Source organism: Knoellia sp. 3-2P3, from assembly GCF_029223115.1.
Classification (GTDB): Bacteria; Actinomycetota; Actinomycetes; order Actinomycetales; family Dermatophilaceae; genus Pedococcus_A.
Genome location: NZ_JARGZE010000001.1, coordinates 112219 through 169196, shown reverse-complemented (window position 1 = coordinate 169196; position 56978 = coordinate 112219). Strand labels below are relative to the sequence as shown.

The 56978-nt window shown below is 68.4% G+C and carries 51 protein-coding genes and 1 tRNA gene (2 of these 52 only partly in view); 27 read left to right on the top strand and 25 right to left on the bottom strand.

Translation table 11 applies throughout. The features are described from left to right. The 7 genes from P0Y31_RS00820 to P0Y31_RS00790 all read left to right on the top strand — a co-directional run. Nucleotides 1-254, top strand: the final stretch of a protein-coding gene (locus P0Y31_RS00820) for an FG-GAP-like repeat-containing protein (RefSeq protein WP_275866189.1). Its footprint begins 1963 nt before the window's first position; 254 of the gene's 2217 nt are visible here — the last part of the coding sequence; the start codon falls outside the window, past its left edge; its stop codon occupies nt 252-254. A 191-nt stretch (nt 255-445) separates the two neighbouring features. Then, on the top strand, nt 446-1222 hold the full coding sequence (locus P0Y31_RS00815) for an ABC transporter ATP-binding protein (protein ID WP_275866188.1): 777 nt from the start codon (nt 446-448) through the stop codon (nt 1220-1222). Continuing rightward, a complete protein-coding gene (locus P0Y31_RS00810) occupies nt 1215-1931 on the top strand; it encodes an ABC transporter ATP-binding protein (protein ID WP_275866187.1) in 717 nt (238 codons plus the stop codon). Before P0Y31_RS00815 ends, P0Y31_RS00810 begins: the two co-directional genes overlap by 8 nt. A gap of 66 nt (nt 1932-1997) precedes the next feature. Continuing rightward, on the top strand, nt 1998-3236 hold the full coding sequence (locus tag P0Y31_RS00805) for an ABC transporter substrate-binding protein (RefSeq protein ID WP_275866186.1): 1239 nt from the start codon (nt 1998-2000) through the stop codon (nt 3234-3236). Nucleotides 3237-3326: 90 nt separating this feature from the next. Beyond that, nucleotides 3327-4196 (top strand): branched-chain amino acid ABC transporter permease, encoded by an 870-nt coding sequence (locus tag P0Y31_RS00800; RefSeq protein WP_275866185.1) that lies wholly within the window; start codon nt 3327-3329, stop codon nt 4194-4196. Further along, nucleotides 4193-5221, top strand: coding sequence for a branched-chain amino acid ABC transporter permease (locus P0Y31_RS00795; protein WP_275866184.1), 1029 nt, complete (start codon nt 4193-4195; stop codon nt 5219-5221). The genes P0Y31_RS00800 and P0Y31_RS00795 overlap by 4 nt, the downstream gene beginning before the upstream one ends. A gap of 61 nt (nt 5222-5282) precedes the next feature. Further along, nucleotides 5283-6062: a MerR family transcriptional regulator gene (locus P0Y31_RS00790; protein ID WP_275866183.1), complete on the top strand. Its 780-nt coding sequence runs from the start codon at nt 5283-5285 to the stop codon at nt 6060-6062. A 65-nt stretch (nt 6063-6127) separates the two neighbouring features. Here the strand turns inward: P0Y31_RS00790 and P0Y31_RS00785 are convergent, their stop codons facing one another. Together P0Y31_RS00785 and P0Y31_RS00780 are read right to left on the bottom strand one after the other, a co-directional pair. Further along, nucleotides 6128-6520: a DUF488 family protein gene (locus tag P0Y31_RS00785; protein WP_275866182.1), complete on the bottom strand. Its 393-nt coding sequence runs from the start codon at nt 6518-6520 to the stop codon at nt 6128-6130. Between the two features lie 33 nt (nt 6521-6553). Continuing rightward, a complete protein-coding gene (locus P0Y31_RS00780) occupies nt 6554-7816 on the bottom strand; it encodes a YeeE/YedE family protein (RefSeq protein WP_275866181.1) in 1263 nt (420 codons plus the stop codon). A gap of 254 nt (nt 7817-8070) precedes the next feature. On the opposite strand from P0Y31_RS00780, the gene P0Y31_RS00775 reads away from it, so the two are divergent. Genes P0Y31_RS00775 through P0Y31_RS00750 form a run of 6 tightly spaced genes read left to right on the top strand, consistent with a single transcriptional unit; the run spans nt 8071 to nt 15484 of the window. Beyond that, nucleotides 8071-9756, top strand: coding sequence for an ABC transporter substrate-binding protein (locus P0Y31_RS00775; protein ID WP_275866180.1), 1686 nt, complete (start codon nt 8071-8073; stop codon nt 9754-9756). A gap of 5 nt (nt 9757-9761) precedes the next feature. Next, nucleotides 9762-10718, top strand: a complete 957-nt coding sequence (locus P0Y31_RS00770; protein ID WP_275866179.1) for an ABC transporter permease — start codon at nt 9762-9764, stop codon at nt 10716-10718. After that, nucleotides 10715-11608 (top strand): ABC transporter permease, encoded by an 894-nt coding sequence (locus P0Y31_RS00765; protein ID WP_275866178.1) that lies wholly within the window; start codon nt 10715-10717, stop codon nt 11606-11608. Before P0Y31_RS00770 ends, P0Y31_RS00765 begins: the two co-directional genes overlap by 4 nt. Next, complete coding sequence (locus P0Y31_RS00760; RefSeq protein ID WP_275866177.1) at nt 11605-12663, top strand: ABC transporter ATP-binding protein; 1059 nt, start codon at nt 11605-11607, stop codon at nt 12661-12663. The genes P0Y31_RS00765 and P0Y31_RS00760 overlap by 4 nt, the downstream gene beginning before the upstream one ends. After that, nucleotides 12660-13700: an oligopeptide/dipeptide ABC transporter ATP-binding protein gene (locus P0Y31_RS00755; RefSeq protein ID WP_275866176.1), complete on the top strand. Its 1041-nt coding sequence runs from the start codon at nt 12660-12662 to the stop codon at nt 13698-13700. Before P0Y31_RS00760 ends, P0Y31_RS00755 begins: the two co-directional genes overlap by 4 nt. Beyond that, on the top strand, nt 13697-15484 hold the full coding sequence (locus P0Y31_RS00750) for a gamma-glutamyltransferase family protein (protein ID WP_275866175.1): 1788 nt from the start codon (nt 13697-13699) through the stop codon (nt 15482-15484). The genes P0Y31_RS00755 and P0Y31_RS00750 overlap by 4 nt, the downstream gene beginning before the upstream one ends. Nucleotides 15485-15496: 12 nt before the next feature. On the opposite strand, the gene P0Y31_RS00745 is transcribed toward P0Y31_RS00750, so the two are convergent. Continuing rightward, nucleotides 15497-16186, bottom strand: coding sequence for a GntR family transcriptional regulator (locus tag P0Y31_RS00745; RefSeq protein WP_275866174.1), 690 nt, complete (start codon nt 16184-16186; stop codon nt 15497-15499). 80 nt (nt 16187-16266) lie between these two features. Here P0Y31_RS00745 and P0Y31_RS00740 point away from each other — a divergent pair, with 80 nt between their 5' ends. From P0Y31_RS00740 to P0Y31_RS00720, 5 genes are all read left to right on the top strand, one after another. Beyond that, nucleotides 16267-18003: an L-lactate permease gene (locus P0Y31_RS00740; protein WP_275866173.1), complete on the top strand. Its 1737-nt coding sequence runs from the start codon at nt 16267-16269 to the stop codon at nt 18001-18003. A gap of 33 nt (nt 18004-18036) precedes the next feature. Beyond that, nucleotides 18037-18657, top strand: a complete 621-nt coding sequence (gene tmk / locus P0Y31_RS00735; protein WP_275866172.1) for a dTMP kinase — start codon at nt 18037-18039, stop codon at nt 18655-18657. Then, nucleotides 18654-19793, top strand: a complete 1140-nt coding sequence (locus tag P0Y31_RS00730; RefSeq protein ID WP_275866171.1) for a DNA polymerase III subunit delta' — start codon at nt 18654-18656, stop codon at nt 19791-19793. Before tmk ends, P0Y31_RS00730 begins: the two co-directional genes overlap by 4 nt. Before the next feature lie 52 nt (nt 19794-19845). Then, nucleotides 19846-21387 (top strand): alpha/beta hydrolase, encoded by a 1542-nt coding sequence (locus P0Y31_RS00725; protein ID WP_275866170.1) that lies wholly within the window; start codon nt 19846-19848, stop codon nt 21385-21387. 57 nt (nt 21388-21444) lie between these two features. Beyond that, nucleotides 21445-21518, top strand: a tRNA-Thr gene (locus tag P0Y31_RS00720). Between the two features lie 162 nt (nt 21519-21680). On the opposite strand, the gene P0Y31_RS00715 is transcribed toward P0Y31_RS00720, so the two are convergent. From P0Y31_RS00715 to P0Y31_RS00660, 12 genes are all read right to left on the bottom strand, one after another. Next, nucleotides 21681-22775, bottom strand: coding sequence for a site-specific integrase (locus P0Y31_RS00715; RefSeq protein WP_275866169.1), 1095 nt, complete (start codon nt 22773-22775; stop codon nt 21681-21683). Next, on the bottom strand, nt 22772-22972 hold the full coding sequence (locus P0Y31_RS00710) for a helix-turn-helix domain-containing protein (RefSeq protein WP_275866168.1): 201 nt from the start codon (nt 22970-22972) through the stop codon (nt 22772-22774). Before P0Y31_RS00710 ends, P0Y31_RS00715 begins: the two co-directional genes overlap by 4 nt. 23 nt (nt 22973-22995) lie before the next feature. Next, the gene (locus tag P0Y31_RS00705; protein WP_275866167.1) at nt 22996-24534 is read right to left on the bottom strand and encodes a replication initiator; all 1539 of its coding nucleotides are present in this window, start codon (nt 24532-24534) and stop codon (nt 22996-22998) included. Then, nucleotides 24531-24866, bottom strand: coding sequence for a WhiB family transcriptional regulator (locus tag P0Y31_RS00700; protein ID WP_275866166.1), 336 nt, complete (start codon nt 24864-24866; stop codon nt 24531-24533). The genes P0Y31_RS00705 and P0Y31_RS00700 overlap by 4 nt, the downstream gene beginning before the upstream one ends. Nucleotides 24867-24910: 44 nt before the next feature. After that, nucleotides 24911-26335, bottom strand: a complete 1425-nt coding sequence (locus tag P0Y31_RS00695) for an FtsK/SpoIIIE domain-containing protein (protein ID WP_275866165.1) — start codon at nt 26333-26335, stop codon at nt 24911-24913. Nucleotides 26336-26362: 27 nt separating this feature from the next. Continuing rightward, the gene (locus P0Y31_RS00690) at nt 26363-26614 is read right to left on the bottom strand and encodes a hypothetical protein (protein WP_275805333.1); all 252 of its coding nucleotides are present in this window, start codon (nt 26612-26614) and stop codon (nt 26363-26365) included. 1 nt (nt 26615) lies between these two features. After that, on the bottom strand, nt 26616-26864 hold the full coding sequence (locus tag P0Y31_RS00685) for a hypothetical protein (protein WP_275805332.1): 249 nt from the start codon (nt 26862-26864) through the stop codon (nt 26616-26618). Between the two features lie 2 nt (nt 26865-26866). Continuing rightward, a complete protein-coding gene (locus P0Y31_RS00680) occupies nt 26867-27295 on the bottom strand; it encodes a plasmid replication, integration and excision activator (RefSeq protein ID WP_275866164.1) in 429 nt (142 codons plus the stop codon). A gap of 92 nt (nt 27296-27387) precedes the next feature. Next, nucleotides 27388-30378 carry a LuxR family transcriptional regulator gene (locus tag P0Y31_RS00675; RefSeq protein WP_275866163.1) on the bottom strand — a complete coding sequence of 997 codons (2991 nt, stop codon included), beginning with the start codon at nt 30376-30378 and terminating at the stop codon, nt 27388-27390. 1355 nt (nt 30379-31733) lie between these two features. After that, nucleotides 31734-32969 carry an MFS transporter gene (locus P0Y31_RS00670; protein ID WP_275866162.1) on the bottom strand — a complete coding sequence of 412 codons (1236 nt, stop codon included), beginning with the start codon at nt 32967-32969 and terminating at the stop codon, nt 31734-31736. After that, nucleotides 32966-33184: a DUF397 domain-containing protein gene (locus tag P0Y31_RS00665; protein ID WP_275866161.1), complete on the bottom strand. Its 219-nt coding sequence runs from the start codon at nt 33182-33184 to the stop codon at nt 32966-32968. The genes P0Y31_RS00670 and P0Y31_RS00665 overlap by 4 nt, the downstream gene beginning before the upstream one ends. Nucleotides 33185-33204: 20 nt before the next feature. Beyond that, nucleotides 33205-34035, bottom strand: coding sequence for a helix-turn-helix transcriptional regulator (locus P0Y31_RS00660; RefSeq protein WP_275866160.1), 831 nt, complete (start codon nt 34033-34035; stop codon nt 33205-33207). Between the two features lie 327 nt (nt 34036-34362). Here P0Y31_RS00660 and P0Y31_RS00655 point away from each other — a divergent pair, with 327 nt between their 5' ends. Beyond that, nucleotides 34363-34488 carry a hypothetical protein gene (locus P0Y31_RS00655; RefSeq protein ID WP_275866159.1) on the top strand — a complete coding sequence of 42 codons (126 nt, stop codon included), beginning with the start codon at nt 34363-34365 and terminating at the stop codon, nt 34486-34488. A 41-nt stretch (nt 34489-34529) separates the two neighbouring features. Here the strand turns inward: P0Y31_RS00655 and P0Y31_RS00650 are convergent, their stop codons facing one another. The 6 genes from P0Y31_RS00650 to P0Y31_RS00625 all read right to left on the bottom strand — a co-directional run bounded on the left by P0Y31_RS00650 (nt 34530) and on the right by P0Y31_RS00625 (nt 42143). Beyond that, on the bottom strand, nt 34530-34985 hold the full coding sequence (locus tag P0Y31_RS00650; RefSeq protein WP_275866158.1) for a hypothetical protein: 456 nt from the start codon (nt 34983-34985) through the stop codon (nt 34530-34532). Nucleotides 34986-35169: 184 nt separating this feature from the next. Next, nucleotides 35170-36291, bottom strand: a complete 1122-nt coding sequence (locus P0Y31_RS00645; RefSeq protein ID WP_275866157.1) for a C40 family peptidase — start codon at nt 36289-36291, stop codon at nt 35170-35172. A 609-nt stretch (nt 36292-36900) separates the two neighbouring features. Then, nucleotides 36901-38907 (bottom strand): hypothetical protein, encoded by a 2007-nt coding sequence (locus P0Y31_RS00640; RefSeq protein ID WP_275866156.1) that lies wholly within the window; start codon nt 38905-38907, stop codon nt 36901-36903. A 1-nt stretch (nt 38908) separates the two neighbouring features. After that, complete coding sequence (locus P0Y31_RS00635) at nt 38909-41467, bottom strand: ATP-binding protein (protein WP_275866155.1); 2559 nt, start codon at nt 41465-41467, stop codon at nt 38909-38911. Further along, nucleotides 41464-41883, bottom strand: coding sequence for a hypothetical protein (locus P0Y31_RS00630; protein ID WP_275866154.1), 420 nt, complete (start codon nt 41881-41883; stop codon nt 41464-41466). The genes P0Y31_RS00635 and P0Y31_RS00630 overlap by 4 nt, the downstream gene beginning before the upstream one ends. A gap of 5 nt (nt 41884-41888) precedes the next feature. Beyond that, the gene (locus P0Y31_RS00625) at nt 41889-42143 is read right to left on the bottom strand and encodes a hypothetical protein (protein ID WP_275805319.1); all 255 of its coding nucleotides are present in this window, start codon (nt 42141-42143) and stop codon (nt 41889-41891) included. A gap of 478 nt (nt 42144-42621) precedes the next feature. Here P0Y31_RS00625 and P0Y31_RS00620 point away from each other — a divergent pair, with 478 nt between their 5' ends. The 4 genes from P0Y31_RS00620 to P0Y31_RS00605 are packed head-to-tail and all read left to right on the top strand — an operon-like array spanning nt 42622 to nt 49530. Beyond that, a complete protein-coding gene (locus P0Y31_RS00620) occupies nt 42622-44184 on the top strand; it encodes a type I restriction-modification system subunit M (protein WP_275867048.1) in 1563 nt (520 codons plus the stop codon). Beyond that, nucleotides 44184-45260, top strand: coding sequence for an endonuclease NucS domain-containing protein (locus tag P0Y31_RS00615; RefSeq protein ID WP_275866153.1), 1077 nt, complete (start codon nt 44184-44186; stop codon nt 45258-45260). Before P0Y31_RS00620 ends, P0Y31_RS00615 begins: the two co-directional genes overlap by 1 nt. Further along, nucleotides 45257-46486, top strand: a complete 1230-nt coding sequence (locus P0Y31_RS00610; RefSeq protein WP_275866152.1) for a restriction endonuclease subunit S — start codon at nt 45257-45259, stop codon at nt 46484-46486. The genes P0Y31_RS00615 and P0Y31_RS00610 overlap by 4 nt, the downstream gene beginning before the upstream one ends. After that, a complete protein-coding gene (locus P0Y31_RS00605) occupies nt 46483-49530 on the top strand; it encodes a type I restriction endonuclease subunit R (protein ID WP_275866151.1) in 3048 nt (1015 codons plus the stop codon). Before P0Y31_RS00610 ends, P0Y31_RS00605 begins: the two co-directional genes overlap by 4 nt. Before the next feature lie 223 nt (nt 49531-49753). On the opposite strand, the gene P0Y31_RS00600 is transcribed toward P0Y31_RS00605, so the two are convergent. Beyond that, nucleotides 49754-50629, bottom strand: coding sequence for a hypothetical protein (locus tag P0Y31_RS00600; protein ID WP_275866150.1), 876 nt, complete (start codon nt 50627-50629; stop codon nt 49754-49756). A 1632-nt stretch (nt 50630-52261) separates the two neighbouring features. On the opposite strand from P0Y31_RS00600, the gene P0Y31_RS00595 reads away from it, so the two are divergent. Further along, a complete protein-coding gene (locus tag P0Y31_RS00595) occupies nt 52262-52684 on the top strand; it encodes a hypothetical protein (RefSeq protein ID WP_275866149.1) in 423 nt (140 codons plus the stop codon). Between the two features lie 76 nt (nt 52685-52760). On the opposite strand, the gene P0Y31_RS00590 is transcribed toward P0Y31_RS00595, so the two are convergent. Further along, on the bottom strand, nt 52761-53459 hold the full coding sequence (locus P0Y31_RS00590; RefSeq protein ID WP_275866148.1) for an ATP-binding protein: 699 nt from the start codon (nt 53457-53459) through the stop codon (nt 52761-52763). A gap of 517 nt (nt 53460-53976) precedes the next feature. Between P0Y31_RS00590 and P0Y31_RS00585 the strand changes: the two genes are divergently transcribed. Continuing rightward, nucleotides 53977-54471: a hypothetical protein gene (locus P0Y31_RS00585; protein WP_275866147.1), complete on the top strand. Its 495-nt coding sequence runs from the start codon at nt 53977-53979 to the stop codon at nt 54469-54471. 132 nt (nt 54472-54603) lie between these two features. Beyond that, nucleotides 54604-54873, top strand: a complete 270-nt coding sequence (locus P0Y31_RS00580; protein ID WP_275866146.1) for a GlsB/YeaQ/YmgE family stress response membrane protein — start codon at nt 54604-54606, stop codon at nt 54871-54873. Nucleotides 54874-54888: 15 nt separating this feature from the next. On the opposite strand, the gene P0Y31_RS00575 is transcribed toward P0Y31_RS00580, so the two are convergent. Both P0Y31_RS00575 and P0Y31_RS00570 read right to left on the bottom strand, forming a co-directional pair. Further along, the gene (locus tag P0Y31_RS00575) at nt 54889-55374 is read right to left on the bottom strand and encodes a hypothetical protein (protein WP_275866145.1); all 486 of its coding nucleotides are present in this window, start codon (nt 55372-55374) and stop codon (nt 54889-54891) included. Between the two features lie 52 nt (nt 55375-55426). After that, entirely contained in the window at nt 55427-56257 is an 831-nt protein-coding gene (locus P0Y31_RS00570; protein ID WP_275866144.1) for an alpha/beta fold hydrolase, read from the bottom strand. A gap of 110 nt (nt 56258-56367) precedes the next feature. Here P0Y31_RS00570 and P0Y31_RS00565 point away from each other — a divergent pair, with 110 nt between their 5' ends. Next, a protein-coding gene (locus P0Y31_RS00565; protein WP_275866143.1) for a phosphoribosyltransferase family protein crosses the window boundary here: on the top strand, nt 56368-56978 show its beginning. 745 nt of this gene lie beyond the right edge of the window; the window shows 611 of its 1356 coding nt (coding positions 1-611); the start codon lies at nt 56368-56370; its stop codon lies off the right edge, out of view.

The following is a 56978-nucleotide window of genomic DNA, read 5'->3' as shown; positions in this document are numbered from 1 at the left end:
TCACCGGCGACCGCAGGGCCGACCTGCTCGGCGTCGACTCGGCCGGTGTGCTGTGGATCTTTCCGGGCAACGGCGCCGGGCGGTTCCACACCAAGCGCAAGGTGGGCTCCGGCTGGGGCGGCCTCGGCGGGCTGTTCTACGCCCGCGACGTCTCCGGCGACGGCAGGGGTGACCTGGGGGCGGTGACCATGGGCGGGACCCTGCGGGTCTACAAGGCCGTGGCAACGGGACCTTCACGGGAGCGGTGTCGGTGAGCAGCGGCTGGGCTCCGTACCTCTAGTCGCGTCCGGCGCCCGCCCGGCAGCCCTGCTGGTGTGGTGTGACGACATGTTCTCGCCCGTCTATGTGGACGAGTCGGACATGTCAGTGTGCCGCCGTCGGTCCTAGTGTTCAGCAGAACCTGAGCCGGCAGCCCCGCCGGCCCAGTCTGCACAAGGAGGTGCCGGTGCCCAGCGAGTCCCCCGCCGAAGCACTGCTCGAGACGCGCTCCCTGACCAAGGAGTTCCGCGGCTTCCGAGCGGTCTCCGAGGTGAGCCTGAGGGTGGCCGAGGGCACCGTGCACGCGCTGGTGGGCCCCAACGGGGCCGGCAAGACCACCTTGTTCAACCTCCTCACCGGGTTCCTGGCGCCCAGCTCGGGGCAGATCCTCTTCCGGGGTGCGGACATCACCGGCAAGCAGCCGGAGCAGATCGCCCACCTCGGCATCGCCCGCTCGTTCCAGATCACGAGCCTGTTCGACCAGATGAGCCTGGTCGACCACCTCGAGCTGGCGCTGGCCTCGCCGACGGGCCTGGGCTACCGGTTCTGGCGGTCCTCCTCGCAGATGCGCCGGTTCCGCGACCGCGCGATGGAGTTGCTCGACCAGGTCGGCCTGGAGGACCGCGCGGGGCAGGCTGCCGGGTCGCTGGCCTACGGGCAGAAGCGTGCGCTCGAGCTCGCCCTCGCCCTGGCCCTCGACCCCCAGCTCCTGCTGCTCGACGAGCCCACCGCCGGCATGGGGCTGGAGGACGTCGACCGCACCATCGCCCTGGTCAAGAAGGTCGCCGAGGGCCGCACGGTCGTCTTCGTCGACCACAACATGCACGTCGTCGGGTCGCTGGCCGACACCGTCACGGTGCTCCAGTCCGGGCAGATCCTCGCGGAGGGGACCTACGAGCAGGTGCGCACCGACGAACGGGTCATCACGGCATACCTCGGGCAGGCCGGTGACGCCCATGTCTGACCACGCTGGAGGCACCATGCTCGACGTCGACGGGCTCTCGGCCTGGTACGGCGAGGCGCGCGTCCTCACCGACGTCTCGCTCACCGTCCGCCCCGGGGAGGTGGTCACCCTCGTCGGTCGCAACGGCGCCGGCAAGACCACCCTGCTGCGCTCCATCATGGGGCTGCACCGCCAGGTGGAGGGCGCCGTCACCTTCGACGGCCGTGACCTCGGCAGGCGCTCGCCGGACTCGCGTGCCAAGGCCGGCATCGGCTGGGTCCCGGACGACCGCGGCATCTACGCGAGCCTCAGCGTCGCCGAGAACCTCACCCTGCCCCCGGTCGTCAACAAGGACGCCTGGTCCCTCGAACAGGTCTACGAGCAGTTCCCCGTGCTGCACGAGCGCCGTGACTTCCCCGGCACCAAGCTCTCCGGCGGTGAGCAGCAGATGCTCGCGATCGCCCGGGTGCTGCGGATGGGCTCGCGCCTGCTGCTGCTCGACGAGCCGAGCGAGGGCCTCGCCCCGGTCATCGTGCAGCGCATCGGCGAGATCATCCGCCAGATCAAGGCCCAGGGCGTGGCCGTCCTGCTCGTGGAGCAGAACGTGAAGTTCGCGTCCACGGTCGCGGACCGCCACTACCTGCTCGCCCAGGGCAAGGTCGTCGAGTCGCTCGACAACCAGACCTTCCAGGGCCGCACCACCGAGCTCCTCGAGTACCTCGGCATCTGACCCACCACCCCGTTCGTCCAGCAGTTCGTCTCAACCAGCCCGCACCACCACACCCCAGGAGGGGACATGCGCACGAAGTCCATCACGGTGGCCGCCACCGCCATCACCGGCAGCCTCGTGCTCGCCGCCTGTGGGGGCGGCGGACCGGCCTCGGGCGGCGGGAAGATCAGTGACGACAAGGTCGTCCTCGGTCTGCTCAACGACCAGTCCGGTGTCTACAAGGACCTCTCCGGCCCCAACAGCAAGGTGGCCATCGAGATGGCCATCGCCGACTACAAGGCCAAGTACGGCGACAAGGCGGTGGCCAAGACGATCGAGGTCGTCCAGGCCGACCACCAGAACAAGCCCGACATCGCCAACACCAAGGCGCAGGAGATGTACGACCGCCAGAAGGCCGACATCATCCTCGACGTGCCGACCTCCTCGGCGGCACTGGCCGTGGCGACGCAGGCCAAGCAGAAGAAGAAGCTGCACATCAACATCAGCGCCGGCACCACCGCCCTGACCGGCAAGTCGTGCAACAAGTACACCTTCCACTGGGCCTACGACACCTTCATGCTCGCCCAGGGCACCGGTGGCACGACCGTGGAGAACGGCGGCAAGAACTGGTCGATCGTCTACCCCGACTACGCGTTCGGGCAGGACATGAACAAGTCCTTCACCAACGCCGTGACGAAGGCGGGCGGCACGGTGCAGCAGTCGATCCCGACGCCGTTCCCCAACGACAACTTCGCCACCTTCATCACCAAGGCTGCCTCGTCCAACCCGGACGTCGTCGGCACCATGGCCGCCGGTGGCGACCTGATCAACTTCGTCAAGCAGTACAACCAGGCCGGCATGAAGGACAAGGCCAGCCTCGCGGTCGGCCTCATGTTCATCACCGACATCCACAGCCTGGGCGTCGAGCAGTTCGAGGGCACGACCTTCACCGACGCCTGGTACTGGAACTTCGACGAGAAGAACAAGGCCTGGGCCGACAAGTTCAAGGAGAAGACCCAGACCCGTCCCTCCTTCGCCCACGCCGCCAACTACTCGGCCGCGATGAACTACCTCGAGGCCGTCCAGGAGGCCGGCACCGACGCTTCCGACGACGTCGTCGCCAAGCTCGAGGGCAAGAAGATCGACGACGTCTTCCTGCGCAACGGCGAGATCCGCAAGGAGGACCACCGCGTCCTGCACGACGCCTACCTCGTGAAGGTCAAGTCCAAGGACAAGGTCGCCGAGGAGTGGGACTACGAGGAGATCGTGAGCACCATCCCGGCCCAGGAGGCCTTCGGCCCGGTCTCGCCCGACTGCAAGATGTGACCTGACCCGAGTGAGGACGGCCGGTATGCCGCGCGGCCAGCCCCGCGGCATACCGGCCCCTCACCGGGCCACGTCCTGACCAGGAGCACCATGAGCGCGTTCATCCAGTACACGCTGCAGGGCCTCGCGAACGGCGGGTTCTACGCCCTGTCGGCCCTCGGCCTCGCCGTGATCTTCGGCGTCCTCGGCGTCGTCAACTTCTCCCACGGCGCCTGCTACATGCTCGGCGCCGTGCTCTCCGCGATCCTGCTCGACACCCTGGGCCTCGGCTTCTGGGTGGCGCTGCCGCTCGTGCCGGTGCTGATGTTCGGTTTCGGCGTGCTCATGGAGCGGCTGCTGGTCCGCTGGCTGCTGGCGCTCGACCCGCTCTACAACTTCCTGCTGACCTTCGGCGTCACGCTGTTCCTCGTCGACTTCGTCAAGCGCCGCTACGGCGTCTCGAGCCTGCCCTACCAGATCCCTGCAGGCCTGGACGGTCGCATCGAGATCGCGGGCATCGGGTTGTCGAAGTACCTCATCTTCGCCGCTCTCTTCTCGGTGCTGGTCTGCGTGGCCGTGTGGATGCTGTTGACCAAGACCAGGATCGGCATGATCGTGCGGGCCTCCACCGAGAACGCCGAGCGCTCCCGCGCCCTCGGCATCAACGTCGGGCGCTGGGTCACCCCGGTCTTCGGCTTCGGCATCGCGCTGGCCGGCCTGGCGGGCGTGCTCGCCGCGCCGTTCCGCGCCATCAACGCCGACATGGGCAGCAGCTTCATCATCATCCTGTTCGCCGTCGTGGTGATCGGCGGCCTCGGGTCCATCCTCGGCGCCGTCGTGGCCGGGTTCCTCGTGGGCCTGGTCGAGGCCTACGGCCAGGGCTACGCGGGCCAGTTCTCCCAGGTGCTGATCTTCGTCCTCATGGCCGCGGTGATCCTCGTGCGACCCGCAGGCCTGTTCGGAAGGGAGGAGGCGGCATGAGCCAGCAGCTGACGCAGAAGGTGCAGGTCGACCTGCCGGCGGAGTCCGTGATGCCCAAGGCTCGTCCGGGGCTGCGGTGGCTGATGCTCGCGGTGGGGCTCGTCGTGGTGCTCGCCCTGCCCTGGTTCGTCTACCCGCCGGTGGCCATGGACATCGCCGCCTGGGCGCTGTTCGCCATCTCGGTCGACCTGCTGCTCGGCTACACCGGCCTGCTGTCGTTCGGCCACGCGGCCTTCTGGGGCGCCTCGGCCTACGCCACCGGCCTGATCGCCACCCAGCTCGGCGTGCCGTTCCCGCTGGCGGTCATCGGCGGGGCGGTCGTCGCCATGGTCATCGCGGTCCCCACCGGCTACCTCGCCGTGCGCCGCACCGGCATCTACTTCGCGATGGTGACGCTCGCCTTCGCGCAGATGCTCTACTTCATCGCCAACCAGTGGCGCGACGTCACCGGCGGCGAGAACGGCCTGCAGGGCATCCCCAAGTCCTTCTTCGGGGTCGAGCTCGTGGAGACCGAGCCGTTCTACTTCTACTACGCGGCCATCCCGATCATCCTGGTCGGCGTGCTCATCGCCTGGCGCACCGTGAACAGCCCGTTCGGGCGGGTGCTCGTGGCGATCCGCGACAACCCGGCTCGCGCCCGGGCCCTCGGGTACGACGTCGAGCGCTACAAGATCATGGTGTTCGTGCTCTCGGCGGGGCTCGCCGGCCTCGCGGGCGGCGTGTTCTCGATCAGCCACGGCTTCGCCTCGCTCCAGGAGCTCGTGTGGACCACGTCCGGCAAGGTCGTGCTCATCACGGTGCTCGGTGGCATCGGCACCCTGTGGGGCGGCCCGATCGGCGCGGCCGTCGTGGTGCTCCTCGAGGACCAGCTGGCCTCCTCGGGATTCAACGGCATCGGCATCATCACCGGCACGATCTTCGTGGTCATCGTGCTCGCCTTCCGTCACGGCATCTGGGGCACCGCCCGCAACGGCCTCAGCGCCTGGCTGCAGCGGCGTCGCGTGAAGTCCGGGCAGCGCCTCTAGTCCCTGGGGCCAGGGCCCCGGGGTTGACCCTAACGCGGCGTGAGGCGCGACAGTGGTGCCCATGACCGCACCGAGGGCACAGTCGCAGGTGACCCGGACCGTCGGCCAGGTGGCCGAGCTGTTCGACATCACCGTGCGCACGCTGCACCACTACGACGAGATCGCCCTGCTCAGCCCGAGCGACCGCTCGCCCGCGGGGTACCGCCTCTACACCGAGGACGACCTGGCCCGGCTGCAGCACGTGGTGGTCTACCGACGGCTGGGCTTCGCCCTCGAGGAGGTCGCGCTGCTGCTCGACCACCCCGAGTCGGTAGAGCAGCACCTGCGCCGCCAGCGGGCCGCGGTCCTCACCCGGCTCGACGAGATGCGCGATCTCGTCGAGGCCATCGACCGAGCACTGGAGAGAGAGATGGGCAACCAGCCAGCCACCCCCGAGGACATGAGGGAGCTCTTCGGCGAGGGCTTCCACGACGCCCAGGCCGAGGCCGAGGAGCGCTGGGGCGACAGCGACGCCTGGCGGCAGTCGCAGGAGCGCACCAAGGGCTACACGAAGGCCGACTGGGAGGAGGTCAAGGCGGAGTCCGACCGCACCCACCAGGCCTTCACCGACGTCATGGACGCCGGGGAGCCGCCGACCAGCGAGGCGGCCATGGACGCAGCCGAGCTGCACCGCGCCTCGATGCAGCGGTTCTACGACTGCGGCTACGAGATGCACCGGAACCTCGCCGACCTGTACGTCAGCGACCCGCGGTTCACCGCCACCTACGACGAGATCCGGCCGGGCATGGCGCACTACGTGCGCGACGCCATCCACGCAAACGCCGACCGGCACGAGTCCTGACCACCCGCAGAGGTATGCCGCGTGCGCGCCGTGCGCACGCCGCATACCGGCGTGGTGGGTGAGCCTCAGGCGGGGGCGACGTCCGCGCCGTGCTCGGCGAGGAGCTCGCGCAGCACCGAGCGGTGGCAACGGGTTTCATCCTCGCAGTAGCAGCCGACCGCAACGTCGGTGCGGCGGGAGAGCGCAGCGAGGAGCTCGAGCAGGTGCCGCGCGGCCGGGGTCGCCATCTCCTTGCGGTAGGCGCGGGTGAAGGCCTGCCACTCCCGGTCGGTCTCGGCGGCCATCGCCTGCGCCACCAGCTCCTGGCTGGGCGCGAGCTCGGGCAGCCAGGTGTCGTAGAAGTCGCGGGCGGCGAACTCCTCCTTGGGCACCCCGCGTGGAGGGCGCCGGACCGTGCCGATCCGCAGGCCCTCGCCCTCCGCACGTGGTTCGCCGAGCCTCACGATCCGCACTGCCATGGCGGCATCATGGCAGCCGGCGAGCGGGTCCGGTCAGCAGGCGGAGTCGGTGGGCTTGGGGTTGCCCAGCCCGAAGAGCGGCCGGGCCCTGAGCCCCACCACCGTGCCGAGGATGGCCACCGCACCCCACACCCAGCCGTGCAGGCTGAACGAGGCGATGCCGCCGAAGTAGGCGCCGATGTTGCAGCCGTAGGCCAGGCGCGCGCCGTAGCCCATGAGGATGCCGCCGATGACGGCTCCGGCGGCCAGCTTGCCCGGGATGCGGCGGTGCAGGGTGAACGCGCCGGCCGCGGCGGAGGCGATGAGCGCGCCGACCATGATGCCGACGTTCATCACCGAGGTCCTGTCGGCGAGCACGGGGCCTGCGAGCTTCTCGGCGTTGCCGGGGTTCTGCCAGTAGCCCCAGGAGGCCACGTCCACTCCGACCGCGTCGAGCGCCTTGGAGCCCCAGAGGGCGAAGGCCGAGGTGACGCCCCAGGCGCCCCCGGAGAGCCACAGGGTGAGGGCGTTGAGACCGGCGAGCACCATGGCGCCGACCCAGATGGGCCACGAGCCGCGGATGACGCGGGCCACCCCGCGGGCCACCGGCGGGCGGTCGAGGGCAGGGGGCTGGCGTCGGCGGCCGACGACGACGGTGGCCCCCACGACCAGGGCCATCAGGGTGAGCGAGATGAGGACGGCGCCGGGGTAGCCGAGCGGGGTGTCGGCGAAGGACACCTCCGGTCCGGTGGGCATCTGGGTCGTCCAGAAGGGCAGGTGCCAGGCGCCGAGCACCGAGCCGGCGATGAACCCGGCGAGGGTCAGGACGATCGCGGTCTGTCCGCTGCCGATGGCGAAGAGGGTGCCGGAGGCGCATGAGCCGCCGATCTGCATGCCGATGCCGAAGAGGAAGGCACCCACGAGCAGGCTGGTGCCGACGGGGGAGAGCGAGCCCTCGATCTCGACCCCGCGGAAGCCGGTGCCCGCCGCCAGCAGCGGAGCGAACAGCAGGCAGGCGGCCGCGAGCATCAGCATGTGCGCCTGCAGGGCACGACCCTGGCCGACCGCCACCAGCTGCCGCCAGGCGCTGGTGAAGCCGAACCGCGAGTTGAACAGCGCCACCCCGAGCGCCAGGCCCACCACGAAGAGCAGGGTGAGCCGCAGCCCGGCGGTGGCCGCAACGGCGCCCGCGAGGGTGACGGCGAGGGCGAGACCCGCGGCGAGCGGCACCCGCTTGGCCGGCGGTGCCGTCGGGGGCTCGGGCGCCGGGCGGCGCTCGGTGCTGAGGGCGTCGGCGACGCCGGTGAGCAGGGCCACGTCTTCTCCAGGGGTCTCGGTGTCCGGTCTCCAGGTTGCTCCCGAGAGATAACCAAAGGTTTGAATCGGACAAACAAGACGTTTGGATGCTGAGACGTGGACGACCGGTTCTCGTGATCCTCGAGCGGCGGGAGGCGCCCGGGAGGAAAAAACTTCCGCCGAGGCCTTCTCTGTCGTTTGTATACAGGATACGGTCGCAGGAATCGCCTCCTTTCGGGCGAAATCCTCCCAATCCCCTTGCAGCGGAGCGCCTCATGACCACGCATCTCTTCCTTCCCTCGTCCGGGCACGGACGACGCCTGGTGGCACTGGCCGTCGCCGCCGCCTCGCTCACGGCTGCCGGGTGCAGCGCCGTCGGACCCGCCGAGGGCCAGGGCGGCGGCACCGCCAGCGGTGGGGCGGCGGCGGGTGCCGCCGGCTCGGACGCCTACGGTGAGCCCGCCTCCGCCGGCGAGGTGGCCAAGGGTGGCGCGCTGGTGATGGCGCTCTCCGCGGAGCCCGACCAGCTCGACCCGACCCTGTCGCGCAGCCTCTACTCGAGGTACGTCTTCCACGCGATGTGCCAGAAGCTCTACGACGTCGACCAGAACGCCAAGGTCGTGCCGCAGCTGGCCACCGCGCTTCCCACCGTCAGCGGCGGCGGCAGGACCGTCACCATCCCCGTGCGCGAGGGCGTGACCTTCGCCGACGGCACGCCGTTCAACGCCGAGGCGGTCAAGTCGACCCTCGAGCGCAACCTGACGCTCGAAGGGTCGGGCCGCAAGAGCGAGCTCGGGCCGGTCACCAAGGTCGAGGCCAAGGACGCCAAGACCGTGGTCATCACGCTCTCGAAGCCCTTCGCCCCGCTGACCGCCGCGCTGACCGACCGCGCCGGCATGATCCTCAGCCCGAAGGCGACCAAGGCGCTGGGCTCGAAGTTCGCCACCGCGCCGGTCTGCGTGGGTCCGTTCAAGTTCTCCAAGCGTGTGCCGCAGAACTCCATCGAGCTCGTGAAGGACCCGAACTTCTACGACGCGGACAAGGTGAACTTCGACAAGATCACCTACCGGATCATCACCGACGCCAGCATCCGCGCCGCGAACCTCCGGTCCGGTGACGTCATGGTGGCCGACTCGCTCTCCGCGCAGGACGTCCCCGCTCTCCAGAAGGAGAAGAGCCTGCAGATCCTGCAGTCGCAGTCGCTGGGCTACCAGGGCGTCACCTTCAACGTGGGCAACGTCGACGGCGTCGGCACCCCGGCGAAGGCGATCGACCGGCCCGAGGCCAAGGACCCCCGCATCCGTCAGGCGTTCGAGCACGCCATCGACCGGGCCGGGCTGGTGAAGGTCGTCTTCAACGACTACAACACCGTGGCCTGCTCGCCCATCTCGCCCAAGAGCGAGTTCTCCACGGAGGCGGTTCAGAAGTGCACGCCTCACGACCCGGCCAAGGCCAAGGCGCTGCTGAAGGAAGCCGGCGTCACCACGCCGTTCCCGATCCAGATGATCACCTCCAACAACCCGGACAGCCTTCGGCTCGCCCAGGCACTCCAGTCCATGGTCAAGGAGGGCGGGTTCGACCTGAAGATCCAGCCGGTCGAGTACGCCTCGCTGCTCGACCAGCAGGACCGCGGTGACTTCTCCCTGCTGCAGCTCGGCTGGTCCGGCCGCATCGACCCCGACGCCAACATCACCAACTTCGTCGGCACCGGCGGCAGCCAGAACGTCGCCGGCTACAACAACGCCGAGGTCGACAGCCTGCTCGAGAAGGCGCGCGAGTCCCAGGACCTTGCCGAGCGCCAGGGCCTGTATGCCCAGGTCATCGACAAGCTGCACCAGGACAACCCGCTGATCTACCTCTACCGCCAGCGGAACCTGACCGGGGTGTCGACCAAGGTCAAGGGGGTCCAGGTGTTCCCCGACGGTGTGGTCCGGCTCGGCTCCGCCGGGATGGCCAAGTAGGCGTCGTGCGGGGCTACCTTCTGCGCAGGGCCTGGCACTCCCTGCTGACCCTGGTGCTGGCCACCGTCGTGGTGTTCCTCGGCGTCCGTGCGCTCCCCGGTGACCCGGCCCTCGCCCTCGCGGGCGAGGACCGGACGCCGGAGGCGCTGGCGGCCATCCGGAGCGAGTACGGCCTCGACCAGTCGCTGCCGGTGCAGTTCTGGGCCTTCCTGACCAACGCGCTCCAGGGAGATCTCGGCACCTCGATCCGCACCGGTCAGCCCGTGAGCGACATGCTCCGCACGGCGCTGCCCGTCACGCTCGAGCTGTCGCTGCTCGCCATCGCGATCGCCGTGGTCCTCGGCGTCGGCGCCGGCGTCGTGGCCGCCGTCCGGCGGGGCCGTCCCGCCGAGTGGGTGGCCAACGCCCTCGCCCTTCTCGGGCTGTCCGTGCCGCACTTCTGGCTCGGCCTGGTCGCGATCCTGTACCTCTCGGTCGCGACCGGCCTGTTCCCCGCCTCGGGCTTCGTGCCGGTGTCGGAGGGCCTGGGCCAGAACCTGCACCACCTGGCGCTGCCCGCGGTCATCCTCGGCACCGGTCTGTCGGCCGTGATCATGCGACAGACGCGTTCGTCGATGCTCGACGCCCTGTCCACCGACTTCGTCCGCACCGCCGAGGCCAAGGGGCTGCGGCCGCGAGCAGTCATCGGCCGGCACGCCCTGCGCAACAGCCTCATCGTGGTCGTGACCATCGTGGGCCTGCAGCTCGGCGGACTCATCTCAGGCGCCGTGGTGACGGAGCAGATCTTCGGCCTGCCGGGATTCGGCAAGCTCACGATCGACGCGGTCTTCCAGCGCGACTACCCCGTCATCCAGGCGGTCGTCCTCGTGACCGCGACCTCCTACATCGTGATCAACTTCGCGGTCGACCTCCTCTACTCGATCATCGACCCCCGGGTCCGCGTCACCGGAGATGCCTCATGAGCGTCGACACCGCCCTCACCCAAGCGCCTGCGTCGGCTCCGGCCGAGGCGTCCCAGGGGTCCCGGGTCGTCAGGAGGTTGCGCCGGAACCCGTTGGCAGTCATCAGCTCCGTCGTGCTCGCAGTGGCGGTCGTCGTGGCCGTGTTCGCGCCACTGCTGGCGCCGTACGCCCCCGAACAGACCGACTTCGCCAACACCCTCGCGCCGCCGGGCACCCCGGGGCACCTGCTGGGCACCGACGACCTCGGGCGCGACGTGCTGTCGCGCATCATCTTGGGCAGCCGGGCGTCGCTGCAGGTCGCGGCGCTGGCGGTCTTCACCGCCCTCGTCATCGGCGTGCCGCTCGGTCTGGTCGCCGGCTACTTCCGTGCGGCCGACTCGGTGATCTCGCGTCTGACCGACCTGTTGCTCGCCTTCCCGTTCCTCATCCTCGCCGTCGGCTTCGCGGCGATCCGCGGTGCCAGCCTGGGCAACGCCGCCGTGGCCATCGGCATCGCCCAGATACCGGGCGTCATCCGCGTGGTCCGTTCCGACGCGCTTCGCCTGAAGTCGCTCGACTTCGTGGCCGCGGCAGTGGTGGACGGCGCCAGCGACCTGTGGGTGCTGCGCAGGCACATCCTGCCCAACGCGACCTCGGTCGTGCTGGTGCAGGCCACGGTCGCCATCCCGGCCGCCATCCTCGGCGAGGCCGTCCTGTCGTTCCTCGGGCTGGGCATCCAGCCACCGTCCCCGAGCCTCGGCACCATGCTGGCGAACGCACAGCAGTTCGCGGCGCGGGCCCCGTGGGCGGCGGTCCTGCCCGGTCTGGCCATCATGACCCTTGCCCTGGCGTTCAACGTGTTCGGTGACAGCCTGCGCGACGCCCTCGACCCGAAGGCGAACCGCCGATGACCGCTGTTGCCTCCCGTGAGCACCTCGCCGACGCGCCACCGGTCCTCGAGGTGCGCGACCTGAGCGTCACCTTCCGCACGGAGACCGGGTCGGTCTCGGCCGTCGACGGCGTCGACCTGCGTCTGGCTCCCGGTGAGATCGTCGGGATCGTGGGCGAGTCCGGCTGCGGCAAGAGCGTCACGGCCATGAGCCTCGCCGGGCTCCTTCCCCGCAGCGCACGCGTCGAGGGCTCGGTGCGTCTCCAGGGCGAGGAGCTGGTCGGAGCACGTCCCAGCACGCTGCGCGCCGCCCGGGGACGCGACATCGCCTACATCTTCCAGGAGCCCATGAGCTCGCTGAACCCGGTGCTCACCGTGGGTCGGCAGATCGCCGAGGTCCTCCAGGTCCACGAGCGCCTCTCGCGGCGGCAGGCGCTGGAGCGCGCGGTGGAGCTGCTGGCCCTGGTGGGCATCCCGTCGCCCCGGGAGCGGGTGAAGCACTACCCGCACCAGCTGTCGGGCGGCATGCGCCAGCGGGTGATGATCGCCATGGCGGTGGCGTGCAGCCCGAAGGTGCTCGTGGCGGACGAGCCCACGACCGCCCTCGACGTCACGGTGCAGGCCGGCATCCTCGACGTGCTCCGCGACCTGCGGGACCGGTTCGGCACCAGCATCCTCGTGATCACCCACGACCTCGGTGTGATCGCGGACATCGCCGACCGGGTGGTGGTGATGTATGCCGGCCGCGTCGTCGAGAGGGCCGGCTCCCAGAGGATGTTCGACCGTCCGCAGCACCACTACGCCGCTGGCCTGCTCTCCGCCTCGCCGACCCCCGGGCGTCACGCGGGGACACACCGGCTGCAGGAGATCCCGGGACTCGTGCCGGTGCTCGAGTCCCAGCCCGACGCGTGCACCTTCGCGGACCGGTGCCCAGCCGCCACGGAACGGTGCTCCTCGTCGGCGCCGCCGCTGGAACCGGCGCCGCTGGCAAGCCAGGCCGGTGGCCACCCCCACGAGGTGGCGTGCTGGCATCCCCGCGGGGACCGCCCCCGCCCGACCGTGGAGGAGCGCTCGTGAGCAAGGCCCGCGACAACCAGGCCGCCGCAGGCGACCCCGAGGTGGTGCTCGAGCTCGACGACCTCGCCATGCACTTCGGGCCCGTGCGCGCGGTGGACGGCGTCTCGCTGCGCATCCGCCGCGGACAGGTCACGGCGCTGGTGGGGGAGAGCGGCTCGGGGAAGTCGACGGTGGGCCGGTGCATCGTGCGGCTCGTCGAACCCACCGGTGGCACGGTCCGGCTGGCCGGCACCGACATCACGCACCTGTCCCGGTCGCAGATGCGCAGCCACCGGCGCGACGTGTCCATCGTCTTCCAGGACCCAGCCGGGTCGCTCGACCCGCGCATGCTCGTCGGTGACATCGTCGCCGAGCCGCTCCAGCTCCAGGGAGTCGGGCTCTCACGGAAGGAGCGCGCCGAACGTGTCTCCCACGGGTTGCGGCGCGTGGGCCTGCGGTCCGAGGTCGCCAGGCGCTACCCCCACGAGCTCTCCGGGGGGCAGCGACAGCGGGTCAGCATCGCCCGGGCCCTGATGTCGGAGCCGACGCTGCTCGTCGCCGACGAGCCCACCAGCGCCCTCGACGTCTCGGTGCAGGCGGCGGTGCTCAACCTCTTGGCCGACCTCCAGCGCGACATCGGGTTCGCCTGCCTGTTCATCACCCACGACCTCTCGGCCGTGGAGTACCTCGCCGACGACATCGCCGTGATGTACCTCGGTCAGCTCGTCGAGCAGGGCTCTCGCGAGGAGATCTTCGCTCGCCCCCGCCACCCGTACACGCAGGCCCTGCTGGCGGCTGCGCCCGTGGCGGACCCGGGGCGCCAGAGGTCGCGCACCAGGGTGCTGCTGGGGGACGACCTGCCCTCGGCCATGGACCCGCCGTCCGGCTGCCGGTTCCACACCCGCTGCCCGATCGCCGTCGCCCGGTGCGCGGAGGAGGCGCCCGCACTGCGCAGGTCGGGGGGCGCGTCGGTGGCGTGCCACTTCGTGCACGAGGACGGGAGCGCCCCGGACATTCGTCAGGACCAGCCCGTCACCACGACAGGGAGCCCCGCATGACCTTCACGACCCGGCCGACGCTCGAGGGCACCTTCGGCATGGTGTCGTCGACGCACTGGGCGGCCTCCCAGTCGGCGATGCGCCTGCTCGAGCTCGGTGGCAACGCTTTCGACGCCGCGGTCGCCGCCGGCTTCGTGCTGCACGTCGTGGAGCCACACCTCAACGGCCCGGGAGGTGAGGTCCCGGCGATCATCGCCACGGCCGAGGACCCCTGCCCCCGAGTGCTCGCCGGGCAGGGACCCGCGCCGGCGGCCGCCACGATCGAGCACTACCGGGCAGAGGGCCTAGACCTCATCCCCGGTTCCGGCCCCTTGGCGGCAGCCGTGCCCGGCGCGGTGGACGCGTGGCTGTTGCTGTTGCGCGACAAGGGGACGCGCAGCCTCCTCGAGGTGCTGGAGCCGGCCATCGGCTACGCCCGCTCCGGCCACCCGCTCATCGGACGCGTCAGCGCCACGATCGAGACGGTGCGCGAGCTGTTCGAGAACGACTGGCCCACCTCCGCCGACCTCTGGCTCAGCCGCGGCCGGGTGCCGGAGCCGGGGTCCCTGTTCGCCAACCCGACCTACGCCGACACCTTGGAGCGGCTCGTGCGGGAGGGGCAGGCGGCGGGGGGAAGCCGCGAGGCGCAGATCGACGCAGCCCGCCGGGCGTGGAGCCAGGGTTTCGTCGCCGAGGCCGTCGATGCGTTCTCGCGCAAGGCGTTTCGTGACTCCAGCGGTGAGGCGCACTCCGGTCTCGTGACCGGCGCCGACATGGCCGCCTATGCGGCGTCGTGGGAGGACCCGGCCACCATCGAGTGGCAGGGGCACACCGTGGCCAAGACCGGCCCGTGGGGCCAGGGGCCGGCCCTGCTCCAGACCTTGCGCCTGCTCGATGCGGTGGCTGACCCGGCCGCGCTGGACCCGGTCACCCCCGACGGCATCCACGTGGTCGCCGAGTCCCTCAAGCTCGCCTTCGCCGACCGCGAGGCCTGGTACGGCGACGGGGAGGTGCCCCTCGAGGCCCTGCTCTCCACCACCTACGCGGCCGAGCGCGCGTCACTCATCGGCGAGCGTGCCTCGGAGGACCTGCGCCCCGGCAGCCCGGACGGACGCGAACCGGCTGTCGCGGCATACGTGCAGGGCCGAGCCGAGCGCGCGACCGGTGCCGGTGACGCGACCACCGGGGAACCCACAGTCTCGCGGACAGGCGTCACGCGCGGGGACACCTGCCACGTGGACGTCGTGGACCGCTGGGGGAACATGATCTCCGCGACACCGAGCGGTGGCTGGCTGCAGAGCTCGCCCACCATCCCCGAGCTCGGCTTCTGCCTGGGCAGCCGGATGCAGATGTTCTGGCTCGAGGAGGGGCTCGCCTCGTCGCTCGCACCCGGGAAGCGCCCGCGCACCACGCTCACCCCCACCCTGGTGCTGCGTGACGGACAGCCCTACCTGGCCTGCGGTTCGCCCGGGGGCGACCAACAGGACCAGTGGCAGCTGCTCTTCCTCCTGCGCCACCTGGTGCAGGAACAGGGGCTCCAGGAGGCCATCGACGCCCCGGCGTGGCACACCACCAGCTTCCCCGGGTCGTTCTACCCGCGGGAGACCGAGCCCGGCGTCATCGTCGCCGAGGACCGGCTCGGCGACGACACCATTGCCGACCTCGAGCGCCGCGGCCACACGGTGCGAGTCTCGGACCCCTGGAGCCTAGGCCGGCTCTGCGCCGTCACGCGCGACCCGGGTTCGGGGGTGCTGCGCGCCGGCGCCAACCCGCGGGGGATGCAGGGCTATGCCGTGGGTCGCTGAGCAGGGCGCGGATCAGCGGGTCTGCTCGGCTGGGTCGTCACCCGCGTGCTCCAGGGCCGCGTGCGCAGCAGCGTCGGTGTGGGCGCGCGCGGCAGCCTCGGCCCCCTCGGCGTCGCCTGCCTCGATCGCGTCGACGAGGCGAATGTGCTCCTGCCACGAGTGCGGGGCCCGGTGGGCGGCTCCGATGCGGAACACCCACTGCACGTGCAGGTACAGCGCGCTCGCGATCGAGGAGAGCCAGCGGTTGCCGCTGATCTCGATCACGCGCTGGTGCAGCTCGGTGTTCAGCTCGGCCACGCGCGAGAGGTCGTCGCGGTCCGTGGCCTCCCGCGCCGCGTCGAGGAGGGCACGGAGGTCGGCCACGTCCTGTGGGGTGGCGCGCTGCGCGGCCAGCCGGGCGGCCACGGACTCCAAGGCGGTTCGCACGGCGAAGAGGTCCGCGATGGCCGACGCGTCCGGCGTGGCGACCACGGCTCCGCGCCGCGGCACCATCGTGACCAGACCGTCGGCCTCGACGATCCGCAGGGCTTCGCGCACCGGGTTGCGGGAGACGCCGAAGTCGGCGGCGAGGCGGTCCTCCGTGAGCCGCTGCCCCGGCGGGTAGTCGCCGTCGACGATCCGCTGCCGCAGCTCCGCGAGCACCTGGTCGCGCAGGGCCTGGTGCCGGCCTCCGATCGTGCGGTCCCCGTCGGTGAGCGCCATTGCCCCTTCTTCCTCGTCCGTCCTCGAGCGGTCTCCGCCCGTTCCGCCACTTCCGGCAGTTCGTATACGAAAGACAATCTATGCCAATCCCGTCCCTGACCCTCGGACACCCGGCCCAGGCGGCGCTGACCGCAGTGCCGCCGACGACCTGGTTGCTCGCCGTGAGCCCGGTGGTGCTGCTGCTGGCGCTGGTGCTGTGGGGCCGCTTCTCCACCATCGTCAACGCGGGCACTACGGTCGCCTACAGCGTGGCGGTGGCGGTCGCGGCCTTCGGGGCCGGGCCGCTCACGGTGGCCGTGGGCCTCGGCAAGGGGGCGTGGGTGGGCCTGTGGATCCTGTACGTCATCTGGCCCGCGCTGCTGATGCACCACCTCGCCTCCCACGTCGGGATGGCCGCGCTCGGGCGGGCCCTGTCCACGCTGCTGCCGCGCCGCACCGAGAACGTGCTGCTCCTCGCCTGGGTGCTGCCGTCGTTCATCCAGGGCGTTTCAGGCTTCGGCACCCCGATCGCGGTGGCGGCCCCGCTGCTCGTGGCCCTGGGCGTCAGCACCACCCGTGCGGTGGCGCTGCCGCTCATCGGCTACCACTGGGCGGTGGGCTTCGGCTCCATGGGTTCGTCCTTCTACATGGGCGCCCTCACAGCCCACCTCGACAGCGCGGAGCAGGCCGGCTATGCCGCCGCGGCGGCTGTCGTCCTCGGCGTCAACTGCGTGCTCGCGGGGGCCCTCGTGGCCGTCATGGACGGTGGGTGGGGCGGTCTGCGCCAGGGATGGCGGATGCTGCTGGCCGTCGGCCCCGTCATGGCGCTGGTGCAGGCGGGCGCGGCACGGCTCGAGCCCGGCATCGGCGCGCTCTGTGCCGGGGCCTCCGGTATCGCCGTCGTGCTCGTGCTCCGGGCGCTGACGCGCCGCGGGGAGGGCTCGTCCGTGGAGGGGGCCGCGGCGCCGGTGGGCGTGGCGGGCCACGCCACGGCATACGCAGACCGCGCGGAGGCCGACGCGCGACCTGCGCAGGCTTCCGCACCGGGCGGTTCGGGAACCGGGCCGGACGACGGCGAACCGGCCGAACGCACCCGTGAGCGGGCCCGGGCCGCGGCAGTGCCCTACGCGCTCCTCGGCGTGGTCGCCCTCGCCATCTTCCTGCCGCCGGCCCTGCGCACCTGGGCGAAGGGCCACCTGCTGCTCGGGCCGTCCTTCCCCCCGACCACGACGTCGCGCGGCACGCTCAACGAGGGCGTCGACCTCTACAACCCCATCGCGCTGGCCGGCCACCCCGGGACGTTCCTCCTCCTCGCCTGCCTCGGCAGCGTGCTCGTGTGGCGCCGGATGGGCGCGTGGGGCCGCGGCGCCTGGGCTCCGGTGTGGCGGGGAGCGCTCCGCCAGGCCTGGAAGTCCTCACCGTCCGTGGTGCTCCTCGCGTCTGTGGCCGGCGTGCTCGTCGACAGCGGGATGGTGCGCACCGTCGCCCAGGGCGCCGCGGTGGCGACCGGCCAGGCCTACCCGGCCATCGCACCGCTGGTGGGGGCCCTCGGGTCGTTCATCACCGGGTCGACCACCAGCTCCAACGCCCTCTTCTCCTCGCTGCAGGCGGACGTGGCCCACCTCGTCGGCGACCGGCCGGCCGACCTGCTCGCGGGTCAGCTGGCCGGGGGCAACATCGGCAACTCCCTGGCACCGGTGGTGATCCTGCTGGGGCTGAGCGCTGTGGGTGCGGCCCGGCGCACGGGCGAGGTGCTTCGTCTGACGCTGCTGCCGGCTGCCGTGCTGCTGCTGTCGGCCGTCACGGCGACCTGGGTGCTGGTGGCCCTGCACCGGTGAGGGCCGTCGGCGCGGTGGCCTAAGGTTCATCGCGTGACCAGCGGACTCTTCATCGTCTTCGAGGGAGGCGACGGCGCGGGCAAGTCCACCCAGGTGGCCCTGCTGCGCGAGGCCCTCGAGCGAGCCGGCCGCACGGTCACGGTCACCCGGCAGCCCGGGGGCACCCCGCTCGGCCAGCAGATCCGCGACCTCGTGCTGCACGGCGACCACGTGGCGCCGCGCGCCGAGGCCCTCCTCTTCGCGGCCGACAAGGCCCACCACGTCGAGACCCTCGTGCGACCAGCGCTGCGGCGCGGTGAGGTGGTCATCAGCGACCGCTACACCGACTCCTCGGTTGCCTACCAGGGCGCGGGGCGCGACCTCGGCGCCCAGGAGGTGCACGACCTCAACATGTGGGCCGTCGAGGACCTGGTGCCCGACCTGACCGTCGTGGTCGACATCAGCGCGCAGGAGGGGCGGCGCCGCCGCGGCGAGGTGCACGACCGCCTCGAGTCGGAGCAGGACGACTTCCACGAGGCGATCCGCCAGCACTTCCTCTCCATGGCACAGGGCAACCCCGAGCGCTACCTGATCGTCGACGGCACCGAGGCGCCGGAGCAGATCCACGCCGCGGTGATGAAGAGGCTCGAGTCCATGGGGGTGGTCGAGCCGTGACGGTCTGGCGCGACGTCATCGGGCAGGAGTCCGCGGTCGAGACGCTGCACCGGGCGGCGACCGACCCCGGGGCGATGACCCACGCCTGGCTGCTGACGGGCCCGCCCGGCTCCGGCAGGTCCGTCGCCGCCCGGGCCTTCGCCGCCGCGCTGCAGTGCCCGTCGGCCGGGTGCGGGCAGTGCATCGAGTGCCGCACGGCCATCGACGGCTCGCACGCCGACGTCGACGTGATCGCGACCGAGGGGCTCTCGATCAAGGTCGAGCAGGCCCGCGACCTCGCCGCCCTCTCGGCGCACCGACCCTCGGTCGGCCCGTGGCGGGTCATCATCATCGAGGACGCCGACCGCCTCACCGAGCGCGCTGCCGACGCCCTGCTCAAGGCGCTCGAGGAGCCGGTGGCACGCACGGTCTGGATCCTCTGCGCGCCCTCCGTCGAGGACGTCGTCATCACCATCCGCTCGCGCTCGCGCCACGTTCGCCTGCGCACGCCGCCGGCCGAGGCGGTCGCCGACCTGCTCCAGCGCCGCGACGGCATCGACGCGCCGATGGCGATGTATGCCGCGCGAGCGGCCCAGAGCCACGTGGGCCTGGCCCGGCGCCTCGCCCGCGACGAGGGAGCGCGGATCCGGCGCCGCGACGTCATCGCGCTCGCGGGCAAGATCCGCGGTGTCGGGCATGCCATCGACGCCGCCTCCGACCTCTCGAAGATCGCAGACGACGAGTCCGGGGCCGCGTCGTCGGAGCGGGACGCGGCCGAGCGCCAGCGGCTCATGGAGACCCTCGGTGCGGACCCGTCCGCGCGCACCCAGCCCCCGCACATCCGATCCCAGCTCGCGTCGCTGGAGAAGGAGCAGAAGGCGCGGGCCACGCGCTACGCACGTGACGTGCTCGACCGCTCGCTGCTCGACCTGTTGTCGGTCTACCGCGACGCGCTGGTGCTGCACACCGGGGCGCCGATCGACCTGGTCAACCAGGACAGCATGGGCGAGGTGCAGCGGCTGGCCCAGGCGATGAGCCCGGAGCAGCTGCTGCACGCCATCGACGCGATCGGCACGGCCAGGGAGCGGATCGGCCTCAACGTCAACCCGTTGCTGGCGCTGGAGGCCATGGCCCTCTCGCTGCGCCTCCCGGCCTGACCGGGGCGGCCTTGCGGGGCCGCGCACGGTTCCTCGGGATACGGTCGGGTGCATGACTGTGAAGGGACGCCCCCTCGCTGCGGCCGCGACCCTGCTGGCGCTCGCCCTGTCCGGCTGCACGCTGTTCGACGACGGGGGGTCCGAGAACGGGGCGTCCACGCCGACCGTGCCGCAGACGCCGCCGACGGGCGCCGAGGACCTCGCGCAGTACTACGGGCAGAAGCTCTCGTGGAGCAAGTGCGCCGGCGGGCAGTGCGCCGAGCTGACCGTGCCCCTCAGCTATGACGACCCCGACGGCGAGACGATCAAGGTCAAGGTCCTGAGGGTGCCGGCCAGCCGCAAGAAGAGTCGCGTCGGCTCCATCGTGGTCAACCCCGGCGGGCCGGGCGGCTCGGGCGTCGACTACGCGCAGGCGGCCGACTTCATCGTCGGCAAGCCGGTGCGCCAGCGTTTCGACGTCGTCGGCTTCGACCCTCGTGGCGTGGGCAGGTCCGCTCCCATCAACTGCCTCGACGACCGGCAGCTCGACGCCTTCCTCGGCGGGGACCCGACCCCGGACAGCGCCGCGGAGGAGGAGTCCTTCGCGCAGACGGCCAAGGCCTTCGCCGAGGCGTGCAAGGCCAACGCGGGCCCCCTGCTGGGTCACGTGTCGACCGTCGACGCGGCCAAGGACATGGACATCCTGCGCGCCGCCCTCGGCGACCCGAAGCTCAACTACCTCGGCAAGTCCTACGGGACCTACCTCGGAGCCACCTATGCCGACCTGTTCCCGGAGTCGGTCGGACAGTTCGTGCTCGACGGCGTGGTGCCCCCGGACCTGACCTCGGCCGACGTCAACGAGGGACAGGCCGCGGGCTTCGAGCTGGCCACCCGGGCGTGGGCCAAGGACTGCGTCTCCGAGGGCGACTGCCCCCTCGGCGGCTCGGTCGACGAGGTGATGGAGGGAATGCGGGACTTCCTCAAGGGCCTCGACGAGAACCCGATCCCCTCGGGCGACCCGAGGGCACCGGAGCTGACTGAGGGCTGGGGCTCGCTCGGCATCGCGGCGGCCATGTACGACCAGGGCTCGTGGGGCATCCTCACCGACGCACTGCGCGCCGCCATCGACAACCGCAACGGGCGAGACCTGATGGCGCTCGCCAACACCTACGCCGACCGCACAGACACCGGCCAGTACACCGGCAACATCATGGAGGTCATCTACGCCGTCAACTGCCTCGACAAACCCGACACCGACGACCTGTCGGTCTACCAGAAGCAGGCGCAGGAGTTCACCGCCAGCGCGCCCACGTGGGGTCCGTTCCTCGCGTGGAGCTCGCTGCCCTGCGGCTACTGGCCGGTGGAGGGCGACGGTGAGCCCAAGAAGATCACCGCCGAGGGCAGCGGGCCCATCGTCGTGGTCGGCACGACCCGCGACCCCGCCACCCCGTACGAGTGGTCGGTGCGGCTCAACGAGCAGCTGGCCAACAGCGCGCTCATCACCTACGACGGCGACGGCCACACGGCATACACGCGCAGCAACAGCTGCGTCGACGAGGCCATCGACAACTACTACGTGAAGAAGCAGGTGCCCCGCGACGGGTTGAAGTGCTAGCCGGTTCGGCATTTGACGGGGCCATCCGTATACTCATGCCCCGTGCCCACGGCACCTGCCGCCTTAGCTCAGTCGGCCAGAGCGATTCACTCGTAATGAATAGGTCAAGGGTTCGATTCCCTTAGGCGGCTCAGACAACGCCCTCCGGTTCGCCGGAGGGCGTTTCTGCTGGTCAAGGCCGGTGTGGGCCGCCTGCGCGAGGGTGGCCAGGAGCCCCACCAGAGCGACCGCAACCAGCCCCAGGGCGCCTCCATGCGCACAAAATGCGCACATGGCGATCGAGAATCGCTCCATCACGCCGACCCACCTCGTCCCCTCGCGAGCGTGTTGATGCGGTCGAGCGCAGCCGCCACGACGTCCAGCTCGTCGTCATAGAGGTGCGCATAGATGCGGGCCGTCGTCGTGATGGACTCATGGCCCATCGCGCGCTGGATCCACCGCAGGTCTGCCCCAGCGGAGCGTGCCAACGACCCGAAGGTGCGCCGCAGGTCGTGTGGCGTGATGCCCTCCAGACCCAGCTCCTTCGTGGCGGCTGTCCACCCGCTTCTGGCGCGCCAGTTGCCATTGCGCAGGTAGCCGCCGTCGGGGGCGGGGAAGACCAGAGCGTCAGCCGGCTTGTTGGCCACTCGCCGCTCAAGCATGATCGACAGGACCGCCGGTATGGCAACACTTCGCTGGGAGGCTCGGCTCTTGGGGGCCGCTACGTCCATACGCCCACCCACCTCGGTTGCCCTTTCGACGACGCGGACTCGACGCCTGGACAAGTCCACGTCCGAGACCTTCAGGGCAGCCAGCTCCGACCAACGGAGGCCGAGGTAGGCCATGGCCAGGACAAGGTCACCCTGCCCACCCAGCCGCTCGACCAAGGCATTGACCTGCTCAGCGGTCAGAATCCGCTCTCGAGCTGGCGGCCGGCGAGGTAGGCGGACCCCGCGAGCTGGGTTGACGGACAGTCGCCGCGTCTGGATCGCGTAGTCGATCACGAGGCACAGGACACGGTGGGCCTGCCGGACCGTTTCGGGTCCCTTGTGCTGGCCCAGCGTCTCGATCCAATCGGCGACGTCGGCCTGCTCGATCCGGTTCACGCGCCACCGACCCAAGTAGGGATCGACGTTCCGCCACGCCGCGCGATAATTCTGGCGCGTCGTCGCCCGAAGGTGGCCGGTGCCGGCTCGCTCATACTCCGCCCAGACCGCAGCCAGGGTCACCTCACCACGGCGAGGGTCGAGCCAGTCACCACGCCGGAGCCGGCTGCTGATCTCGTCCTCATACGCCTCGGCGTCTCGTCTCCGGGTGAAGGCCTTCGACCGCTGTCGGCCCGACGGGTCGCGATAGCGGACCGTCCAGGCGACGGTCTTCCCGTCCTTCCGGAGGCGCCGCTCGATCATGCGACGTCCTGCTGCTTCTCGAGCCAAGCGGCCACTACCGCGGCGTCGAACCGCCGATGCTTCCCGACCTTGAAGGAAGGGGGACCCTCGCCGCGCACCGCCCAGTGGTGCAGCGTCGAGAGCGGCACGCACAGGATGCGTGCCACGTCCTGCGCCGTCAGCAGCTTGGGGAACACCTGCACCTGCTCGACTTCCATCACCCTGCTCCTCGTCTCCCGGCCTACCTGCCCGCTTTCTGTGCTGCCTTCCACTGGGCGTACTCGCGCGCTCGAGCTGCGGCGGCCTTGGCCATGGCTGCGTCCCCAGGCGTCTCCCAGCCGGTGCCAGCGAAGGCCCACTGGCCGATCACGAGCGTGGTTTCCTCGTCCTCGTCGGCCATCAGCTCGGCTTCGAGGTCCTTCAGGTCGATGCGCTGGCCGTCCGCTCGTGCCTGGGCGATCAGCACACTGGCGCGCCGCCGAGCACGTCGAAGAGCGCCGAGGGTCACTGAGTAGCGTCGCGACTTGGTCGAGAAGTGACCGCGGAAGCCGAGCATGTGCACCCACTTGGCCATGCGCTCATAGGGATGTTCAAGAGGCTCGTCGTCGAGCGCCCTCGACGCCGGTGGCTCGTCCTCCCCGGCCCAGTCAGCTATCGCGTCCGCAACCCGCCTGAGGCGCTCGAGGTGCCGGTTGCTTGAGTTCCCGCCGGCCGACTCGGTGGCGGACTTGGTCGAGTACTTCGCCAGATACCCGGCGACTTGTTCCGCGTTGAGCCGCCGGTCGGGATCGTCGGTGCGGCTGTGTTGACGGACGGGTCGGGTGTCGACCTGGGCTCCGAAGCGGAGCGTTCTTGCGGTCGCCTCATCCAGCACGTCAGGTGGCGAGAAGCTGACAGCGGCCGCCGCGGTACCGACAAGGTCCGCAAGCACTGCGGCGTCGAGGGACGGGGGAGCGGGTGCGAAGCCGTCTTCGGTGCGTGGGCCATCGAGGCGCACGAGTGCGTGGAAGTGGACTACTCCGCGGAGCTGGAACTCGGCAACCTTGGCGTACTGGACCGTCGCGTGGTCGTTGAGCTTGCTCGGGCGGATGCCAAGGTGTCGGGCGACCAAGCGGCGCAAGGTGATCGTGAAGCGGCGCCACAGCTCGGGAGCCCACCACTGCCACACCACATGGGAGGCGTAGTCGTAGCACTCCCAGCAGATCGGCTGCCCCAGCAGGGAGTCGTTCTCGCGATGGACGGCCACGCAGGAGAGCGACCGGCCGTGGGGGCAGATGCTCTTCATCCCGGACCGTGGGTGACACCGGCCGCCGTCGCGAAGCCCATGCACCGCACCGAACGAGGGCGCGGTGAGGGTCGCGAAAACGAGGGGGTTGTCGACGACGTGATCGGGAACTCCCTTGCCGCCAACGACACCGCAGCGGATCAGGTGGAAGGTGTCCGCGGCATACAACCTCGAGCAGGACGGACACTTGCTCTCCCGGCGGTTGCCGCAGCGCAGGTGCAGCACGCCCAAGGGAAGCCCGTCGCTGCTGAATTGGCCGACCGCTTCGCCCGAACCCTTGTCGAAGGTGGTGCTCTGGCCCCGCAGACGGACCGGGTTGGCGCAGTACCCCACCCCAGCCGCAGCGATGGCCCAGTCGTCGAACGTTCGGGAGGTCAGACGACTGAGGATGTCTCGCTCTTGGGAGGGGGAGAGGTCCTCCAACGGCAGGCCGGCTCCCTCGCCGAAGCCCGGGAAGTGCCGGGAGGCGGTCGAAGGAGCCGGCTGTCGGGTCACGCCACGTCTCGTCGCTGACCCGGGCGGAGCGCGGCATCGAGCACGTCGCCGAGGCGTGCCCCGCGTGCCAGGGCGTGGAGCATGGGCTTGCGTCGTGGCGGGATGAAACCACCCCAGATGCCGAACGCCTCGGCAAACACCAGTGCGGACGCGAGGCATGTGCGGCGTACGGGGCAGTCCCCGCAGACCGACAGTGACTCCTGCGTACGAAGACCCTTGCCGTCGTTGAACCACGCCCAGTTGGTGCTGCCCGAGCAGGCTGCATCGGGGTGCCAGTTGACGGGCTCGAGCTCTCGCAGGCTGGGTCCACCGGTCATGTCGACCCACGGCATGGGTCGGCCGTAGCCAAATCCAGGTACGTTCTTGGGTGCGCGACTCACGCTGCCTCGCCTCCTTGACTGTCGTGGGTGTCGACGAGGGTCAGGGCACGGTGCCCACGATGGGAACTGGTGAGTCCCGCAATGTCCTCGTCCGTCAGATAGGCAGAGCGCACGCGTCGCAGTGCGCGAGTGCCTTCGGTGCGGACGAAAGCCACGCCCGGCGTCAGTTCGCTGATGTGGTCCGCGGTGGCGCCCAGGTCTCTCGCGCCCTCACCGAGCACCATGTCGACCTGGATCGGGTTGTCGAGCCGCAGTGCGATGCGAGTGGGGAACAGGTCACGCCAGGCGACGACGTCCTTCCCGGGGTCCTGCACAGCGGCCAACACAGTGATGCCGCAGGCTCGCCCCTGAGTGAGCAGGAGGCCGAGCGCCTGGTCGATACGCCTGACCACGGAGCGCTCCGCGAAAGCGGTCAGTGTGGCCAGCTCGTCGATGACGGCAAGGATGTGTGGAGAGTCGACCGAGGCGGCGTGCTTGCGCAGGCCGTGGCGAGCAAGGCCCTGAGCCCGTCGGTCCTTGAGGTCCACCAGTTCCTCGAGCATCCGACACATCGACTCCGGATCTGAGTCCTCGAAACGACTGAAGAGTGGGAGCCCGGGACGCAGCTCCATGCCGCCCTTGGGATCAATGGCCCACACCTGTACTCGTCCCGCTGAGATGTCCGGGGCGAGTCCATGCAGGAGCGACCAGAGGATCGATCCCTTCCCTGCTCCCGTAGCGCCGGCGATCAACAGATGCGTGCCAAGCAGGCGCACCTCCCAGTGCGTACCGTCCTCGTGTCGCCCGACAGGTACAGCTTCGAGGTCCACGTCACTGGCCTGCGGCAGCGGGCGAATCACGGCTGCGAGGGCGTCTCGCCGGTGCAGCTCGAGCCAGGCTCTTCCGGGTCGATCAGCCACAACCCGGGACTCTCGACAGCCGAGGGCGTGGGCGATGCCAGCACACCGAGCCGCGACGTCGGACGGAGTCAGCCCATCGGGAAGGCGGAGGTTCAGGCGATCGACTCCCTGAGGGGTCACCACAACCTTGCGGATACGCGGGACCTCACCGTGGCGGTGCGTCTGGCGACCGACATTGGCGTCGTAGGCGACGAGTCCGTTGCGCGACGCGACCCGTTGCCAACGCGCCCGGTAGTGGGCGCCTCGCCACACCCGCTGGACCCGGGGTGCTGCGACCTGTGTGAAGGAGGCGGGGTGTAGGACCCGCCAGGTCACGAATACGGCAGCCGCGCCGGTTATGAGGAGTGCGGCTGTAGTCCAACCTTCACGGAGGCCGACGATCATCAGCCCGGCGACGATCCCCGCCATTGCCGCGTTGCGAAAGGCGAACAGCAGCAGGGCCCAGGCCGTTACGAAGGCGAGCCAGACTGAGCGAACCACGGCCTCGACCAGTACGGGTAAGAGGTCATCGCTCTCAAACATGGCGTCCTGTGCAGTCCTCTGCCTCATCTAGCCCACCACCCTTGCGGCATCGGCGACAGCAGAACCCAAGAGCTGGGCGGCCTCACCGATGTGTCGCTCCGCCTTCAGCAGGTGGGCATCGATCTCCCGGTCGGGCACGGCGTGGATGCGGTCGCGCAGCTTGCTCTGCTGGCCGTAGATCTGTTCCTGTTCACGCCAAAGCGCTCTCAAGGTCCCGTGAAGCTCATCCGGTGAGACTCCAAGAGCCTGGCTCCAGTCGATGACCTTCCCACCGCGCATGTCACTGCTCCCTTCGGAGTTCCGCTAGCGCGTCGTTGAGACGGTCGCCGGCTGCTCCAAGCGCTCGGCTTGCCGAGGAGATCGACGCGAGCATGTCCTCGTCCGGGACGTCGCCCATGCCGATCCGAAGCTTGGTGAGCTCGGCGTGGAGCTCCTCGACGTGGCGAACTCGCGAGGCAAGAGCCCAAGGCAACTCCTTGATGCCGACGCCCAATGCCTCGGACCAGGCGACCATGTCGAACGCCCGCACGGTCAGGCCGCCTTACCCGGGTTGGGGTTGGAACCGGACGACTGGCTCTTGACCGGTCCCATAGCGTCGGCCTTGTAGGACCAGGCCACTCGCGAGAAGTCCTCACTGACCTTCTCGACGTAGGGGAGAGCCGTCAGGCCGTGGAAGATCACCGGCGTGAACGGCGTGCCGCTCTCGTTGGCGGGCGGCACGGGCTGGACCTTTGCGCTGAACTTCACGACCACGGTCCGTGCTGCCCGGCTTGCGTCGGGGTCGGCATCCAATACGTCGACCGACCAGATCGGCAGGCCGGTGTCGGCATCGAGCTGCTGGACCTTGTTCTCCCGGGTCGACCTCTCGAAGTCGTTCACCGGGCTGACCTCGGAGACGAGGTAGGCACCGTGGGGGAACACCTCGTCGTGGCTGATCTTGAACCGCTTTGCGATGGCCATGGCTGCTCCTTTGGTTCGCGTGTAGCGCACTATGCACTACTGCATAGGTAGATCATGCAGCAGTGCATAGTTCTGAGTCAAGGAAACGAAACCTACGGCCTATGCGTCTCCGGGATACCGTGTTGGTCGTCCGCGTGCCCGACGACAGCGGGCTCCTTCGCAGGCTGACGCGCGAGCGATGCCAGCTCGATCCGGCTCGAAGTGCCGCTCTTGCGCAGCAGGTTCGATACGTGCACACTCACGGTCTTCGGGCTGATAAACAAGGCTGCGGCGATCTGCGCGTAGGTCTCCCCAGCGACGACGTGGCGCAGGATCTCGCGCTCCCTACGGGTGAGGCTCAGGTGGGCGAGTGGCTGTGTACTGCCTGTGTTGGTGTCGGGAACCGGTCCGCCAAGTCGCAAGTGCGCTTGCGTGGCGAGGTCCTCGACAAGCCGGGCCAGGGGCCGGGCGCCCAAGTCAATCGCCTGAGCGCGGCTCTGGCTGAGGGCGTCCACCGCGGCAGGCCGCCCTTGCCGTTGAGTGAGAAGTGCATGGCCCAGGAAGTACAAGGCTCGCGCGTGCTCGTAGCGCAGACCTGCCCGCTCGGTCGCCGCAACAGCGGCATGCCAAAGCCTCGTCTGCTCGCCTAGGTCGCCTACGCATCGAGACCGGTCGGCGGCATAGAGGGAAGCCAGCGCTGGGTGCACCAGGTCGAGCGGTCCTCGGTTCAGGAAGAGCGGCGGCCTGTCGCCGCGCAGTTTCTCGATTCTTCTGAGCCTCGTGCGCGCTTCGTGTGTCAATGCCGAATTACCTGACTCTGCGAGGTCCCCTGCAGCGCGGGCGGCGTAATGGAGATACTCGTCGGCGGCACCCGGTTGCACCCGTACGGCATCGCCGATGTGCTGCTCGACGAGGTCCAGTGCCAGGCTCGGATCCCCCGAGGCGATGGCGAAGTGGACCTCCGACACAAGCCGCAGGTCTCCAACGGCGGTAAGGCGAGGGATCAGTTCCCGGGCCCGTTGCAGGTGCATGGCTGCGGCGTCAAGATTGCCCTCCAGCCCGGCCAGCCGAGCGGCAACGCAGCGACTGAAGCCCGCCCATCGGTTGGACTGCTGGAAGGAGAGGATTTCGCGAATCATCGCGCGTGCCTCGTCCCATCGGCCCAGCTCTAGGAACCAGTCGGCGGCGATACACCCAACATTTGCGGCGTGCGTGTGTTGGCCTTTATTCCGGACAAGGAGGTAGGCCTTGCGAGTGACCTCTGCAGCCGCAGCCCACTGTCCGGTGTCCTCGTAGTTGTTGCTGAGGAAGACGGAGGAACGTGACACGAGCTCGGTGTCTCCGAGCTCCTCGGCCATGGCGACGGCCCGCGCCGCGTCGGCTATACCCTCCTCGGTGTACCAACGCGTTTGTGAGCGTACGGCGAGGGCCCAAGCGAGTGCCTTAGGGGCTCCGAGGTGTTCTGCCAGTCGGACAGCCTCCTCCGCATGGGCCGCCGCCGCGCCTACACCCTCCCATGCTTCGTCCAAGGCCAAATGCGACAGGCATATTGCGCGCTCCTCAGAGAGCGGAAAGGCCGCGGTGAGCTGGAGGGCCTGAGGCAGCAAGCTTGCCGAGAGGCGGCTGCTGGCCTCGAGGTTGTCCTGGAGAAAGGCCAGGGGAAGCAGTATGCGGGCAGCGGCCAGTGGCTCACGATGGCGGTCAATTCGATCCAGAGCATGCTGGTATTGACGCTGGGCCTCACGGTATTCGCCGGCCAGTTCGGCCGCCGAAGCTGCGCGGGTGAACAGGCTGACCGCATCTACCTGGTCCGACGCTTCCGCCGAGAGAGCAGGCAGGAGGCCGACGGCAGTCGACAGATGGCGATACTCCTCGCCAGGGGCGTTGATCTGGGCGGCCTCGTCCGCTGCCCGCAACGACCATGCGAAGCAGCGATCCGCGTCCTGCACGGCGGCGTAGTGCAAGGCGAGGTGGTTGGCCCGGTCTCGCTCGCTCACGCCTACTGCGCTCTCCCAAGCCGTGATCCACGTCAGTTCTAGGCTCGCTCTCTCAGGGGCACTCAGTGTCCCGCCTACCACCTCGGCGAGGAGGGGGTGGCGAAACCAGACATCTCCCGACTCAGTGTCCAGCGTGATCCCTTGCGCGGTCGCGTTAGCCAAAGCAGGTTTGAACTGCGTTGCTCCCACACCGGTCATCTCGACCAGGCCGGACAACAGCGAGTACGACACTGGTCGGCCGCTTACCGCGAGAACCTGGGTCACCGTTCGAGCCGCGGGGCTGAGCCGATGCCACGTTGCGAGGAGTGCTTCGCGCAGGTCATTGCCCCGCCCGACGGCCACGTCCTCTCCCGCGCCACTCTGGGCCACGAGGAGCTCGATCAGATATGGGTTGCCGCCCGAGCGCTCGTAGATGCGTTCGGCCAGCGCCGCCGAATACGATCCCGCGTGCTGAAGCACCAACTGTTCTGTTTGCCAGAGATCCAGGCGTGATAACGGCAACCGGCGGACTGAAGGCATGTGGGAGACGTCTGCCAACCACCCGTGCAGACGGTGGCCCTCGCCGAGTTCGGTGTCACGGTACGTGACATGAACGTGTAGTCGCTGCCCCTCGGTAAGCCCGGCGATGAGATACGAGAGCACGTTGAGTGAACTAGGGTCGGCCCAATGAAGGTCCTCGATCACCAGCAGGGTCGGGCGATCCTGACAAAGCGCCCAAATGACCGATCCAAACTGCAGGATGACGCTTCCTGAGTCGGCCGCCGTGGAGCCGGACAGCGCCGGGACCAGATCGCCGACCGCTCTGGCGTCCGCAAAATGGGCACCGCGCGCCGATGAGTTTGTCCTTGCCAGCCACGACGCAAGGGCTTGGCTGAGCGGCAAGAAGCCTGTGACATCCGCGCCGAAGCGCAGGCATTGGCCCGATAGGACGTGAAAGTCCCGGGCGCGCGCCAAGGTTACAAGCTCGCGGGTCAGTGCGGTCTTGCCTATCCCGGGCTCCCCGCAGACGAGGGTGGCCATAGGCTCGGCCTGCACCGCAGACTCCAGCCCCGACGCCAGTTGCGTCCGTTCCAGCAGCCGTCCTATGAGCCGGGGCTCGACGCCCATAACCTCATTCTCCACGCAACACGCATCCGATACGTCGAACGAATGACGTGACCTTGTGTCAAAGCTGTTGGGTGCCCTGACATCGGGGTGGAAGCGATCAGTGGCTGCATATCGGCTACGCCCCGCGCGCTGACCGGAACGAGGCGGCTGTCAGCCGCCTCACTGTTTCGGCTGCGCACCGCCCCTGTGTGACTCCGTAGCACGGTGGCCACCCGTGCGTGAGCGCTACCTGTTCTTCTGGGGGCATACCTGCTTGGGGTGTGCGGTCCAGGGCGGGCAATCGGGTCCCATCAAGACTTGGGAGCGACGCGGCCCAACCCGTGCGCGCCCCCGAAGGGTGCAATCGGATGCCGATACCTCGAGCCGCGGGGGCAAGCCGTCGCCTCCGCGAAGGGTTGTGAAGGTGGGGGTCGGGGTGCTCCCCACGAGAGGGGTGGGAAGGGAGCGTGTCTCGCAGCCGGTAGCGGCGAGCACTGCCACGCCCGCCACGATGGCGAGTGAGGTCAGTTGCCTCTTCATTTTGTCCTCCTTTGGGCCGGGAGGTGGTGCACGCGCTGCACGGGACGGCGAGCTAGGTGTGCACAGTGGCGGCGACTTTCGCCGCGATCGATGGGTAGGAGATCTTGAGACCGGTGTTCGGTGTCGGTCCCACGCAACACGGATCAAGTCAGAGCGCGCCGCAGGGACGCTGACATCACCTGACAGGGCGGGATCTGAGCGCCGTCGGTGAGTCGGCTACCTGCTCCTCAACCAAGCCGGTGCTGGCACCCCGTTCCCGGTGAGGTTGTCGCACTTCACGTACTGGACACCGACGCGGGTAAGCGAGCATCGGTGCTCGGCGGCTGTAGGAGCCGCCGAAGTGTTGCTGTCGCCAGCATCGGGACGCGCCGTGGCCGAGATGGCGTTGGTCCCGATGAGGAGGAGCGTGCTGACCGTGAGCGCCAGAAACCGGCGCGGGTGCTTTGCGGTGGTGGTCATGGTCGTGGTCCTTCGCCGAGGTGCGGGTGTTGATGGGATCACCGTCGCGCCGGCATGGCTAAGGCCACATCGGGTGCTATCCCTCAGATAGTTCACTCAGCTACTTAGATCTTGACCCTCCGTTGGATGCCTGCACGTGCTGTCCTCGAGTCGGCGGCCAGGGGTTGCGCTCCTCGTCGGCCGAATCTGCTGAGACTGAGGGACTTGGCGACAGAAGACGAGCCGCGGTCACGCAGGGTGCAGGCGATGCCGCTCGCCCCCGGGTGCGCAGCTGCGGGCGGAGGCGCAGGGCCGTACTGCGAGCCCTGTGGTGGACCGCGCGCAGTTGCGGCCTGGCAAGGCCTGGGGGTGCGGGGCTTCGGCGAGGTTGGAGCGAGTCAACTGCTGGAGGCTGTGCTCTCACCGTGAAGAGCGAACCAAAGCGCGGCGGCGGTTGCAGCAACGGCCGCACCCAAGAACGGGGCACCTAGGCCTAAGACCTGTGCTGCCCATCCGCCCATCAGGGCGCCAACAGCGCCAGAGCCAAGTCCGACTACCCGGGTGCCGGCGCTGACTCTTCCCAGTTTGTCGTCCGGAGTAAGCGACTGGCGAGCGGCAGCTCCGATCACCGTCGCGGTCATGCTCGCCATACCGACAAGAACCAAGGCGGCTGCGGCTACTACTGGACGTTGGACCAGGACTATGAAGCCCCACGCCAAAGCTTGGGCGGCCAAGCAAGCAGCGTAGATATGCAGCGGACTGGCTCGCCCCCCAAGCTTGCTGCTGATACCGGCCGCTGCAAGGCCACCCACCGCAAGCATCGCCAGGAGCAGGCCGAATGCACGGTCATCGAGGCCAAGCCGGTCCTGGGCAAAGAGCACGAGGGTCGCGTAGGCGAGGTTGTAGACGAAGTTGAAGGTGGCCATGCCAATGGTCAACGCCCGCAGCTCGCGATGCCGAAACAGGAAGCGCAGTCCCTCTGCGACCGATGCGGAAATACTGGCCTGCTTCACCGATTCGGACACAGGCCGTCCAAGGCTCAGGCCTGCAAGCAGTGCGGCCGAAATGAGAAAAGTCCCAGAGTTCAGGCCGAATGGCAGCGCAGCCGCAACCGCGAAGAGGGCGGCTCCCAGGGGTGGGCCGAGCAACGACCTGCCTAGGAGGTCAAGACTCCAGAGTCGGCTGTTGGCCGAGGCCAAGGTCTTGACGTCGCGGCCGACCACCGCCGGAATGGCTGCCTGTGCAGCAGGGTCGAAGAAGCACCCGGCAACACCTACGAGGAACACGACCAAGGTCAGCAGCCATACCGAGCCCAGCTCAGCCGCAATTGCCCAGGCGAAGCCACCGAGCAGTACCGCGCGCACGATGTCGGCGAAGACCATGGTCGACCGCCGCGACCATCGGTCCACAAGGGCCCCTGCCGGCAGGCCAGCGATCAGCCATGCGGCATACGTGGCGGCCACAGTGATCGACACACCGACCGGGTTGCGGGTTAGGGATGCCGCCATGAGTGGCACGGCAGCGATGACCATGCCCTGCCCGGCGATGGAGACCCCTGTGGAGGCAAGCAGCCGACCAAGACCCCGCGACGTGGGGGCCTCGGTCGACTCCTGCGCCGCCATCTGCTCAGTCATTCAGACCGCAGGAGGTCGTAGTCGAACTCGCCGTTCTGGGCGCCCGCAATGAAGGCCCGCCACTCCCGCTCGTTGAACTCAAGGATCGGCCCGGAGCCCTGCGCTTTGGTGTCCCGGACTCCGACGGCGCCATCCGCGTAAGCCACCTCCACACACCCGCCCGTGTCGCTGATGATGCTCTTGCGCCACCGTGCGGTCAGCCACTTCTCATCCATGCGATTCCCCTCGGTTGGATTCACGACGCCACTCGACGCCGCGCCGACTCGACCGCCGCGCGTGACTCCTTGCGACCGAGTGCGTTCTTCTGGAGCCGGGTGAAGAGCTCCCGGTATGCCGCGACGTCACCCTCCGCTGACAGGTACAGGTCCGCGGTCTGCGCCTCCGCCAGGACGACAGGTGGGCCAGTGGCAAAGTCGTAGATCACGAACGAACTGGAGGCGAACACGGCGTTCGTGGCGTCCTGGGGCCGGATCCGAAGGTCTACGAAGCCCTGGTCCATTTCCTCGAGGACGTGGTCGAGCTGCGTCGCCATCACCGACCCGGCGCCAGGGGAAAGAGTGAGTGCTTGCTCCTCGAGGACGACCCGGTAGCTGACGTCTGTGCGGGCTCGCAGCGTCTCCTGCCGCTGTTGGCGTCGCTCGACGAACGCGCCTTGCGGGCCGAAGCCCCCTGACTTTGCGATCGCCGCCGCGTAGTCAGCGGACTGAAGAAGGCCGGGGAACCAGAGCGCCTGGTACTGCGACAGGCCGACGACGCGGGACTCAACCGTGGCGACCTCCGCCTGGCGTCGAGGACTGCCGCCAGCCCGCACTACCCAGGCACCCTCCATGCCCTCGTGCCGCGCGACCGACGCCAGGATCTCGGCGCGGGCCTCCTCCGGCACGCCGTAGTAGTCCAGGAGCTGCGCAACCTCTTCCAAGGACGCACCGAACCGGCCGGTCTCGACCCGGGACACCTTGGACTGCGACCAGCCGAGCTCACGGGCTACAGCTGACCCCGAGAGGCCTGCGGACTCCCGGATGCGCCGCAGTTGCTCGCCGACGCGAATCTGGGTCGCCTCAGGCATGTGAGGGCTCAATGCAGTAATGCATAGAGCGAGCATACAGACGGCGCCCGGGTCCAGTCGCGCTTTGGCCGGCTCGAGATTCCGCGGGGTTCGTACAAGTGTTCGAGGGCGTGGGATGCTGGCCCCATGGCAGGCGGCATGGGCTATCGGCGGGGGACGCCGCTCCGTGACCGCCCGGTCAGCCCGGCACCCGGCGACGTTCGGACCCCTCAGCGAGAATCCCGTGCCCAGCAGCCGGCGCAACGGCATTGCTGGGTCCGCGGTCCCGACGGCGCACCCGGCCCGCACCCCGGCCTCCTCCTCGAGTGGCGATCTCTCGGTGAAGGCATGTGGGAGGCCTTGGTGGCGTATGCCGTCCAAGAGGGCGACGGGGTCACGCTGGTCCAGCAGTGGCTGTCGGCTGCACTCGTCTCGCCGACGCCGACACCGACGCCAAGGGCGAGCAAGCCCTGACCTCCGTGTGCTGACCCTTCGGAACTTGTGACGGGTCGAGCTCATTCGACCCACACCTGTGCCGCAGGCACCCACCGGAGGCTGGGATGCGGTTCTCGTCCGTAGCTCCGATCGCCCCACCGATACCAGTCGCGCTCGGCCATGACGGCTATGGCGAGCTCACCGTCGTCGGTCATCCTGACGGGTGAGACCGCCCTCAGATCGGTCTCGGCGTCGGTCCCGTCCATCAGCACGATGCGCCGCCCGACGGGGTCGGGGAAGCCCTGGGCGGCGTGGAGGCGACGCAGAGTTGGCTCGTTGGGATCGCGGTTGAGCTCCCCCAGCCAGGCCTCTTGTGAGCGCACGTCCAGTGTCGGTGACTCGCAGGAGACGTACTGCTCGACCCACACGCGCGAGAGGCCCACGGCATACCGATTGATGGATGTCATCTTCCCGTAGAAGTCGCGCTCCTCCTGCACCCAGACCGCCGGCTCGTCGAGGTCCTGCACAGGTTCCACGACGTCGGAGACAATCCGTAGACCATCTCTCCACCCGTACGCGAGCCAGTCACCGGAGGGGTCGTGGCTGCTGAGCAGGAATCGGCCACGTCGTCCCACCAGGCCAACGTCGGCCTCCGAGGCCCGCCGAATCAGGAGGGCCGGCGGAGCGGCGTGCAGGGACGGGGTAGCGGCACCAGCCAACTCAGCCACTGGCTGCCACCGCCTCATCAGACTGAGGGGGAGTGGGGCGAGCGATAACCGCGAGCCGGTCGCGGAAGTAGGGGACTGACATGACGTCGTGCACCACCTCGACCGTCTTGCCGGTTCGCGGGGCGTGGACCATGTTTCCTTGGCCGTCGTAGATGCCCATGTGGCCGTAGCTGCCACCCTCTGCGCCAGGCGTGGCAAAGAAGAGGAGATCTCCCGCCTGCAGCGGTGAGCTGGGTGGGACGCGGGGGAGCGAGGCGGCTTGGGCGTCGGTCACTCGGGGGAGATTGACGCCGGCCTGCTTCCAGGCGAACTGAGCCAGCGAGGAGCAGTCGAAGCCGACCGTCATGGCGCCGGGCCCGAAGCCGAGGCTCGGTCCGGAAGGTCCGCCGCCTCCCCAGCTGTAGGGAGTGCCGAGCCAGCGAAGGGCGCCGGCTACTGCCCTCGCGCCGGGGGTTCCATCACCCGTGTAAGCGACTGAGTCGTAGCAGGTCGCCGAGAGGACGGTGGGGTCCGCAACCACTTCCCGGGCCAGCGGCTCCCACCTCGCGTAAGCGCCTGGGAACGCGCTGGCCTGGACCTCCTGCGCTGCGGCGGTGAGAGGCATCGACTGGAAGTCCTTGACGTCCAGCAGCCCTGGCTGGCCGCCGCGACCACCGGCGTAGAAGAGTCGAGCCGCCACCGCCGGGTCCAAGCGTTCATCCCGACTGCCCCAAGCATCCCGCTGCTGAAAGAGCCCGAGGCTGTCGAGGTGGCCGTAGTCGATGTTCCGCAGGGTGGACTCCTGCATCGCGGTGGCGACGGCGATGACCCAGCCGTAGGCGGGGACCTTGAGCTGGCGCCCGACCGCCACGATGGTCTGGGCGTTCGACACCTGCTCGGGAGTCAGGTCAGCCACCGTCACGGCAGTGGCGGCGGTGACGGTGGAGCACTGGCTCCCTGCGTAGCCTCCGTCTTGATCGCCTTCGGAGCCGCCAAGGACCAGCACCGCGAGCAGTGCGACCGCCCCGCCGCCGACGACCACCACGGGAAGGGCGACGAGAGCGACCTTCGCCAGCCGGCGCAGCAGCAGTCTGCGGAGGCTGTGCCCTGCGATCGCGAGCAGTGGGGCCGGCACGTCAGGCCCCTGGCGTGGTTCTGGTCAGCGACGGGGTCTCGGCCGCTGGGGGCGCGTCGGCGGGGGCGATGTCTCGCGCCTTCCAACCACCACCAGAAGCTGACAGCGTGACCAGCACGTCGCCGCCGTCCGTGGGAACCAGCACGGTTGCGGAGGTCTTGGCCGAGGAGACGAGTCGCGCATCTCCCGTCACTCGGTCAGCCGGCACCTGCGCCGGGTCGGTCGACGCGAGGGACCGAAGCAGCTCGGGGCTCGCCCATCGCTCCATGGCGGCGTACCAGGCATCCCTGCTCGCGCCGTCGCTGGACCACGCGCGAACGAAGGCAGAGGCCACCGCGGTGGCGGACTGCTTCGTGACAGGACCGGAAGCGGTCGGAGCCGACGTGGAGGCTGTCGTCGTCGCGGGCGTCGGCGATGGCGAAGCCGACATCGTCTGTTGGCTCGAGGCACTCGTGGGCGGGGCGGGTGGTGCCGCGGCCGGACGGGTCGACGCCTGGCCGTCCGTGGCTCGACCGACCACAGCAAGCAGCGTGAGCATGAGCACGGCTGTGATGCTGAGGTTCCGCCACGACCACAGCGGCCACCGCAGGGCCCGGCCCAGTTCGCCGCTCATCGCTGGCTGTCCTCCTCCGCAGCTCGCTGAACGCTGAGCACGGTGCGCTTGGTCTCCGGGTCGTAGATCCGCGGACCGATGCCGTCAGGCCGGACCTCGTGGTGGGAGTCGTGGATCGGAGCGAGGTTCTCCAGGCGGCGCACCGAGGTGGGTGCGCTGTCGACGACCAAGCCTTCGATGACGGGCAAGCGGGTGCCAGACCGATCGCCGGCGGCGTATGCCGTGCGCTCGGTTGTCGTGGTGCCGGCAAGGTCCAAGGCGGGGTCGGGCTGAGGGACGGAGCCCGAGGGCATTGGCGCGTCGCGATGTCCGGCTGCGGCGGCAACCGGGGTTCGGGCAGGCTCGAGTTCGGCGCGAGCGACGACCGTACCCGCGAGCACGCGCTCCTCCTCGGGGATGGGCGTGAACACGGGGGTCGGCCTGCCGAAGGACTCGGCTGGGAGGTTGACCCGCCGTACCTCGCGAGGAGTCCAGTCCTGGGTGGCGGTTTCACCTGGCTCGGCCCGCGGCGGCTGGTGCTGCTGGGTGACGCGGTGAGCGTCGGTGTTTGCCTTGCGGGTGACCACGTAGTCGACGAGCCGCTTGCCGCCGCGTTTGAGGAGTCGTTGGCCGTGGCTGGACTGACCGAGGATCTGGGTGAAGCTCAGGAGGGGCAGGAGCAGGACGAAGGCGGCCAGCGTGACCACCAGGCAGAGCACCAGGGCGAGGAAGCCCATGCCGGTGTCGGTTGCCCGGGACAGGATGGCCGAGACGGCGGTGGTGTGGATCGTTGAGCCGACCGAGAACGCCACCACGTTGATGACCGACGCTCCACCCATGTTCGCGATCTGCCGGACGATGCCCGACATCGGGGCCATCACGCCGATGACCGCTGCCGCAGGGAAGAACATCACTAGCAGCCTCAGCATCACCAAGCCGGCGAAGACGAAAATGTCGGCGACGAGGCGGAAGGTGGCGGTGAACAGTGCGCCAAGGAAGGCCATGAGTCCCGTGCCAGCGCGGCCGCCTGCCTTGCCCTGCACGTAGGAGTAGGCGACCGGGTCCTGCTCTTGGATCTCGGCGGTCGTCTTCGTCCAGTTCTCGGCCTTGCGTTCGGCGATGCGCTTGCCGGCCTCGGGGTCCTGGCGTGTCTGCTCGGCCTCGGCCCAGGTGAAGGCACTGGCCTTGAACAGCTCGGGGGCCCACTTGCGAGCGGCCGCCGTATCACCGGATCCGAACTCGCCGCGCACCCACGCGTCGTAGGCGATGCGGTCGACCAGCAGGGCGCCCTGTGCGCGAGCCGGGTCGGCGGTCTCGGGAAGACTCGACAGCCCGGCGCTGCTGGCGTTGACGGTCGCGATCGTTGATGTCACGGACTCGTCGAAGAAGGAGGCGACCCGGGTGGGGTACTGCCCGATACCGGCGACGACGGCGAGCACGAGCATGGCCCAGGCGGCGGCGGAGGTGACCGCTGACAGCCGTCCGGAGGTGGAGTAGAAGAGCAGGAGCGCTGCCACGCCGAGCAGGGCGGCCCCGCCCCACGGGTTCCAGATCGAGTCGTTGAGGCGGTGGGTGACCGTGGCGACGACGTCGTCGAGCGGGGCCATGTACTCCGCTGGCCGACTGACCTTGTTGTGCAGGCCGTTGGCCGCGGAGGTCGTCCACACGGCCCCAGAGAGGAAGGCGTTACCCACCGTGGTGTCGAGTGTCGCGTCCGTGTCGCGGACACTGCCACCGCATCCGAGGTCGTAGGTGTGCCAGCTCAGGCCGGCGTATCCGTACTGCTCGTAGACACTGGTCTGTGGCTTCGCCACGAACGGATCCAGCGGGGCAGGGGGTTCCTTCGGCCCCTCGTCGAGGAAGCCGGGGAGCCCAACACCCGGCATCTGGGCCACCGGGGCGTCCTTGCAGTCGGGGATGCCGGGAACCTGCGGTGAGGCGGACGCTGGCGCCGCGAGGACGAGGGCCAGGCCGAGACCCGAGAGGGCGACGGTGAGGACGCGGCGCAGCGGGTGGCCAGACATCTCAGGCGCTCTCTCGGCGCTCGGTCGCGTCGGTCGACGAGCCCTCGTGCGGAGGCCTCTGCTCGTCGTGCAGTCCCCGTGCGATGCGGTTGCGGGCCTTGTCGGGGTCAGCCGTGGTCTTGAGTGCCTCGAGCAGCTGCGGGTGGGCGCTCATGTCCATCCGGATTCGCTCGATCCCGCCGGTTCCGTCGCTGAAGATGAACTCGCGAGCACCTCGGCGACCTTCCCGTGTCGGGCGGGAGAGGGTTCCGAAGATCGACTCGTAGCCCATGCCGTCTCGGATGCCTGGGAGGAACCGCAGGGCGTCGCGCTGAGCATCCTCGCCGGTGAGCCGGCCGATGAAGGCTGCGGAGATGAGGTTGGCCAGGTCGAGCTTGAGCAGGTCTGCCGGGTTCTGGCTGGCCATGAGCACCCGCGTGTTGTGCTTTCGGCTGTCGCGGGCCGCACGGTCTATGAATCGGCGCCCGGTGCTGAACGTGGAGAGTGCCCAGGCCTCGTCAATGAAGATGCCCTTGCGGGCGTTGACGTCGCCGAAGTACATGCCGCGCTGGGTCAGCCACGCGGCGAGGTAGAGCACGCACATGCTCAGGCGCTCGTCGAGGTCCTCGGAGTAGGCGGTCGACTCGTCGGGAAGGGCCAGCCCGCGGAGGCTGTAGACCCTCAGGAGCGGGTCCTGCCGGTCGTAGTCGTGCTGGTAGCCGGAGGGGAAGATGAGCCGGCCGTGACTGGTCTTGGCTGCTTCGCGGAGGAAGTCGGCGAGGTAGCCAGCGTGGCGGCGCAGCTCGGGGTCGCCTTCGAGCCTGCCGAGGGCGTCGACCACGTCCATGGTCGAGGCGGTGTACTTCGCGGGCACGGATCCGACGGCCCTCATCAACGCAACCTCGGTCAGGACGTGGTCCTGGAGCTGCCGGGGGAGCATGCAGCGCAGGACGCTGCTCGTCAGCAGGCGCCGGGTGTCGGCGGCTTGGTCCTGCGCGGCCCGCCAGTCGAGGTCGGTCTCGTAGTGCTCACGGCGAGGTTCGGCGATGACGCGGTAGGTGCACAGTGCACCGGGGGCAGCGTCGAGAAGGTCGATCGCCTGAGCGCGATCAGCCAACTCGGGAAGCCGGCACAGGGCGGTCAGACGACCGGACGGGTCGAGGACGGTCCAGGGCACGCCCTGCATCACCGTGCGGTAGATGATGTTGCCGCCCGCAGTGGACTTGCCGCCCCCAAGGCCCGCACAGAGCACCGCGAGACCGGACTCCTCGCCGCGCTCCGTCATCTCCCAGGGTTCCCAGGTGACGACCCGGGCGGAGGTGCCGGACGTCTCCCCGAGGTGGATGCCGACGCGGTCACCGACCTTCGCGGTCGCGGCGGGAACGGCGGCAGCCAGGGTCGTGACCGGCATACGACGCTTGTATGCCGTGGAGCCCAGCTTCTCCCCGGGGATGAACTCCCGGGCGACCGAGTACTGGTCGGCCGGGCGGGCGATGGTGATCTGCGGGGCATAGAGCTTGCGGACCAGCGATGCCCGCTCAAGGGCCTCCTCCTCGCTCTCGCCGGAAACGGCCAGCCGGTACCAACCAGATGTTCGGGTCGACAGGCCCGAGAGTCCCATCGAGATCTCGTCCTCGACGGTGAGGGCCTTCTCGGCCTGACGGTCCAGAGCGCCGGGTGCGGGCTCTTGGTGCTCGACCTCGTAGTGGTCCTTCTGCGCCCGGATCTTCTGGATGTTGCGGCGCATGGCCATGCCGACCTTCGCCGAGTCCTGGACCTCGACTCGACCAGACCACTCGACGGGGAAGCCGAGCTGGTCGGTGCGCTGCATCCACGGGATGCCGGCCGGTATCTCGAGGTCGGTCATCCGTCCGACGGAAAGGACGCAGACGTGGCGCTCGACCCGGTGGTTCTCGTTGTCGCCGATGACGCGGATGGTCCGGCCGTAGGGGATGGCGAACCACTCGACGTGATCGGTGAACTCGTGCAGGTCCTCGGCCTCCCAGTGGCCGTCGTCGACAGCCCCGAGGGTGAGCGGGGCGGGCAGTCCGAGGGAGCAGGATCGGTGGAGGAGCCACTCGAGCTGTCGCGAGGTGGCGGGAGCGCCGTCCATGCCGGGGGAGGCCATGACCTCGTCGGTCGCCCGGATCTGGTTCGAGAGGGCGAGCACCTCGCGGTCAGAGAGGGATCCGGCAAGGCCACCGAGGGCCTTGTAGAGCCCCTTGCGTGCCGGGATCTCGACTCCGACGTAGACCTCCTTGTCGGCCATGCTGCGGCCGGAGAGGTGACGCTGGTCCGTCATGAGGTAGTCACGCCAGCCGGGCAGCGGAGCCGGCGCGTTGGCGTCGTGGTCGGCCGCCCACCGGCTGACCGGGTAGGGCCGAGTGGTGACGCGGATGTGGAGGCTGCGCTTGACGAGCTGGGCGTAGGTGTCGGCGCCGTCGATGATGAGCTGCTCACGGACGTTGTCAGGCCTGAAAGACCAGCCCTGGGGGTCCAGCAGGTACCAGGCGTAGATCTTGTCTGCCGTGACGGTGCAATGGCCGCTGATCCGGCGCAGTGCGAGACCAGACTTGCTCATGCTGTCGTCCCCTCGATCGGGTGAGCCTGCTTAAGGGCCCGCCGTTGAGCCCGGCTCAGGCGCGCGGGGACGGCACGCACCCGAGCCGGACGGATGGTGCTCGCCCGCGGCTTGGTGCTCTCACGGGGAGCTCCGACTTCATGGGCGAAGCCGGCGAGCACGGAACTGAGCGGCCGATCGGCGTCGACAACGCTGAGGATCAGCCGCGTCAGACCGACGGTCGCCAGCAGGCTGTAGGCGAGGGTGAAGAAGCCGAGACCGATCCCCAATCGCCGCTCGATGACCTGCAGGATCACGAAGACGAGGGCGCCTACCGCGTAGGCGACGTACCTGGCCCGGAAGGGGAGGGTCTTGTTCGGCGGCCCCAGCCATACCGCGTTGACGTTGTAGATCTCGTCGTCGACCGGCAGTCGCATGGCGATCAGCCCGTGATGAGGCCGGCCATCCAGGCGCCGAGGCTCCCGGCTTGACCGCTGCTCGCGATGCCGAGAACGGCGAGTGCGATGACCACGCCGGCGACGACCTTCATAGCCTTGGCGTTGTCACCTCGCTGTGCCAGCACGAAGAGCATCACGGCGATCAGCAGGAGGAGGAGCGGGATCACGTTGTCCTTGATCCAGGCCTGCAGGCCTCCGGTGCCGGCAGCTGCTGCGAGAGTGGAGTTGAGCGCGTTCATGATCGTCCCCAATCGGTTGGTGCGAGGCGGCCGCCCACGCATCAGCCATTTACTCGGGGCCAATAGCCCTTAGTCCACTCTTTGTCCTATTTTGAGTTGATTTCTTACCGTTTGTTGACCTTCCGTTCGCACACTGAACCTGGACGGGACCCTGAGGTCCTCGTCCGAATGCATCAGCTTGGCGACACCCTCGGAGGCTAAGGGCCCGGACAGCCGGCGCGAGTCTGGCATCGTGCAGACGGCCGCGTGAGGCGCCGCTTCGTGCGTCTGCAGTCGACCCTGGTGTCCTTCAGGGGTCGGGCGTCACCCATTTGCTGGCGGCCCCCCCAATGGTCCCTCTCGCCTCCACGGCTCCGTCACGGCGGGAGCCTGTGTCACGGAGACCTCGATCGGCAGGGAGGTCTCAAGGCCGACAGCCTGACTGTCCCGATTCGCACACTTCTGTCGGGTACCTGAGAGACTGCAGCCCGTGAGCCAGATGATCAAGGAAGCCCAGCGAGCAGAACTGCACAAGACCATCTGGCGGATCGCCAACGATCTGCGCGGCAGCGTCGATGGGTGGGACTTCAAGAGCTACGTGCTCGGCATGCTCTTCTACCGGTTCATCTCCGAGAACCTGACCGCCTACCTCAACGAGGCGGAGCGCAGCGCCGGCAACTCTGACTTCGACTACCGCCACCTGTCGAACGCCGAAGCGGAGTTCGGCCGCGAGGAGACGGTGAAGGAGAAGGGCTTCTACATCCTTCCCCAGGACCTGTTCGCCAACGTCCGGGCCAAGGCGCGCCACGACGCGAACCTCAACGAGACGCTGTCTCGGGCCTTCACCAACATCGAGGCCTCTGCGATCGGCGCCGAGTCCGAGGACGACATCAAGGGCCTCTTCGACGACCTCGACGTCAACAGCTCCAAGCTCGGACCGACCGTCGCCAAGCGCAACGAGAAGCTCGTCAAGCTGCTCGACGCCGTCGGCGACCTGAATTTCGGCAACGGGGGCTTCACCGAGAACACCATCGATGCCTTCGGCGACGCCTACGAGTACCTCATGGGTATGTACGCCTCCAGTGCCGGCAAGTCCGGGGGCGAGTACTACACGCCCCAGGAGGTCTCCGAGCTCCTGGCTCGGATCACCGTGGTCGGCAAGACGGAGGTGAACAAGGTCTACGACCCCGCCTGCGGCTCGGGGTCGTTGCTGCTCAAGTTCGCCAAGGTGCTTCCCGGCGGAGTGCGGCAGGGGTTCTTCGGTCAGGAGATCAACCTGACCACCTACAACCTGTGCCGGATCAACATGTTCCTGCACGACGTGAACTTCGAGCACTTCGACATCGCCCACGGCGACACGCTGATCGACCCGGCCCACTGGGACGACGAGCCTTTCGAGGCGATCGTCTCCAACCCGCCCTACTCCACCAAGTGGGAGGGCGATGCGAACCCGCTGCTGATCAACGATCCGCGGTACGCCCCGGCCGGCGTCCTGGCGCCGAAGAGCAAGGCCGACCTCGCCTTCACGATGCACATGCTGTCGTGGTTGGCCGTGAACGGCACGGCGGCGATCGTCGAGTTTCCTGGCGTGCTCTACCGCAGCGGGGCGGAGCAGAAGATCCGCCAGTACCTCGTCGACAACAACTTCGTCGACACCGTCATCCAGCTCCCGCCGGATCTGTTCTTCGGCACGACGATCGCGACCTGCATCATCGTGCTGAAGAAGTCCAAGTCCGACAACGAGACGCTGTTCATCGACGCGTCCGCCGAGTTCGTCCGCCAGGGCAACAAGAACAAACTCACGGCTGAGCACCAGCAGAGGATCCTCGACGTGTTCGCCGCCCGCGAGGACGTGGCGCACTTCGCGACCCTTGTCGACAACGCCGACATCGCGGCCAATAACTACAACATCGCCGTCAGCTCCTACGTCGAGGCCGAGGACACCCGCGTCGCCGTCGACATCACCGAGCTCAACGCCGAGATCGCGCGCATCGTCGCCCGGCAGGCGGAGTTGCGCACCCAGATCGACGCCATCGTTGCCGACCTGGAGGGAGACCACTGATGGCCGTGGAAATGGGCATCTGGCGTGTGAACGGCACGAAGCTGACGCCGGTCGTGTCGAGTGTGGTGGGCTTGGAGAAGCAGCTTGAGGACTACATCGAGTCCGACCCAACGATCCTGGGCCAACCGTTGCTGATACTCGGTCGTCAGGTGCAGACCACGGGCGGTCCGCTGGATCTCTTGGCGATGGACTCGACGGGCGCGGTGCACGTCATCGAGCTCAAGCGGGATAAGACCCCGCGCGACGTGGCCGCACAGGTGCTCGACTACGGGTCATGGGTAGCGGCGCTCAGCCACGAGGAGATCATGGAGATCTTCGCGAAGGGCAATCCATCGGTGGACTTCGATCAAGAGTTTGCCGATCTTTTCGGCGAGGCTCCTCCGGAAGATCTCAACGCCGAACAGGTCTTCACGATTGTGGCGACGGCGCTCGATCCCGCGACCGAACGGATTGTGCGGTTCCTCAGCGAGACGTACGGCGTGCCGATCAACGCAGTCTTCTTCCGACACTTCGATGACGGCGAGCACTCCTACCTAGCCCGGACCTGGCTTGTTGAGCACGACGTGCAGGCCGCCTCCGCAGGCAAGAAGCGCAAGTCGCGTGAGCCGTGGAACGGACACGATTGGGGCGTCACGTTCGGCACCGCCAGCAACACACGCAACTGGGAGGATGCCAGGACGTACGGCTTCGTCTCTGCCGGCGGAGGGCGGTGGTACTCCCAGACGTTGCGCAACCTGCCTGTGGGCGCGCGGGTCTTCGTCAACATCCCCGGGTCTGGCTACGTCGGAGTGGGCGAGGTCATCGGCGGCGCTCAACGATTTGACGAGGCCACCGTCGAGATCGACGGAGTCGAGTTGTCGTTGTCGCAACAGGAGTTGGTGGGGAACTACAGCTACCCGGATGACGACTCTGACGACATCGCGGAGTGGGTGGTGCCAGTGCAGTGGGTGGTGACCCGTCCCCAGTCGCAGGCCTTTTGGGTCAAAGGAATGCGCGCCAACCAAAACAGTGCCTTCCGGATGTACCAGCAGTTCACGATCGACCAGGTCACCGCTGAATTCGGAGTTGAAGCGTGAGCAGGATCGACGACCTGATCGCCGAGCACTGCCCGGCGGGTGTCCCCTTCAAGGCCCTCGGCGAGGTCGGCACGCTCGTGCGAGGCAGTGGGCTTCAGAAGAAGGACTTCGTCGACACGGGCTTCCCTTGTATCCACTACGGGCAGATCTATACCTTCTACGGGACGTCAGCGACTGTCACGAAGTCGTTCATCGGACCTGAGCTGGCCGCTCGACTGAAGAAGGCCGAAACCGGCGACCTCGTCATTACCACGACCAGTGAGAACATCGAGGACGTCTGCACTGCCGTCGCTTGGCTGGGTGAGGTGCCGATCGCCATCGGCGGCCACTCATGCGTCTTCAAGCACACGCTCGACCCCATGTATGCGGCCTACTACTTTCAGACCGAGCAGTTCGAGCTGCAGAAGCGGAAATTCGTCTCCGGCACCAAGGTCAAAGACATCAAGATCTCGGATATTGCGCGGGTGAAGATCCCCGTTCCGCCGCTGGCGATTCAGCGCGAGATCGCCGCAATTCTTGACAAAATGGAGAGCCTCAAAGCCGAGCTTGAAGCCGAGCTTGAATTACGCTCCCGCCAGTATGCATTTTATCGCAATGACCTTGTGGCATTCGGGTCTAGCGGATCCGTTGAGTGGCTTCCGATGGGGCATGTGGGCGAGTTCATCCGCGGCCGCCGATTTACGAAGAAGGACGTCGTCGACCGTGGCCTCGCCTGCATCAACTTCGGAGAGATCTACACGCACTACGGGACGTTCGCGCACGAGGTCATTTCGCATGTACGCGCAGATCTCGGACCAGGTCTCCGCTTCGCCCGCCGTGGCGATGTCGTCCTGACAGGGGTTAGCGAGACCGTCGAGGACATCTGTAAGGCGGTCGCCTGGCTCGGCGAGGGAGAAGTTGCAGTGCACGACGACTGCTTTATCTACCGACACAATCTGAATCCGAAATTCGTTTCCTACTACCTGCAGACCTCGGGCTTCAATGATCAGAAGGCGAAGCACGTGGCCCGGGCCAAGGTGAAGCGGATCTCGGCAGAGAGCCTGTCCAGCCTGTTGATCCCTGTGCCCCCGGCCGCGGAGCAAGAACGGATCGTGGCGGTCCTCGACAAGTTCGATGCACTGGTGAACGACCTGTCGTACGGGCTGCCAGCAGAAATCAAGGCCCGCCAGGCGCAGTACGAGTACTACCGAGACAAACTCCTGACGTTCGAGGAGTTGGCTGCGTGAGCTTCGAGGAGTTGGGCGAGCCGGGGACGGCGACGCACTTCGAGACCATTTCCGTCAGCGACGACAGCACCGTCGTCGCGGAGCACGTTTCGGCCGCAGCCGGATCGGCCGCTGAGTCGTCGTACCAGTCCGAGGCCGAGCTGGAGGCCGCGCTCATCAAGCAGCTCGAAGGCCAGGCCTACGAACGGCTTACGATCACCAACAACGCTGCGCTCGTCGCAAACCTGCGCAAGCAGCTCGAAGCGCTGAACAAAGTCGAGTTCACCGACGCGGAGTGGAGGCGGTTCTTCGAGGTCATCGCCGGGGCGAACGAGGGCAACGTCGAGAAGACCGCCCGGATCCAGGAGGACCACGTCCAGGCCCTCAAGCGCGACGACGGCACGAGCAAGAACGTCTACCTGATCGACAAGCACAACATCCACAACAACCGTCTGCAGGTCATCAACCAGTACGAGGTCGAAGGCGCCCACAAGAACCGCTACGACGTCACGATCCTCGTCAATGGACTGCCGATGGTCCACGTCGAGCTCAAGCGCCGTGGCGTCGACATCCGCGAGGCGTTCAACCAGATTCACCGCTACCAGCGCGACAGCTTCTGGGCCGACTCCGGCCTGTTCAACTACGTCCAGCTGTTCGTGATCAGCAACGGCACGCTCACGAAGTACTACTCGAACACCACGGCCTCGGCCGCGCATGCAGAACTCAGCGGCGCCAAGCCGGCGAAGCGTCGTACGTCGAACTCGTTCGACTTCACCTCGTGGTGGGCCGACGCGTCGAACAAGCCGATCACCGGACTGACCGGGTTCACTTCCACCTTCTTCGCCAAGCACACGCTGCTCAACCTGTTGACGAAGTACTGCGTGTTCGACGTGGACCGCAAGCTCCTGGTGATGCGGCCCTACCAGATCGTGGCGGCGGAGAAGATCCTCCAGCGGATCGAGACCTCCACCAACTACAAGAAGACCGGCACCCTCGCCGCCGGCGGGTACGTCTGGCACACCACCGGCTCCGGCAAGACGCTAACCAGTTTCAAGGCGGCTCAACTAGCCGCCAAGCTGCCGCACGTCGACAAGGTCATGTTCGTGGTCGACCGCAAGGACCTCGACTACCAGACTATGCGCGAGTACAACCGCTTCGAGAAAGACTCGGTCAACGGCTCGAAGAACACCGCCGAACTCAAGCGACAGCTCGAGAAGCCATCAGCGCGGATCGTCGTCACTACGATCCAGAAGCTCGCTCGGTTCATCGAGGCCAACAAGGGCCACGAGATCTATGGCGGGCACATCGTGCTGATCTTCGACGAGTGCCACCGCAGCCAGTTCGGCGACATGCACACCGCCATTACTAAGGCCTTCAAGAACTACCACCTGTTCGGCTTCACCGGCACGCCAATCTTCGCCGACAACGCGGGCACGTGCGGCAACGTCAACCTGCGCACGACGGACCAGGCCTTCGGGGACCGGCTGCACACCTACACGATCGTTGACGCGATCAACGACAAGAACGTCCTGCCCTTCAGGATCGACTACGTCAACACGATCAAGGTGCCGGACGGACTAACCGACAAGCAGGTCGCCGCGATCGACACCGAGAAGGCGCTCCTCGCACCTGAACGTCTCAGCCAGGTCGTGTCCTACATCCGCGCCCACTTCGACCAGAAGACCCGGCGGAACTCGACGTACACCTTGGGGGAGAGGCGGGTCGCCGGCTTCAACTCGATCTTCGCCACCGCCTCGATCAGGGCAGCGAAGCTCTACTACGAGGAGTTCCGAAAGCAGCAGGCGTTGCTGCCCGCCGGACAGCGCCTCAAGGTCGGGCTCATCTACAGCTTCGCCGCCAACGAGGAAGAGGGCGACGGCATCCTCGGCGAAGAGGACTTCGAGACCAGCGCCCTGGACGCCAGTTCGCGCGACTTTCTGGAGTCGGCGATCAAGGACTACAACGGCACCTTCTGCACGTCCTTCGACACCTCGGCCGACAAGTTCCAGAACTACTACAAGGACCTGTCGCTGCGGCTGAAGAACCGCGAGCTCGATCTCGTCATCGTCGTCAACATGTTCCTGACCGGCTTCGACGCGACCACGCTGAACACCCTCTGGGTCGACAAGAACCTGCGCTCGCACGGCCTCATCCAGGCGTATTCACGGACCAACCGCATCCTCAACTCGGTCAAGACCTACGGAACGATCGTCTCCTTCCGAGACCTGGAGAAGGCCACCAACGACGCCCTCGCGCTGTTCGGCAACAAGGACGCGCGAGGCGTCGTCATACTCAAGCCGTACGCCGATTACTTTGGCGAGTACGAGAAGCAGATCGCAGAACTACTCCAGCGGTTCCCGCTGGAGGACGCGCCATACGCCGGCGAGGCCAATCAGAAGGCGTTCATCGCTCTCTTCGGTGCGATCCTGCGGCTGCGCAACATCCTAACTTCGTTCGACGAGTTCGCCGGCCACGAACTGATCAGTCCTCGCGATTTCCAGGACTTCCAGAGCGTCTATCTCAATCTCTATGCAGACTGGCGCGGAACCAAGGATGGCGAGAAGGAGTCGATCAACGAAGACGTCGTCTTCGAGATCGAGCTCATCAAGCAGGTCGAGGTCAACGTTGACTACATCCTCACTCTCGTCCAAGCGTTCCGTGAGTCGATAGGCAACTCCGACCGGGAGATGGACACTCTCATGACGATCCAGCGCGCCGTCGACTCCAGCCCGAGCCTGCGCAACAAGAAAGACCTGATTCTCCAGTTCGTCGACTCGGTCTCGGTTACCGACGACACCAGCGAGGACTGGAAGATCTTCGTCACCGCCAAGCGCGACGCGGAACTCGACGCGCTAATCGCCGACGAGGCACTCAAGGCGGCCGAGACCAAGGCGTTCGTCGGCAACGCATTCCGCGACGGCGCGGTGCCGACTGCTGGTACTGCGATCACTAGAATTCTGCCCCCCGCCTCGCGGTTCTCGCCAGACGGTGATCACGGCACCAAGAAGCAGCGGGTGCTCGACAAACTCGCCGACTTCTTCGAACGCTACTTCGGCTTGGTGTGAGCAAGGGCGGATCGCCCAGCCAGGATGAACCGGATTGCACTCACAGGATGGAGGAAGGCAGAGTCCCCCGACCCTGGGCTAAGTGCATCCAGCGACGTCCTTGCCAGGACCCCCACGATGCAACGACGCGGTCCCGGACGGTCGTCAACAACATTCGTCAGGGTTCATGAACTGAAGATCGCGTCGAGCCCCCATGCGCTGTCTAACTGATGGGCCTCACCACCTATCCGACGCGGATCACGGGAGGCAAACTTCGTACCTTTCCCCAATCCGCTTTTGCGACCGGTGCGAGGTACTTGACTCCGATCCACGCCGCCAAGTCGATGCAACTCTTGAATGGCATCAGGTGTGTGATGAACACATAGACCTTTCCTGTCGTGGAGGACGTCCGCTCCATGGTCAGAGCCATGCCCACGGCCTTCGCGAACGTGTGCATGACCTTGTATTGAGGGACACCGAAGGTCACGGCGAGGTCCAGCACGCACGCGCCTGTCAGTGGAGAGGTCAACCATTCAGGGACCGCCGGGAACTTCTCTTTAGGGATGGAATTCGGAACCCCCAAGCAGGCGCCGCCCGGCCCGACGATGCAATAGAAAGGCACGAGTTGTAGGGAAACCGCTCCCCAATTGCGTGTGTTGTATGTGAAGGTCTGAAGAAGACTCGGCACTACCGGGAATGTTTCCCAGTGGATGTGGACATGACCTGGTTGAACAACCCAAACACGTCCTGGTTCATGCAGGCAGCGCGAGTCGATAGATTGCGTTGTGACTCCACCAATGGTGACGCTCTGCTTGAGTGGAGACTTCGAGCAGTAGAGCCGATGAGGGGAACTGGTGGTGTTGCGCTGGATGTTCGTCACGATCATCTGACCCGCCACAACTGTGACCGAGGCGACCTTCCCCTGCCAGAAGTTGTGCGGGGTGACTGGCAGGACACGGTCCACCATGTACGCCTGCTCAGGCGTGCTTTGTGCAACGGTGTGACGCGCGGCTGCATTCATTGGCTCAGCGGCGGCCGGCGCTATGTTAACGAACAACGGCAATGTGGCCGCAATGGGCGCGAGCAGGACGCACACAAGGCGTTTGAGCGAATGACGCATTATCGTCACCTCCCAAATAATGGCAGCCTCCCCTAGAGGTCGGTTGGGTCGACGGCGTTCCTGTGTTTGGCTGCCTGGGCATAAGGAATCCGCGTAAGGTATGGCGCGGAAGTTGAGATCTCGGGGTCGAGGCCACGCTTTCATCGAAACCTCGGACGCAGCCATCGTCAATCGCACCCGCGAATGAAGTATGACCCTGTTGCTGAGAGGAGAAACGGTACGCCGATCTGCGCGGTGACGAACCGGACTATGTGAGTATGCGAAGTAGCTGTGTGGACGGCTGTGCTCGGCCCTGGCCGGCCCCCGTCGACTAGGGGTGGCTGCCTCGCATCGCCAAATGCATTAGCCACATCCAAGTGGCTGCCAAGCCCTCTGGCGGAGTGCCGCCGGCGACGTCGCCGATAGGGCAGAGCGGCGAGTAACTACATCGGCCGAATGAACCGCGCGGCCCTTGCCGGCGCGAGCAGTGCCAGCCACGCATACGAGTTCTGCGGCACGTCGACGTGGACCTAAGCCGCGTGAACCCAGCCAGTGCGAGATCAATACGGGCGCAGCCCAAAGCGTCGACGACCCGCTGCTTTGGCATCGGCCTTTCACTGGCTGGTCGGCTCGGCCTTTACTAGCACCCGGTACACCGCCGAGCCCGACGGCACCAGTACCACGCCCAGTTCGTGCACCAGCCGCCGCTGCCCCCACGCGGATGATCGGCCCGCAGCTGAAAGGGAGCCAGACCGTCAACCATCTAGCGGAGTCGGGCACGACTGTCATTGCCCAGCGGTGAGGACTTTCCACACTGGCTTAAACGCGGCTTCGCCGCGGGCCGGGCCTCCGGCCCCGGCCGTGCCGGGCATGCGGCCTGGCGGCCGTTCCGGGCGCGGCCGGTCCCGTCGGCCGCCGGCACAACAAAGCAGCGCCCCGGTCCAGTACCAGGGCGCTGCTCTCAGCTCAGGAGCTCATCGCCTCCTACCGCGCTCTGGACGGCAGGGGCCGGCGCGTGCCTGGCTGCCGTAAGCCCCAGCCGTGACCACAGCCTGGGCTCGCCTTCGCATACCCGTGTGGTGAACGCCCGTACAGGCATCGCAGCCGGTCACCTTCCAGCACCGCCCCGTCGGGTCACTGCGCAGACCCGCGTGGTTACCTCCGCGCGAGCGCTCAGGGACAGCCGCCCGTGGGCACAAGATGGGCACATGACAACGCCGTCCGACCCGTACGACTGGTCGAAGTTGACGCCGTTTGTGCGGCAGACGCCGTTGATGCCGACCCTTACGCGGGGCCACAGACGCTCGTAATGAATAGGTCAAGGGTTCGATTCCCTTAGGCGGCTCAGACAACGCCCTCCGGTTCGCCGGAGGGCGTTTCTGCTGGTCGGACAGCCTTGCTGTCCGACCAGCAGAAACGCCCTCCGCAGCAGCGCGAGAAGCGTCCGCATGGCCTCGACAATCCGTCCTTGGGCACTTCTCGGGCACGAGCCCCCGCAGCCATCGCGGCGACGTGTGAACGGCTTCGCCCGGCCGTCTCAGATGAAACCATTCGACCCGATTTGGCCGAACTGCCGATGTGCTGGCCGCGCGCGTGTCGTACGTTCTCGTCGCCCTCCACTGAGGGCGTTCAGTGCGAGGCAGGGAGCTTGAGATGGCGTTGTTGGGTGCCGTGGTTGCGTTGGCCATGAAGATCGGGCCGAGGGCAGGGCAGCTCATCAAGATGTTGTGGCCCCTCCTGGCGGCGAATCCCGACGCCCTCAACCGGGCCAAGGAGTTCCTCGGCCAGGCGCGAGAGGCGCAGAAGGCGCAGACCCCTACGGCTCGGCTTCGTCGCACTGTGGCCGCTGTGAAGGCTCAGGCGATGAAGCTGGAAGAGACTGCTACGGACGCGCAGGCCAAGGAGAGGGCGTCTCGCTGGGTGGACCAGGCCGACAAGCTGGCGGGAGCCATCGATCTGCTCGCGGTTCGTCAAGGGGCGCGCCGGCGGGCCGAAACCCGCAGGTTGAAGGCGGAGGTCGACACGCTGTTCACCGACGTGCTGGATGCCTCGGTCAGGGCCGATGGCGCGTTCTGATCGAGGTCAGAACATTCGATTCCCTTAGGCGGCTCAGACGACGCCCCTCGGGCTCAGTGGTCCACCACACCGGACGTCAGGACAGGGTGCCGCCTGGCCTGATCGTCGCCCAGACGACCTTGCCGCCGTCCGCGGTCGGAAGGGCGCCGCATCCGCTCGCCACGGTTCGCACGATGTGCAGGCCCCTGCCGCCGAGACCGCCCTCGGAGCAGGGCCGCGAGGCGGGCGCCGCCCCCAGTCGGTCGCGTACACCGACCCGCAGCATCGACTTCCCGTCGCTGGCGAGCATCACCTCGAGGTCGGTCCCGGCATGCCGCAGGGCGTTGGTCGCCAGCTCGCTGACGATGAGCTCGCCGACGGGGGTGCAGCTCGGCACACCCCACTCCTCGCAGGCCTGCGCCAGGAACCGACGGGCCGCGCGGGCCGCCGTGGGGCTCGGGCCGAGGAGCATCCGGGCGCCGAGCAACGGACGGTGGAGCGCGGCCTCGGTCCAGGCCGAGAGCATCGAGGCCGCGAAGCGCAGGTGGCGGCCCTCCCTGCGGTGCCCGATGAGCTCGGCAGCGCTGCGGTCCTCGAAGGCCATCACGACCGGTGTCTCGGGCCAGGCCTTCGCATGCCGCCCGATGGAGGCCAGCGTGTCCAGGGCCGACCAGCTCACCTGGTCCAGCCGCCCGGCGACACCGCACACGACGGCCCTGGGGTACTCGGCCAGCACCGACTGGATGCCGTGGTCGATGTCGTCGGCGACCTGGTCCAGCGGGCCGTCGGTCTCCACGACCCAGACATCGTGCTGGGGGTAGGCCCGCACCCTGCCGTGCCGGCCGACGCCACCCGATGACGCCCAGTTCGCCCCTGCCCACGTCGTGGGGTCCTGCGCACGCCCTCGGGGCGCCCCCGAGCAGTCCCCCCGCGCCACTGGGTCGTTGCCTGTCGCGACCCCCGGTCCACACTCGTGACCCGACCACACCATGAAGAACCCCGCCTCTTCCTTTCAGGGCACGCGGACCCCGCCACCGCTGCCCACCCCCGAGTCACCAGTCTCAGCCATGGGCCGCCCGGGGGAAATACGCAATCCGCCGTACTACTCGCGCGTCCACCGAAAACCACTGGCAGCCACCGCAGGCAAACGGCCGCTTCGGCCGGCCTGCTCCACCGTTGCACGTAGGTCCTTCTCCACCAACGGTCGGATGCGTTCTCCACCACGCCTCATCACGATGGACGTCTCGGCGCCGACGGGCCCCGGGACGCCCGGTGCCGAGGGGGCCCGGGAGCTGTGCCGAAGGGGTGGCGGGATGAAACTGATGGAGCGGCTGTTCGACAACGCCTGGTACGTCGCCAGCGCGCAGGAAACCGCGCGGGCCGACCTCGCGGCCGAGCTGCTTCGGGCCGAACAGGCGCATGACGTGGCGGTCGCCGAGGTGCAGCGCGCCCGGGAGGTCTCCTATGCGGCGGTGGCGGTGGCCCTGTCGAGCCTGAACTCCACCCTCGCCGCGCTGGGCCGGGCCCAGACCAAGGCCGAGGCTGCCGCCCGCTGCACCGACATCGTCGACGGGCACGCGTTCAGCGTCACGCGCAACCGCGGTGTCACGGGTGCGCCGGAGGTCGTGGTCGCGTCCTGCACCCTCGAGCGCACCGCGACGCTGCGGTCCCCGGAGGGCAGCGACGTCTGGACGGCGCGGCTGCACGACCCAGCAAGCGGTGGTGTGCCCGCCTCGGTCTACCTGGCTGCCGACGCCGACGAGTCGTTCGAGAAGGCCTGCCGCTGGGTGGCGACCGGGTCGCTGTAGCGATGCAGCTCATCCACGACGGGTGAGCCGCGCAGCCGGGGTCCTTCCTAGCGTGGTGGTGACGTCCCGAGGTGGGTCGGGCGTCCGACAGCGGCGTCCGACAGCGGCGTCCGACAGCGGGAGGAGCATCCGGTGCTCATCGTGGCCATCCTCGTCATCGGGCTCTCGGCCGGCTGGGCCGCCCACCTCCTGGTGGGTCGCGGCCAGCCGAACTACGGCCGGCTGTTCCTCGTGGGCATCGCCGGCTCCTTCGTCGGCGGCCTGGTCGGCAGCCTCCTGTTCGGCGACGGCCTCGCGCTGCGCCCGAGCGGGCTCGTGGGCTCGATCCTCGGGGCCATCCTGGTGCTCGTCGTGCTGAACAGCCTGGGAGCGGGGACGCCCAAGCAGCAGTCACGCCACTGACCAGTGCCCCACCGGTCAGTGCAGCTGTGACTTCAGCGCGATCATCACCAGCCCGAACAGCCCGGCCACCACCGTCGACGCCACCCGCTCCCAAGGCGTGAGATGGCCGTTCCTGCCCATGGCCCAGCCGGCGATGCAGAGCAGCACCGTGCTGCACACCAGCGCCGACAGCACCGCGCCGTACAGCTCGACCCCGAGCAGGGTGAGCACGGAGAGCACCGCCAGCGGCAGATAGGAGGCCGTGACCATCTCCCAGCCGTTGGTGAGCTGGCTGCGGGCCTGCGCCCAGGTCGGCCGGTGCCCCTGGTGGATGCGCTCGGCGACCAGCCGCGCGTAGCGCTCGGCACCCCAGTAGATGACCATCGTGACGAGCACGGCGACCACCACCGCCAGGGCGGTCTCGGCATGGGCTGAGGCCATGACGGCGGCGCTGACGATCACCCCGTAGATGGTGGCTGCGGTGTTCTCCTCGGTGGGACGGGACCGGCGAGCGGAGGCCATGCTGCAGCGTCTCCGCACGCCGGCGGTCGTGGCAACCTCCCCGTGGATGATTTCAGGTGGCGCGGCCGACGATCTCCTGCGCCACCCGCTCCGGCTCCGTCTCCGGCAGCCAGTGCCCGGCGTCGAGCTCGACGAACCGGTAGTCCGACGCGACGTACCGGGCGGTGCGCTGCGCGGCCGCCCGCCCCAGGGCGGGGTCGGAGCTGCCCCACACGTAGGTGGTGGGCACGGCGATACGCCGGTCCACGGCGGCGGACCGGCCGCCGCCCTGCCGTGCCGTGCGGGTCAGCGCGCGGTACCAGTTCAGCCCCCCGGTGGCCGCGCCGGGCTCACGGAACCGCGCGGCATACCGCTGCGCGTCCTCGCGCGGGAGCCCGCTCCTGCGGAGCACGAGGGGCAGGCCCGCCTGCAGCACCAGCTCGGGCAGCAGGGGCACCTGGAAGGCCGCCATGTACCAGCTGCGCAGACCCTGGTCGCCGTGGCGGAACGCCCACGCCATGGCCCGGTGGTGCGGGGTCGAGAGCACCGTCAGGCTCCGCAGCCGCTCCGGGTGCCGCTCGGCGAAGGCCCACGCCACCGAGCCGCCCCAGTCGTGCCCCACGAGGTGGGCCTGCCCGACGCCCGCCTGGTCCATCACCGCGCGGACGTCACCGACCAGCTCGCGCATCCCGTATGCCGTCGCCGCCGCCGGGCGCGCGCCCGGTGAGCAGCCGCGCTGGTCCGGCGCGAGCGTGCGCAGCCCCTCGGCGTGGAGCAGGGGTGCGACGTGCCGCCAGGCCGTGTGGTCCTGGGGCCAGCCGTGGAGGAGCACGACGGCATCGCCCTCCCGAGGGCCCTCGTCCCAGACGTCGAAGGTCAGCCCGTCCCGCGCACACGTCTGCATGCGGGCGACGCTACCGGCGCCCAGCCGCCCGGCCGGGACCAAGGTCCCTCCCACCCGCAGGAGCCGGCTCCTAGCGTGGCTGGGAGGGGCTGGAGACGGGAGGTCTTGCCATGTTCAGCGACCGCCGCGACGCGGGCCGACAGCTCGCCCAGAGCCTCAGGCGCTACCGGGGTCCAGACACCCTCGTCCTCGGACTGCCCCGCGGGGGAGTGCCGGTGGCGGCCGAGGTGGCCGCCGCCCTGGGGGCGCCCCTGGACGTGATCGTGGTCCGCAAGCTGGGCGTGCCCTACCAGCCGGAGCTGGCGATGGGCGCGGTCGGCGAGGGCGACGTCATGGTCGTCAACGACGAGGTCGTGCGGCACCTGCACATGAGCGAGGCCGAGCTGTCGACGGTCGCGGCCCGGGAGCGGCAGGTGGTCGCCGAGCGTGCCCGGCGCTTCCGTCCCGACCACCCGGCGCTGTCGCTCGCAGGCAAGGTCGCCGTCATCGTCGACGACGGGATCGCCACCGGGTCGACCGCCCACGCAGCCTGCGCCGTCGCCCGTGCCGCAGGTGCCGAGCTGGTCGTGCTGGCCGTCCCCGTTGCCCCGGCCGACGGCCACCCGGAGCACTGGCCCGAGGTCGACGAGTTCGTCTGCCTCCAGCGCCCGCACCGCTTCTACGCCGTGGGCCAGTTCTACGACGACTTCGGCCAGACCACCGACGACGAGGTGGTGGCCCT

Coding starts and splice junctions, on each gene's coding strand:
- P0Y31_RS00810 (WP_275866187.1), top strand. CDS start 1,215: ATGTCTGACCACGCTGGAGGCACCATGCTCGACGTCGACGGGCTCTCG.
- P0Y31_RS00805 (WP_275866186.1), top strand. CDS start 1,998: ATGCGCACGAAGTCCATCACGGTGGCCGCCACCGCCATCACCGGCAGC.
- P0Y31_RS00800 (WP_275866185.1), top strand. CDS start 3,327: ATGAGCGCGTTCATCCAGTACACGCTGCAGGGCCTCGCGAACGGCGGG.
- P0Y31_RS00795 (WP_275866184.1), top strand. CDS start 4,193: ATGAGCCAGCAGCTGACGCAGAAGGTGCAGGTCGACCTGCCGGCGGAG.
- P0Y31_RS00790 (WP_275866183.1), top strand. CDS start 5,283: ATGACCGCACCGAGGGCACAGTCGCAGGTGACCCGGACCGTCGGCCAG.
- P0Y31_RS00785 (WP_275866182.1), bottom strand. CDS start 6,520: ATGGCAGTGCGGATCGTGAGGCTCGGCGAACCACGTGCGGAGGGCGAG.
- P0Y31_RS00775 (WP_275866180.1), top strand. CDS start 8,071: ATGACCACGCATCTCTTCCTTCCCTCGTCCGGGCACGGACGACGCCTG.
- P0Y31_RS00765 (WP_275866178.1), top strand. CDS start 10,715: ATGAGCGTCGACACCGCCCTCACCCAAGCGCCTGCGTCGGCTCCGGCC.
- P0Y31_RS00760 (WP_275866177.1), top strand. CDS start 11,605: ATGACCGCTGTTGCCTCCCGTGAGCACCTCGCCGACGCGCCACCGGTC.
- P0Y31_RS00750 (WP_275866175.1), top strand. CDS start 13,697: ATGACCTTCACGACCCGGCCGACGCTCGAGGGCACCTTCGGCATGGTG.
- P0Y31_RS00745 (WP_275866174.1), bottom strand. CDS start 16,186: ATGGCGCTCACCGACGGGGACCGCACGATCGGAGGCCGGCACCAGGCC.
- P0Y31_RS00740 (WP_275866173.1), top strand. CDS start 16,267: ATGCCAATCCCGTCCCTGACCCTCGGACACCCGGCCCAGGCGGCGCTG.
- P0Y31_RS00725 (WP_275866170.1), top strand. CDS start 19,846: ATGACTGTGAAGGGACGCCCCCTCGCTGCGGCCGCGACCCTGCTGGCG.
- P0Y31_RS00715 (WP_275866169.1), bottom strand. CDS start 22,775: ATGATCGAGCGGCGCCTCCGGAAGGACGGGAAGACCGTCGCCTGGACG.
- P0Y31_RS00710 (WP_275866168.1), bottom strand. CDS start 22,972: ATGGAAGTCGAGCAGGTGCAGGTGTTCCCCAAGCTGCTGACGGCGCAG.
- P0Y31_RS00700 (WP_275866166.1), bottom strand. CDS start 24,866: ATGCCGTGGGTCGACATGACCGGTGGACCCAGCCTGCGAGAGCTCGAG.
- P0Y31_RS00695 (WP_275866165.1), bottom strand. CDS start 26,335: ATGTTTGAGAGCGATGACCTCTTACCCGTACTGGTCGAGGCCGTGGTT.
- P0Y31_RS00690 (WP_275805333.1), bottom strand. CDS start 26,614: ATGCGCGGTGGGAAGGTCATCGACTGGAGCCAGGCTCTTGGAGTCTCA.
- P0Y31_RS00680 (WP_275866164.1), bottom strand. CDS start 27,295: ATGGCCATCGCAAAGCGGTTCAAGATCAGCCACGACGAGGTGTTCCCC.
- P0Y31_RS00675 (WP_275866163.1), bottom strand. CDS start 30,378: ATGGGCGTCGAGCCCCGGCTCATAGGACGGCTGCTGGAACGGACGCAA.
- P0Y31_RS00670 (WP_275866162.1), bottom strand. CDS start 32,969: ATGACTGAGCAGATGGCGGCGCAGGAGTCGACCGAGGCCCCCACGTCG.
- P0Y31_RS00665 (WP_275866161.1), bottom strand. CDS start 33,184: ATGGATGAGAAGTGGCTGACCGCACGGTGGCGCAAGAGCATCATCAGC.
- P0Y31_RS00660 (WP_275866160.1), bottom strand. CDS start 34,035: ATGCCTGAGGCGACCCAGATTCGCGTCGGCGAGCAACTGCGGCGCATC.
- P0Y31_RS00655 (WP_275866159.1), top strand. CDS start 34,363: ATGTGGGAGGCCTTGGTGGCGTATGCCGTCCAAGAGGGCGACGGGGTC.
- P0Y31_RS00640 (WP_275866156.1), bottom strand. CDS start 38,907: ATGTCTGGCCACCCGCTGCGCCGCGTCCTCACCGTCGCCCTCTCGGGT.
- P0Y31_RS00635 (WP_275866155.1), bottom strand. CDS start 41,467: ATGAGCAAGTCTGGTCTCGCACTGCGCCGGATCAGCGGCCATTGCACC.
- P0Y31_RS00630 (WP_275866154.1), bottom strand. CDS start 41,883: ATGCGACTGCCGGTCGACGACGAGATCTACAACGTCAACGCGGTATGG.
- P0Y31_RS00625 (WP_275805319.1), bottom strand. CDS start 42,143: ATGAACGCGCTCAACTCCACTCTCGCAGCAGCTGCCGGCACCGGAGGC.
- P0Y31_RS00620 (WP_275867048.1), top strand. CDS start 42,622: ATGATCAAGGAAGCCCAGCGAGCAGAACTGCACAAGACCATCTGGCGG.
- P0Y31_RS00615 (WP_275866153.1), top strand. CDS start 44,184: ATGGCCGTGGAAATGGGCATCTGGCGTGTGAACGGCACGAAGCTGACG.
- P0Y31_RS00600 (WP_275866150.1), bottom strand. CDS start 50,629: ATGCGTCATTCGCTCAAACGCCTTGTGTGCGTCCTGCTCGCGCCCATT.
- P0Y31_RS00595 (WP_275866149.1), top strand. CDS start 52,262: ATGGCGTTGTTGGGTGCCGTGGTTGCGTTGGCCATGAAGATCGGGCCG.
- P0Y31_RS00585 (WP_275866147.1), top strand. CDS start 53,977: ATGAAACTGATGGAGCGGCTGTTCGACAACGCCTGGTACGTCGCCAGC.
- P0Y31_RS00575 (WP_275866145.1), bottom strand. CDS start 55,374: ATGGCCTCCGCTCGCCGGTCCCGTCCCACCGAGGAGAACACCGCAGCC.
- P0Y31_RS00570 (WP_275866144.1), bottom strand. CDS start 56,257: ATGCAGACGTGTGCGCGGGACGGGCTGACCTTCGACGTCTGGGACGAG.